At 71.9% G+C, this 53417-nt stretch carries 57 protein-coding genes (1 of these 57 running past the window's edge); 27 read left to right on the top strand and 30 right to left on the bottom strand.

Annotation, left to right across the window (positions count from 1 at the left end; translation table 11 throughout):
- Positions 1–359: 359 nt before the first annotated feature.
- Complete coding sequence (locus F0L46_RS12370; protein ID WP_149817936.1) at positions 360–1085, top strand: hypothetical protein; 726 nt, start codon at positions 360–362, stop codon at positions 1083–1085.
- 5 nt (positions 1086–1090) lie between these two features.
- Here the strand turns inward: F0L46_RS12370 and F0L46_RS12375 are convergent, their stop codons facing one another.
- The gene (locus F0L46_RS12375; protein WP_149817938.1) at positions 1091–2245 is read right to left on the bottom strand and encodes an aminotransferase; all 1155 of its coding nucleotides are present in this window, start codon (positions 2243–2245) and stop codon (positions 1091–1093) included.
- A 267-nt stretch (positions 2246–2512) separates the two neighbouring features.
- On the opposite strand from F0L46_RS12375, the gene F0L46_RS12380 reads away from it, so the two are divergent.
- A complete protein-coding gene (locus F0L46_RS12380) occupies positions 2513–3304 on the top strand; it encodes an endonuclease III domain-containing protein (protein WP_149817940.1) in 792 nt (263 codons plus the stop codon).
- A 6-nt stretch (positions 3305–3310) separates the two neighbouring features.
- Here the strand turns inward: F0L46_RS12380 and F0L46_RS12385 are convergent, their stop codons facing one another.
- Positions 3311–3694, bottom strand: a complete 384-nt coding sequence (locus F0L46_RS12385) for a VOC family protein (protein ID WP_149817942.1) — start codon at positions 3692–3694, stop codon at positions 3311–3313.
- A gap of 11 nt (positions 3695–3705) precedes the next feature.
- Positions 3706–4698, bottom strand: coding sequence for a 2-hydroxyacid dehydrogenase (locus F0L46_RS12390; RefSeq protein ID WP_149817944.1), 993 nt, complete (start codon positions 4696–4698; stop codon positions 3706–3708).
- 150 nt (positions 4699–4848) lie between these two features.
- On the opposite strand from F0L46_RS12390, the gene F0L46_RS12395 reads away from it, so the two are divergent.
- Both F0L46_RS12395 and F0L46_RS26175 read left to right on the top strand, forming a co-directional pair.
- The gene (locus tag F0L46_RS12395; protein ID WP_149817946.1) at positions 4849–5403 is read left to right on the top strand and encodes an SH3 domain-containing protein; all 555 of its coding nucleotides are present in this window, start codon (positions 4849–4851) and stop codon (positions 5401–5403) included.
- A 62-nt stretch (positions 5404–5465) separates the two neighbouring features.
- Positions 5466–5630, top strand: a complete 165-nt coding sequence (locus F0L46_RS26175; RefSeq protein WP_188311945.1) for a hypothetical protein — start codon at positions 5466–5468, stop codon at positions 5628–5630.
- A gap of 53 nt (positions 5631–5683) precedes the next feature.
- Here the strand turns inward: F0L46_RS26175 and irrA are convergent, their stop codons facing one another.
- On the bottom strand, positions 5684–6154 hold the full coding sequence (gene irrA, locus F0L46_RS12400; RefSeq protein WP_149817948.1) for an iron response transcriptional regulator IrrA: 471 nt from the start codon (positions 6152–6154) through the stop codon (positions 5684–5686).
- Positions 6155–6377: 223 nt separating this feature from the next.
- Between irrA and fabA the strand changes: the two genes are divergently transcribed.
- From fabA to F0L46_RS12420, 4 genes are all read left to right on the top strand, one after another.
- Positions 6378–6902 (top strand): 3-hydroxyacyl-[acyl-carrier-protein] dehydratase FabA, encoded by a 525-nt coding sequence (fabA, locus tag F0L46_RS12405; protein WP_149817950.1) that lies wholly within the window; start codon positions 6378–6380, stop codon positions 6900–6902.
- A 58-nt stretch (positions 6903–6960) separates the two neighbouring features.
- A complete protein-coding gene (fabB, locus tag F0L46_RS12410; protein WP_149817952.1) occupies positions 6961–8184 on the top strand; it encodes a beta-ketoacyl-ACP synthase I in 1224 nt (407 codons plus the stop codon).
- A 26-nt stretch (positions 8185–8210) separates the two neighbouring features.
- Positions 8211–9038 (top strand): enoyl-ACP reductase FabI, encoded by an 828-nt coding sequence (gene fabI / locus F0L46_RS12415; RefSeq protein ID WP_149817954.1) that lies wholly within the window; start codon positions 8211–8213, stop codon positions 9036–9038.
- 155 nt (positions 9039–9193) lie between these two features.
- Positions 9194–10663 carry a phospholipase D-like domain-containing protein gene (locus F0L46_RS12420; protein ID WP_149817956.1) on the top strand — a complete coding sequence of 490 codons (1470 nt, stop codon included), beginning with the start codon at positions 9194–9196 and terminating at the stop codon, positions 10661–10663.
- Between the two features lie 49 nt (positions 10664–10712).
- Here the strand turns inward: F0L46_RS12420 and F0L46_RS12425 are convergent, their stop codons facing one another.
- On the bottom strand, positions 10713–11585 hold the full coding sequence (locus F0L46_RS12425) for an NmrA family NAD(P)-binding protein (RefSeq protein ID WP_188311946.1): 873 nt from the start codon (positions 11583–11585) through the stop codon (positions 10713–10715).
- Positions 11586–11678: 93 nt separating this feature from the next.
- Here F0L46_RS12425 and F0L46_RS12430 point away from each other — a divergent pair, with 93 nt between their 5' ends.
- Positions 11679–12605 carry a LysR family transcriptional regulator gene (locus F0L46_RS12430; protein ID WP_188311947.1) on the top strand — a complete coding sequence of 309 codons (927 nt, stop codon included), beginning with the start codon at positions 11679–11681 and terminating at the stop codon, positions 12603–12605.
- Positions 12606–12610: 5 nt separating this feature from the next.
- Here F0L46_RS12430 and F0L46_RS12435 read toward each other — a convergent pair whose 3' ends face one another.
- A complete protein-coding gene (locus F0L46_RS12435) occupies positions 12611–13147 on the bottom strand; it encodes a regulatory protein RecX (RefSeq protein ID WP_149817961.1) in 537 nt (178 codons plus the stop codon).
- Between the two features lie 185 nt (positions 13148–13332).
- On the opposite strand from F0L46_RS12435, the gene F0L46_RS12440 reads away from it, so the two are divergent.
- On the top strand, positions 13333–14703 hold the full coding sequence (locus F0L46_RS12440) for a TAXI family TRAP transporter solute-binding subunit (RefSeq protein ID WP_240539976.1): 1371 nt from the start codon (positions 13333–13335) through the stop codon (positions 14701–14703).
- A 103-nt stretch (positions 14704–14806) separates the two neighbouring features.
- The gene (locus tag F0L46_RS12445) at positions 14807–16321 is read left to right on the top strand and encodes a CYTH and CHAD domain-containing protein (RefSeq protein WP_188311948.1); all 1515 of its coding nucleotides are present in this window, start codon (positions 14807–14809) and stop codon (positions 16319–16321) included.
- A gap of 219 nt (positions 16322–16540) precedes the next feature.
- Here the strand turns inward: F0L46_RS12445 and F0L46_RS12450 are convergent, their stop codons facing one another.
- Positions 16541–16987: a Crp/Fnr family transcriptional regulator gene (locus F0L46_RS12450; protein WP_149818208.1), complete on the bottom strand. Its 447-nt coding sequence runs from the start codon at positions 16985–16987 to the stop codon at positions 16541–16543.
- A 142-nt stretch (positions 16988–17129) separates the two neighbouring features.
- On the opposite strand from F0L46_RS12450, the gene F0L46_RS12455 reads away from it, so the two are divergent.
- A complete protein-coding gene (locus F0L46_RS12455; RefSeq protein WP_149817965.1) occupies positions 17130–17876 on the top strand; it encodes an SDR family NAD(P)-dependent oxidoreductase in 747 nt (248 codons plus the stop codon).
- 533 nt (positions 17877–18409) lie between these two features.
- Here F0L46_RS12455 and truB read toward each other — a convergent pair.
- The 7 genes from truB to rimP form a co-directional block, all read right to left on the bottom strand.
- Positions 18410–19378: a tRNA pseudouridine(55) synthase TruB gene (gene truB, locus F0L46_RS12460; protein ID WP_149817967.1), complete on the bottom strand. Its 969-nt coding sequence runs from the start codon at positions 19376–19378 to the stop codon at positions 18410–18412.
- Positions 19379–19380: 2 nt separating this feature from the next.
- Positions 19381–19812: a hypothetical protein gene (locus tag F0L46_RS12465; RefSeq protein WP_149817969.1), complete on the bottom strand. Its 432-nt coding sequence runs from the start codon at positions 19810–19812 to the stop codon at positions 19381–19383.
- Positions 19799–20218 (bottom strand): 30S ribosome-binding factor RbfA, encoded by a 420-nt coding sequence (rbfA, locus tag F0L46_RS12470; protein ID WP_149817971.1) that lies wholly within the window; start codon positions 20216–20218, stop codon positions 19799–19801. Before rbfA ends, F0L46_RS12465 begins: the two co-directional genes overlap by 14 nt.
- 141 nt (positions 20219–20359) lie before the next feature.
- The gene (gene infB, locus F0L46_RS12475; protein ID WP_438646675.1) at positions 20360–23161 is read right to left on the bottom strand and encodes a translation initiation factor IF-2; all 2802 of its coding nucleotides are present in this window, start codon (positions 23159–23161) and stop codon (positions 20360–20362) included.
- A gap of 35 nt (positions 23162–23196) precedes the next feature.
- On the bottom strand, positions 23197–23865 hold the full coding sequence (locus F0L46_RS12480; protein ID WP_149817975.1) for an RNA-binding protein: 669 nt from the start codon (positions 23863–23865) through the stop codon (positions 23197–23199).
- Between the two features lie 27 nt (positions 23866–23892).
- Positions 23893–25503 (bottom strand): transcription termination factor NusA, encoded by a 1611-nt coding sequence (gene nusA / locus F0L46_RS12485; protein WP_149817977.1) that lies wholly within the window; start codon positions 25501–25503, stop codon positions 23893–23895.
- 5 nt (positions 25504–25508) lie between these two features.
- On the bottom strand, positions 25509–26147 hold the full coding sequence (rimP, locus tag F0L46_RS12490; protein WP_149817979.1) for a ribosome maturation factor RimP: 639 nt from the start codon (positions 26145–26147) through the stop codon (positions 25509–25511).
- 291 nt (positions 26148–26438) lie between these two features.
- Between rimP and F0L46_RS12495 the strand changes: the two genes are divergently transcribed.
- From F0L46_RS12495 to F0L46_RS26180, 3 genes are all read left to right on the top strand, one after another.
- Positions 26439–27542, top strand: coding sequence for a DUF2336 domain-containing protein (locus tag F0L46_RS12495; RefSeq protein ID WP_149817981.1), 1104 nt, complete (start codon positions 26439–26441; stop codon positions 27540–27542).
- 300 nt (positions 27543–27842) lie between these two features.
- Positions 27843–28976: a DUF2336 domain-containing protein gene (locus tag F0L46_RS12500; RefSeq protein WP_149817983.1), complete on the top strand. Its 1134-nt coding sequence runs from the start codon at positions 27843–27845 to the stop codon at positions 28974–28976.
- 132 nt (positions 28977–29108) lie between these two features.
- Positions 29109–29273 (top strand): hypothetical protein, encoded by a 165-nt coding sequence (locus tag F0L46_RS26180; RefSeq protein ID WP_188311949.1) that lies wholly within the window; start codon positions 29109–29111, stop codon positions 29271–29273.
- A 39-nt stretch (positions 29274–29312) separates the two neighbouring features.
- Here F0L46_RS26180 and trmB read toward each other — a convergent pair whose 3' ends face one another.
- The 14 genes from trmB to F0L46_RS12570 form a co-directional block, all read right to left on the bottom strand.
- Positions 29313–29999, bottom strand: coding sequence for a tRNA (guanine(46)-N(7))-methyltransferase TrmB (gene trmB, locus F0L46_RS12505; RefSeq protein ID WP_240539977.1), 687 nt, complete (start codon positions 29997–29999; stop codon positions 29313–29315).
- Positions 30000–30006: 7 nt separating this feature from the next.
- Complete coding sequence (gene metK, locus F0L46_RS12510; protein ID WP_149817987.1) at positions 30007–31176, bottom strand: methionine adenosyltransferase; 1170 nt, start codon at positions 31174–31176, stop codon at positions 30007–30009.
- A 226-nt stretch (positions 31177–31402) separates the two neighbouring features.
- Positions 31403–31813 (bottom strand): helix-turn-helix domain-containing protein, encoded by a 411-nt coding sequence (locus tag F0L46_RS12515; protein ID WP_149817988.1) that lies wholly within the window; start codon positions 31811–31813, stop codon positions 31403–31405.
- A gap of 50 nt (positions 31814–31863) precedes the next feature.
- Positions 31864–33474 carry an apolipoprotein N-acyltransferase gene (gene lnt / locus F0L46_RS12520; protein ID WP_149817989.1) on the bottom strand — a complete coding sequence of 537 codons (1611 nt, stop codon included), beginning with the start codon at positions 33472–33474 and terminating at the stop codon, positions 31864–31866.
- Positions 33471–34658, bottom strand: a complete 1188-nt coding sequence (locus F0L46_RS12525) for a hemolysin family protein (RefSeq protein WP_149817990.1) — start codon at positions 34656–34658, stop codon at positions 33471–33473. The genes lnt and F0L46_RS12525 overlap by 4 nt, the downstream gene beginning before the upstream one ends.
- A gap of 31 nt (positions 34659–34689) precedes the next feature.
- Positions 34690–35166: an rRNA maturation RNase YbeY gene (gene ybeY / locus F0L46_RS12530; protein WP_149817991.1), complete on the bottom strand. Its 477-nt coding sequence runs from the start codon at positions 35164–35166 to the stop codon at positions 34690–34692.
- The gene (locus tag F0L46_RS12535; protein ID WP_149817993.1) at positions 35163–36164 is read right to left on the bottom strand and encodes a PhoH family protein; all 1002 of its coding nucleotides are present in this window, start codon (positions 36162–36164) and stop codon (positions 35163–35165) included. Before F0L46_RS12535 ends, ybeY begins: the two co-directional genes overlap by 4 nt.
- Positions 36165–36244: 80 nt before the next feature.
- The gene (miaB, locus tag F0L46_RS12540; protein WP_149818210.1) at positions 36245–37609 is read right to left on the bottom strand and encodes a tRNA (N6-isopentenyl adenosine(37)-C2)-methylthiotransferase MiaB; all 1365 of its coding nucleotides are present in this window, start codon (positions 37607–37609) and stop codon (positions 36245–36247) included.
- Between the two features lie 96 nt (positions 37610–37705).
- Positions 37706–38527 carry a lyso-ornithine lipid O-acyltransferase gene (gene olsA, locus F0L46_RS12545; protein WP_149817995.1) on the bottom strand — a complete coding sequence of 274 codons (822 nt, stop codon included), beginning with the start codon at positions 38525–38527 and terminating at the stop codon, positions 37706–37708.
- On the bottom strand, positions 38524–38904 hold the full coding sequence (locus tag F0L46_RS12550) for a Fur family transcriptional regulator (RefSeq protein WP_149818212.1): 381 nt from the start codon (positions 38902–38904) through the stop codon (positions 38524–38526). Before F0L46_RS12550 ends, olsA begins: the two co-directional genes overlap by 4 nt.
- A 136-nt stretch (positions 38905–39040) precedes the next feature.
- The gene (locus tag F0L46_RS12555) at positions 39041–39892 is read right to left on the bottom strand and encodes an alpha/beta hydrolase family protein (RefSeq protein ID WP_149817997.1); all 852 of its coding nucleotides are present in this window, start codon (positions 39890–39892) and stop codon (positions 39041–39043) included.
- A gap of 13 nt (positions 39893–39905) precedes the next feature.
- Entirely contained in the window at positions 39906–40385 is a 480-nt protein-coding gene (locus tag F0L46_RS12560; RefSeq protein WP_149817999.1) for a GNAT family N-acetyltransferase, read from the bottom strand.
- Positions 40386–40392: 7 nt separating this feature from the next.
- The gene (locus tag F0L46_RS12565; RefSeq protein WP_149818001.1) at positions 40393–41337 is read right to left on the bottom strand and encodes a tyrosine recombinase; all 945 of its coding nucleotides are present in this window, start codon (positions 41335–41337) and stop codon (positions 40393–40395) included.
- Positions 41334–41483, bottom strand: coding sequence for a histidine kinase (locus F0L46_RS12570; RefSeq protein WP_149818003.1), 150 nt, complete (start codon positions 41481–41483; stop codon positions 41334–41336). The genes F0L46_RS12565 and F0L46_RS12570 overlap by 4 nt, the downstream gene beginning before the upstream one ends.
- 159 nt (positions 41484–41642) lie before the next feature.
- On the opposite strand from F0L46_RS12570, the gene F0L46_RS12575 reads away from it, so the two are divergent.
- The 3 genes from F0L46_RS12575 to F0L46_RS12585 are packed head-to-tail and all read left to right on the top strand — an operon-like array spanning position 41643 to position 44718.
- Positions 41643–42272 carry a shikimate kinase gene (locus F0L46_RS12575; RefSeq protein ID WP_149818005.1) on the top strand — a complete coding sequence of 210 codons (630 nt, stop codon included), beginning with the start codon at positions 41643–41645 and terminating at the stop codon, positions 42270–42272.
- Positions 42269–43417 carry a 3-dehydroquinate synthase gene (aroB, locus tag F0L46_RS12580; RefSeq protein ID WP_149818007.1) on the top strand — a complete coding sequence of 383 codons (1149 nt, stop codon included), beginning with the start codon at positions 42269–42271 and terminating at the stop codon, positions 43415–43417. Before F0L46_RS12575 ends, aroB begins: the two co-directional genes overlap by 4 nt.
- Positions 43414–44718 (top strand): HlyC/CorC family transporter, encoded by a 1305-nt coding sequence (locus F0L46_RS12585; RefSeq protein WP_149818009.1) that lies wholly within the window; start codon positions 43414–43416, stop codon positions 44716–44718. Before aroB ends, F0L46_RS12585 begins: the two co-directional genes overlap by 4 nt.
- Here the strand turns inward: F0L46_RS12585 and F0L46_RS12590 are convergent.
- Positions 44715–45221 carry a YHS domain-containing (seleno)protein gene (locus F0L46_RS12590; protein ID WP_149818011.1) on the bottom strand — a complete coding sequence of 169 codons (507 nt, stop codon included), beginning with the start codon at positions 45219–45221 and terminating at the stop codon, positions 44715–44717. The genes F0L46_RS12585 and F0L46_RS12590 overlap by 4 nt on opposite strands.
- 176 nt (positions 45222–45397) lie before the next feature.
- On the opposite strand from F0L46_RS12590, the gene F0L46_RS12595 reads away from it, so the two are divergent.
- The 6 genes from F0L46_RS12595 (at position 45398) to F0L46_RS12620 (ending at position 49652) form a co-directional block, all read left to right on the top strand.
- Entirely contained in the window at positions 45398–45922 is a 525-nt protein-coding gene (locus tag F0L46_RS12595; protein ID WP_240539982.1) for a DUF1134 domain-containing protein, read from the top strand.
- A 116-nt stretch (positions 45923–46038) separates the two neighbouring features.
- Positions 46039–46329, top strand: coding sequence for a YggT family protein (locus tag F0L46_RS12600; RefSeq protein ID WP_149818014.1), 291 nt, complete (start codon positions 46039–46041; stop codon positions 46327–46329).
- A 3-nt stretch (positions 46330–46332) separates the two neighbouring features.
- Positions 46333–46656, top strand: a complete 324-nt coding sequence (locus tag F0L46_RS12605; RefSeq protein ID WP_149818016.1) for a DUF167 family protein — start codon at positions 46333–46335, stop codon at positions 46654–46656.
- Positions 46653–47537: a bifunctional methylenetetrahydrofolate dehydrogenase/methenyltetrahydrofolate cyclohydrolase FolD gene (gene folD / locus F0L46_RS12610; RefSeq protein ID WP_149818018.1), complete on the top strand. Its 885-nt coding sequence runs from the start codon at positions 46653–46655 to the stop codon at positions 47535–47537. The genes F0L46_RS12605 and folD overlap by 4 nt, the downstream gene beginning before the upstream one ends.
- A 10-nt stretch (positions 47538–47547) precedes the next feature.
- On the top strand, positions 47548–48588 hold the full coding sequence (locus F0L46_RS12615) for a MaoC family dehydratase (RefSeq protein ID WP_149818020.1): 1041 nt from the start codon (positions 47548–47550) through the stop codon (positions 48586–48588).
- Between the two features lie 17 nt (positions 48589–48605).
- Complete coding sequence (locus F0L46_RS12620; protein ID WP_149818021.1) at positions 48606–49652, top strand: DUF2332 domain-containing protein; 1047 nt, start codon at positions 48606–48608, stop codon at positions 49650–49652.
- 237 nt (positions 49653–49889) lie between these two features.
- On the opposite strand, the gene F0L46_RS12625 is transcribed toward F0L46_RS12620, so the two are convergent.
- Entirely contained in the window at positions 49890–50774 is an 885-nt protein-coding gene (locus tag F0L46_RS12625) for a LysR family transcriptional regulator (protein ID WP_149818214.1), read from the bottom strand.
- Positions 50775–51004: 230 nt separating this feature from the next.
- On the opposite strand from F0L46_RS12625, the gene sdhC reads away from it, so the two are divergent.
- The 3 genes in view from sdhC to sdhA are tightly spaced (at most 11 nt apart) and all read left to right on the top strand, a layout consistent with a single transcriptional unit that may run on beyond the window.
- Positions 51005–51400, top strand: coding sequence for a succinate dehydrogenase, cytochrome b556 subunit (gene sdhC / locus F0L46_RS12630; RefSeq protein ID WP_149818023.1), 396 nt, complete (start codon positions 51005–51007; stop codon positions 51398–51400).
- Positions 51401–51411: 11 nt separating this feature from the next.
- Positions 51412–51822: a succinate dehydrogenase, hydrophobic membrane anchor protein gene (gene sdhD, locus F0L46_RS12635; protein ID WP_149818025.1), complete on the top strand. Its 411-nt coding sequence runs from the start codon at positions 51412–51414 to the stop codon at positions 51820–51822.
- Between the two features lie 11 nt (positions 51823–51833).
- A protein-coding gene (sdhA, locus tag F0L46_RS12640; protein WP_149818027.1) for a succinate dehydrogenase flavoprotein subunit crosses the window boundary here: on the top strand, positions 51834–53417 show its 5' portion. It continues 252 nt past the right edge of the window; only the first 1584 of its 1836 coding nucleotides appear in the window; its start codon is at positions 51834–51836; its stop codon lies off the right edge, out of view.

Below are 53417 nucleotides of genomic sequence, written 5' to 3' on the forward strand. Positions count from 1 at the left end.
CCGCCGTATGCCTGATGAGCATCGCTGTCCCATGCATGCTGGGGTTGGGGAGCCCGCGCCCTCGACCCGCCGACCGGACCACGCCGGATGATCATAGGGTCATATCAGGTCTGGAGGAACGTGGCGCCGCCCTCGATCGCAGCGCTTCCCGCGCGATGCCTCTCCCTGTCGGAGGCCGGGCGCACCGGCCACGGCTTGGAGCGCCTGATGAAAGAACCGACACCCAGCCACGGCGGCAAGGAACGATCGATCGTGGCCTGGTCGTGCGGACCCGGAACCTCGTACCGTCGGCCGGAGCGTGATAGAGAAACCCCCATCGACCCCCGTCGCGGCATCCCTCCTCCGGTCTCCACCGCCTCTTGTCCCAACGGCCCCGCCTCACCTATGCCGACCGCCTCGCGCGCGAGAACGCCGAGGCCCTGGAGCGTCTGCTCGCGGCGGCGCCCGATCCGTTCCCGGCGGGGGTGTGGCGGCATGCCCTGGCGCAGCGGCGCCTGCAGGCCCTGCCGTCGCGGGCGGTGGCAGCCTTCTGGCGGGCGCACCCCTTGCGGGCCGACCGGCTGGCGCGGGCGCTGGCCCAGCTCAGCGGCACGCCCGAGGGCTGGGCCTGGCGCATCGACCGCACGCGGGAGGGGTTCCTGCCCCACACCCTGCGCCTGCCGCCCATGCCCTTCCGCGAGCCCGAGCACCTGCCCGGCCCCGGCCGGTGCCAGATCTGCGGCCAGCCGGTGTTTCGCTTAGGCTGGCACCGGGACCTGTGGGGCGACGGCCGGCTGTCGCGCGGCGGCTGGCACGGCGCCTGCGTGGCGGCCTGGAACCTGTGGACGCAGCCGAGCGGGCAGGCCATGGCCCTGAAGCGCCGCCAGCGCCACCGTTGCGCACTCACGGGCAAGCGCCTCGCGCGCGGCGCCGAGATCGACCACCGGGTGCCCCTGTTCCGGGTCTGGCGCGAGGAGCGGGAGCGGCCCTGGCCGGAGCTCCTGCGTTATTGGGGCGCGCCGAACCTCCAGGTGATCAACGAGGCGGCCCACCGGGCGAAATGCGCGGCCGAGGCCGCCGAGCGGGCGCTCCCCCGCGGGCCGTGAGGCCTTCAGGCCGCCCGGCGCACCACGCCCGCGAGGCGCTCCAGGGCGGCGTCGAGGGTGGCGTCACGCTTGGCGAAGCAGAAGCGCACCACGGTTCTCACGCCTTGCGTCGCGTAGAACGCGCTCACGGGGATCGCCGCGACCCCGTGATCCACCACGAGGCGGCGGCAGAAGGCGGCGTCGTCGGTCTCGCCTAAGGGCGCGATGTCGATGTTGAGGAAGTAGGTGCCCTGGCTCGGGATCACGGTGAGGCCCAACGTGGAGAGCCCGTCGGCGAAGCGGTCGCGGGAGCGCTGAAGGTCGGCGCGCAGGGTCTCGAAATAGGCGTCGTCCTTCGCGAGCCCATAGGCCACGGCGGCCTGGAGGTTCGGCGGCGTCGTGAAGGTGAGGAACTGGTGCGCCTTGGCGAGCACCCGCATGAGGGGCGCGCTCGCGCCCACGAAGCCGACCTTCCAGCCCGTGAGGTTGAAGATCTTGCCCGCCGAGCCGATCTTGATCGTGCGCTCGCGCATGCCGGGCAGGGCCATGAGCGGCCGGTGGCGTCTTCGATCGAACACCACGTGCTCCCACACCTCGTCGCACAGCGCCACCGCGTCGTGGCGGATGCAGAACTCGGCGAGAAGCGCCAGCTGATCCTCGCCATAGACCGTGCCCGTGGGGTTGAGGGGATTGTTGAACAGGACGACGCGGGTCCTGTCCGAGAAGGCGCGCGCCAGCGCCTCCTCCGTGAGGCGGAACTCCGGCGGCTGGAGCGTGACGAAGCGCGGCACGCCGCCCGCCCGGCGGACCAGCGGCAGATAGGCGTCGTACATGGGCTCGAACAGCACGACCTCGTCGCCGGGCTCGATCAGCGCCATGAGGGCGCCCGCCAGCGCTTCCGTGGCGCCCGAGGTCACCATCACCTCCGTCTCCGCCTGGAGCTCGAGCCCTTGCCAGTGGCGGTAGTGCGCCGCGATCGCGGTGCGCAGCTCCGGCAGGCCCATCATGGGCGGGTACTGGTTCCAGCCCTCGATCACGGCTTGCGCCGCCCGCTCGCGCACGTCGAGGGGGCCCGGATCGTCGGGGAAGCCCTGGCCGAGATTCACTGCCCCCGTCTCCCGGGCGAGCTGCGACATCACCTCGAACACCGTGGTGGGCAGGTCGGCGAAGATGGGGTTCATCGGGGGGCTCCGGCGTGGCGCGGGGTCGTTAGCACAAGGTCGACGCGAGGGCATCCCCCTCTCCCTTGCGGGGAGGGGTCGGGGGTGGGAGTCGGGACGCGAGAGGTCCCGGTCCAGAACAGGGCTGTACGGACCTGCGTGCGCCCTTCCCGATGAGGAGCTCCGACTGTCCGACCCCCACCCCCGGCCTCTCCCCGCGAGGGGGAGGGGAGGCGCCTGCGGCATCTCGGCTCGGAACCGGCGGGAATCGCCGCGGATTCCCCTGCCATGTCCGACGATGTGGCTCTCCCCCCGGCCGAGAAGGCGCTTCGCCTGCACGAGCGCCTGTGCGCGGCCTATGACTGCCCGATCGGGTACTTCCACGATCTCGATCCCTTGAGCGAGCTCCTGTCCTCGCTTCTCTCGCACCGGACCCGCAACGCGGATTCGGGGCGCGCCTTCAAGGCCCTGCGGGGGCACTACCCCGACTGGACGGCGCTGCGCGATGCGCCGACCGAGGAGGTGGAGGGCCTGATCCGGGGCGTCACCTGGCCCGAGCAGAAGGCGCCCCGGCTCCAGGCCGTGCTGCGCGCGATCACGGAACGGCGCGGCGCCCTGGAGCTCGACTTCCTCGCCGACCTCCCCGTGCCCGAGGCCCGCGCCTGGCTGGAGGAGATCCCGGGCGTCGGGCCCAAGACGAGCGCGGCGGTGCTCGCCTTCAGCCGCCTGCGCCGGCGGGCCCTCCCCGTCGACAGCCACCACCACCGGGTGGCCCTGCGCACGGGGCTCCTGGCGCGGGGTATCGATGTCGGCCCCTCGCACCGTATCCTGGAGGCGCTGCTGCCTGCGGATTGGGACGCGCAGGCCGTCTACGACCACCACGAGATCCTGATGCTGCACGGCCAGCGCTGCTGCTTCGACCGCAACCCCGCCTGCCAGCGCTGCCCCGTGCTCGACCTGTGCCCCACGGGCCAGGGGCTGATCCCCGATCCGGCCGGCGCCTCGGCTCGCGACGCCAAGCGGACGGGCACGCCACGGCGCGGTCCCACGCCCCTCCACGCGGAGCGGGGACGGGGCTGACGGGCCCTAGGCGCGGTGGCAGGCGGCCTCGATCCGGTTGCCGCTCGGGTCGACGAGGAAGGCGGCGTAATAGCTCGGGTGGTAATGGGGCCGAAGCCCCGGCGGGCCGTCGTCCGTGCCCCCCGCCGCGAGCCCTGCCCGCCAGAACGCGTCGACGGAGGCGCGGTCCCGCGCCTTGAAGCACCAGTGCCGGCCGGGCGAGGGGTCGGCGGGCCCGAGGCGGATCGAGAGATAGGACCGCTCCGGGTGGGCGGCGTCGCAGCGCGCCCCGTAGCCGAGCCAGGCCGCGTCGGCGCCGGTCTTCTCGACGCCGAGCGCCGCCATCACGGCGTCGTAGAATCGCTCGGCGGGCGCGAGATCGCCCACGCTGATCGAGACGTGGTCGAGCATCGGCCCGCGCCCTAGAGCATGCTCGGCAGCACCCGGTCGGGCGGGCGGTGGCCGTCCATGAAGGTCTTGATGTTGACGATCACCTTCTCCCCCATGTCGATCCGGCTCTCGTGGGTCGCCGAGCCCATGTGGGGGAGCAGCACCACCTTGCCGGAGCGGGCGAGCTTGATGAGGCGCGGGTTCACGGCGGGCTCGTGCTCGAACACGTCGAGCCCCGCCCCGCCGATGGCGCCCGTCTCGATGAGGCGCGAGAGGGCGGTCTCGTCGATGATCTCGCCGCGCGCCGTGTTCACCACGATGGCGGTGGGCTTGAGGAGCTTCAGGCGCCGCGCCGACAGCAGGTGATAGGTGGCGGGGGTGTGGGGGCAGTTGACCGAGACCACGTCCATGCGGGCGAGCATCTGGTCGAGGCTCTCCCAATAGGTGGCCTCCAGCTCCTCCTCGATCCGCGTCGGCACCCGGCGGCGGTTGTGGTAGTGGATCGACAGGCCGAAGGCCTTGGCGCGGCGCGCCAGCGCCTGGCCGATCCGCCCCATGCCGACGATGCCGAGCCGCTTGCCGGTGATACGGTGGCCCAGCATCCAGTTGGGCGACCAGCCGCCCCACTCGTCCTCGGGAATCACCCGCGCGCCTTCCGCGACCCGGCGCGCCACGGCGAGGATCAGGGCCATGGTCATGTCGGCGGTGTCCTCGGTGAGGACGCCGGGCGTGTTCGTCACGGTGATGCCGCGCGCCAACGCCACGCCGACGTCGATGTTGTCGACGCCGTTGCCGAAATTCGCGATGAGCTTCAGGTTCGGGCCGGCTTGGGCGAGGATCGAGGCGTCGATCTCGTCCGTCACCGTGGGGACGAGCACGTCGGCGGTCTTGACCGCCTCGGCGAGCTCGGCCGCGCCGAGCGGCTTGTCCTCGTGGTTGAGGCGGGTGTCGAACAGTTCCCGCATGCGCGTCTCGACCACGTCGGGCAGGCGCCGGGTGACGACGACGACGGCTTTCTTCCTCATGGCCCAGGGGCTCCGGACGGCGATGATGATCAGGGTTTTACGGACATTTAACCCTGATGCGGCGACAGATGGGACGAGCGGCCGGCTTGCGGCCTCCGCCCCTGCTCTGTAGCAGAGGCGGCCCCAAACACAATCCGACGGGAGACCCCGATGCGCAACGGCTTGCGTCGTCTCAGGTTGGCCGGCTTGACCGCGGCCCTTCTGCTGCTCCCGATCCTTGCGGGGCCGTCTCTCGCGGCGCAGGACCTCGGGCCCGTCTCGAAGCTCCCCGTGCCCCGCTATGTCAGCCTCAAGACCGACCGGGTGAACCTGCGCGAGGGCCCCTCGAAGGACCACCGCACGACCTGGGTGTTCCAGCGCGCGGGGCTGCCCGTGGAGATCGTGGCGGAGTTCGAGACCTGGCGGCGCATCCGCGACGCGGAAGGGACGGAGGGCTGGGTGCTGCACTCGCTGTTGTCCGGCCGGCGCACCGCCCTCGTGATGCCCTGGGCCAAGAACCAGACGCAGCCCATCGCCCTTCTCGCGCGCGCCGACGAGCGCGCCGACACGGTGGCCCGCCTCCAGACCAACGTGATCGTGAACGTGCGCTCGTGCTCGGGCACTTGGTGCCGGGTCGTCGTGGTGCTGCCCGGCACCCGCGACGTGGACGGCTTCATGCGCCAGGACCGGCTGTGGGGGGTCTACCCGAACGAGAAGTTCGATTGAGCAGCGGGCTCCGCGCCTGAACCGGGGTCGCCTCGCGGGCGTTCCCCTAAGCGGAGGTGCCCATGTGCGATCAGGAGAGGAAGCCGGGCGACGAGGTCGCGCCGGGGACGCCGCAATCGGGTGAGACTCTCTGTCCGGCCTGCGGCGGCTCAGGGAGCGTGGAGAGCCGGCTCTGCGAGGCGTGCCGCGGCACAGGCACCGTCACGGCCCTGGTGGGCGACGCCTGAGGCGCCGCGCTAGGCGTTCTGGCCGACGATGCCGGCGGCGCCCCCGCGGGGGCTCAGGCCTGGCGGCGGATGCGCACGATCACGTCGACCCGGGCCACCTCGTAGCCCTCGGGCGCGCCGGGCAGATCCACGACCTTCACGTCCTCGCCGGGCATGTCGATGAGGCGCTCGTCGTCCTCGACGAAGAAGTGGTGGTGCTCGCTGGGGTTCGTGTCGAAATAGGCCTTGGCGCCGTCGACCACGAGCTGGCGCAGGAGGCCGGCTTCCGTGAACTGGTGCAGGGTGTTGTAGACGGTGGCGAGGGACACCGGCACGCGCGCGCGGGTCGCCTCCTCGTAGAGGATCTCCGCCGTGACGTGGCGGTCGCCCTTGCCGAAGAGGAGCCAGCCGAGCGACACGCGCTGGCGCGTCGGGCGCAGGCCCACGCGGCGCAGCTTGTCGCGCAGGTCCGACAGGGGGCAGCCGCGCCGCTGCGGGACGAGGCCGGGCGCGGAACGGGGAAAGGGATCGAACGAGACGGTCATATCCTGGCCGGGGAAAACCCTCGTGCGGGGCTCAAGCCACAGTGATAGGCATTGCGGGGCCCGGGTTCAACCCGGACAAACGCTGAGGCGTGGCCATTTCGCGCGCAGGCCCGCGCCGAGGCGCCTTGCGGCCCGCCGCGCGCCCTTTGATGGCCCGCGCGGCTGTGTTACCAGAGCGCGCTTCGCGCGACGCCCGTAACGTCAAGAGGACCGATCCCCGCCCATGTCCCGGCAGTCGAGTTACACCTACGAGGAGCTTCTGGCCTGCGGGCGCGGCGAGCTCTTCGGCCCCGGCAATGCCCAGCTCCCCCTTCCCCCCATGCTGATGTTCGACCGCATCACCTCCATCGAGGAGGCCGGCGGCGCGAACGGCAAGGGCGGCGTGCGGGCCGAGCTCGACATCCGCCCCGACCTCTGGTTCTTCCCCTGCCACTTCAAGGGCGATCCGGTGATGCCGGGGTGCCTGGGCGTCGACGCGCTCTGGCAGCTCACGGGCTTCTATCTGGGCTGGCTCGGCCTGCCCGGCCGGGGCCGGGCGCTCGGCGTCGGCGAGGTGAAGTTCGCCGACCAGGTGCTGCCCACCCACAAGCGGGTGGTCTACGGCGTCGACTTCAAGCGCGTCTTCAAGTCGAAGCTCGTGCTCGGCATCGCCGACGGCTGGCTCGAGGCCGACGGCCGGCGCATCTACGAGACCAAGGACATGCGGGTGGGGCTGTTCCAGCCCGAGGCGCCGGCGGCGGGCGGCTGATCGCCGGTCGCCCCACAGGACAGACGGCGGCGGCAGCCGCGCATCAGGAGAGAACGCCATGAGACGCGTCGTCGTCACCGGCATGGGCATCGTGTCCTCGATCGGCAACAACACTCAAGAAGTGCTGGCTTCCTTGCGCGAGGCCCGCTCCGGCATCGTGCGGGCGGAGGACTACGAGCGGCTCGGCTTCCGCTGCCAGGTCCACGGCGCCCCGACCCTCAACCCCGAGGAGACGCTGGATCGGCGTGCCATGCGCTTCCATGCGGGCGGCACCGCCTGGAACCACGTCGCCATGGATCAGGCGATCCGCGACGCGGGGCTGGAGGAGGGCGACATCTCCAACGAGCGCACGGGGATCATCATGGGCTCCGGCGGGCCCTCGACCCGGGTCGTGGTGGAATCGGCCGAGATCGCCCGGACCAAGGGCCCGAAGCGCGTCGGCCCCTTCGCGGTGCCCAAGGCCATGTCCTCGACCGCCTCGGCGACGCTCGCCACCTGGTTCAAGATCAAGGGCGTGAACTACTCGATCTCCTCGGCCTGCGCGACGTCGAACCATTGCATCGGCAACGCCTACGAGATGATCCAGTACGGCAAGCAGGACGTGATGTTCGCCGGCGGCTGCGAGGAGCTCGACTGGACACTCTCCGTCCTCTTCGACGCCATGGGCGCCATGTCCTCGAAATACAACGACCGCCCGGCCACCGCGTCCCGCGCCTATGACGTGAACCGCGACGGCTTCGTCATCGCGGGGGGCGCGGGCGTGCTGGTGCTGGAGGAATACGAGAGGGCCAAGGCGCGCGGCGCCCGGATCCTCGCCGAGATCGCCGGCTACGGCGCCACCTCCGACGGCCACGACATGGTCGCGCCGTCGGGCGAGGGCGCGGTGCGCTGCATGCGCATGGCGCTCCAGGGCGTCGGCCCGAAGGTCGACTACATCAACCCGCACGCCACCTCGACGCCGGTGGGCGACGAGAAGGAGATCGAGGCGATCCGCGAGGTGTTCGGCGCCGGCGACAAGTGCCCGCCGATCTCGGCCACGAAGTCGCTTACGGGCCACTCGCTCGGCGCCACGGGCGTCCAGGAGGCGATCTACTCGCTTCTCATGATGAACAACGGCTTCATCTGCGAGAGCGCCAACATCGAGGAGCTCGACCCGATGTTCGCCGATATGCCGATCGTGAGGAAGCGCGTCGACGACGCACGGCTCGGCTGCGTGCTCTCGAATTCCTTCGGCTTCGGCGGCACCAACGCCACCATCGTCATGAAGCACGTCGACGCCTGACGTCGCGACAACATAAGGGGGCTCCCGTGGCCGGACTGATGCAGGGGAAGCGCGGGCTCATCATGGGCGTCGCGAACGATCACTCCATCGCCTGGGGCATCGCCCGGGTGCTGGCCGAGCACGGGGCCGAGCTCGCCTTCACCTATCAGGGCGAGGCGCTCGGCAAGCGCGTCGCGCCGCTGGCGAAGTCGGTGGGATCGGAGCTCGTCGTCCCCTGCGACGTGGAGGACGTCGCCTCCGTAGACGCCGCCTTTGCGCGCCTGGACGAAGCCTGGGACGGGCTCGACTTCGTGGTCCACGCTATCGGCTTCTCCGACAAGTCGCAGCTCAAGGGCCGCTATGTCGACGTCACCACCCGGGACAACTTCACCCGCACCATGGTGATCTCCGCCTTCTCCTTCACGGAGGTAGCCCAGCGCGCGGCCAAGCGCATGAAGGCGGGGGGCTCGCTCCTGACGCTCACCTATGGCGGCTCGACCCGGGTCATGCCGAACTACAACGTCATGGGCGTGGCGAAGGCCGCGCTGGAGGCGAGCATGCGCTACCTCGCCAACGATCTCGGCCCCGAGGGCATCCGCGTCAACGCCATCTCGGCGGGGCCCGTACGTACGCTCGCCGGCGCCGGCATCGCGGACGCCCGCCTCATGTTCAGCCACCAGAAGGTGAACGCCCCCTTGCGGCGCACGGTGAGCATCGAGGAGATCGGCGGCTCGGCGCTCTACCTCCTGTCGAACCTGTCGGGGGGCGTCACGGGCGAGATCCACTACGTGGATTCGGGCTACAACATCATCTCCATGCCCCGCCCGGACCTGCTGAAGGCGCAGGACGCGGCCGGCGTGACGGGCGAGGACTGAGCGGCGGGCCGCTCCCGATCGATCCCACGGCGGGGTGCCTGGCTCCGAGGCCCGCCGGGGCTGCAGGTCTGCGCTGCGCATCCCCGATCGAACATCCTGCCCCGCTGGCGCGTTGACCTTTCGTTCCGGCCCCTCCGGCCGGGTGAAAGGCGCCCGTGCTCGATACCGTCACCCTGTCCCGTGCCGTCACCCGCATCGCCGGTCGCGATCCGCGGGACGGGAACGGCGTGCGGCTCCTGCGGGACGCGGCCGAGAACTATCCGGCGTGGCTCGAGGCGATCCGGGGCGCGCGCCATTACGTCCATTTCGAGAACTTCATCGTCGCCGACGACCGCGCCGGCCGGCTCTTCGCCGACGCCCTCATGGAACGGGCGCGCGCCGGGGTGCCGGTGCGGGTGCTCTACGACTGGCTCGGCTGCACCGGCCGCTCGGGCGCAGGCTTCTGGACCGAGCTCATCGAGGCGGGGGTGGATGTCCGCGTCTTCAACCCGTTGCGCCTCTCCGCCCCGCTCTGGATCCGGCGCGACCACCGCAAGGTCATCGTGGTCGACGGCACCACGGCCTTCGTCTCAGGATTATGCGTCTCCACCGACTGGACGGGCTCGGAGGACGGCGCGACCGCGCCCTGGCGCGACACGGGCGTCGCGATCCAGGGCCCCGCGGCGGCGGACGTGGACGCGGCCTTCGCCGAGACCTGGGCGCTGTGCGGCGAGCCTCTGCCCGCCGACGAGCGCCCCGACGCCGACTTCGTGGATCCCGTCGGCAGCGTGCCCGTGCGCGTGGTGGCCGGGCGGCCGGGGGAGCTTGGCACCTACCGCCTCGATCTCCTCATGGCGGCCTCGGCCCGCAAGCGCCTGTGGCTCACCGACGCCTACATGATGCCGACCCCCGCCTATGTCCGGGCCCTGTCGGAGGCCGCCCGCGACGGGGTCGACGTGCGGCTCCTGGTGCCGGGGTCGAGCGACGTGCCCTTCCTGCAGCCCTTCGTGCGCATGGGCTACCGTCCGCTCATCGACGCGGGCGTGCGGGTCTTCGAGTGGAACGGCTCCATGCTCCACGCCAAGACCGCCGTCATCGACGGCCGCTGGTCGCGGGTGGGCTCGACCAACCTCAACATGACGAGCTGGTTCACCAACTGGGAGATCGACGTCGCCGTCGAGGACGCCGGCTTCGCGGCCGGGATGGAGGCGATGTACATGGACGACCTCGCCAACGCCACGGAGGTGGTGGCGACGGGCCGTCCCCGGGAGCGGATTTCCCGCCAGGCCAGGAGCGGGCGCCCCGTCGGGCGCGCGGCGCGCCGCTTCGCCACGGGCGCCATCGGCCTTGGCGCCACGGTGGGAGCCGCGCTCTCGGGCTCGCGCTCGCTCACCGCCATGGAGGCCCGCTCCATCGCCCCCGTGGGGCTGGCGCTGCTGGCCCTCGCGGCGCTCGTGACGATCTTCCCCTTCCTCCTCGTCTCGCCCCTCGTCATCTGGCTCGTCTGGACCGCAGCGGCCCTGATGGGCCGCGCCTGGCGCTCCCGGCTCCCCCGCCGCGCCCACGAGCGCCGCTGGTGGCAGGTCGCCGGGCGCAGGCCTGAGCCGGTGACGGTGGCGCGGGAGAGAGAGCGGGAGAGGGGCTAGGCGGCGTCGCGGGGCCGGTTCCCCGCGACGATCGTCAGGCCCGGAGCGCTCAGGCGGCCTTCGCCCGTACCCAGCCCGCCACCGTCTCGCCTAGCGTCGTCGCCCCGCGGCGGGCCTCGCCCTCGCCCGAGAAGCCGATTTGGCCGCCCGCGATGCCGTCATACATCTCGGCGAGCAGATCGGCGAAGGCGGCGCCGACCCCCGCGTCGCGCAGGATCCCCGTCCAGGCCTCCCGCGGCGGCTCGACTGCCTTCACCGGACGGCCGAGGGCGGCGCTCATGGCCGCCGCCGCGTCCTCCGCCGAATAGTCCTGCGGACCGGACAGCTCGACGATGGCCGGCGCGCCGCCCCCGGTCAGGAGGTCGGCCGCCACGCGCCCGATATCCGCCGTCGCCACCATGGCGCGCTTGCGCTCGGGGGAGCCGAGCATGGTCGGCAGGATCCCCTGCGCGGCCGCAAGATCGAGGACCGCGCGCCAGTTGTCCTGGAAATAGGCGGCGCGCAGGAAGGTGAGCCGCGGCGCGGCCCCCGCCAGAATCTCCTCCGCCCGGTGCAGGCCCCTGATCGGGCCCGTGCCGGCGGGCAGGTGGGCGCCCTCGGACGACAGGAAGACGAGACGCTCCAGCCCGGCCCGCTGCACGGCGGTACGCACGGCCTGCGCGACGGCCACATAGCTCCCGACCGGATCCGGATGCGCGGGCTGGGGCGGGGCCAGGAGGTAGGCGCCCTGCGCGCCGGCCAGCGCCCGCTCCAGGCTCGCCGCGTCCGCGATGTCGCCCGCGACGACCTCGACTCCGCGCGCCGCCCAGGCGGCGGCCCGCGACGGATCGCGGACGAAGGCCCGCACCCGATGCCCCGCCGCGAGCAGCGCGCCCGCCGCTGCCCCGCCCGTCTGACCCGTGATTCCTGCGATGACGAACATGATGATCTCCTTCGAGCGCCCTTGACCGGGCGCCATAGGATGGAGGTAGGCTCGCCAGAACCATGCGGCCAATGCATTGATGGCATTCAAACCATGCGCGAAGTGAACCTACGCGGCCTCGACTTGAACCTCCTGGTCCTGCTCGACCACCTCATCGACCACCGCAACATCACGCGTGCGGCGGCGGCGGCCAACATGAGCCAGCCCGCCATGAGCCGGGCGCTCGGTCGCCTGCGGGGCACGCTCGGCGACCCCATCCTGGCCCGCGGAGCGGACGGGCTGGTGCCGACGCCGCGCGCGCTCCTGCTCCAGCCCGCTCTCAAGCGCGTGCTCGCCGAGATCACGGGCCTCGTCTCGCCGGGGGTCTTCGATCCGGCCACCTGGCAGGGCGAGATCCGGATGGCGGCGACCGACCACCAGACCATCCTGCTGCTGCCCGACCTCGTGGCGCGCCTGTCGCGGGAGGCCCCACGCCTCGACGTCCGGGTCGTACCCTTCCTCGCCGCGATGCTCGACGAGCTGCGCGACGGGCGCATCCATCTCAGCTTCGGCATCGCCGAGCAGGCCCTGCCGGCGGGCTTGCGCTGCGAGCCGCTCTATCGCGACGCCTTCGTGACCCTGCTGCGGCGCGGCCATCCGGCGGCCGAGGACTGGACGCTGGAGCGCTTCGCGGGGCTCGACCATGTTCTCGTGACGGTTCTCGGCGACGGGCGCGGCGTCCTCGACGAGGATCTGGCCCGGCTCGGGTTCCGGCGGCGGGTCGCCCTGCGCCTGCCGCACTTCTACGCCGCCATGGCGGTCGTGGCACGCAGCGACCATGTCGTCACGCTGCCGCGCACCCTCGCCATGCGCTTCGCGCAGGGCGTCGACCTCATCGCCCTGCCACCGCCCTTCGCACGGGCTCCCTTCACCCCGACGCTGATCTGGCCGGAGGCCCTCGACGCCGATCCCGGCATGGCCTGGCTTCGCCGGACGGTGCGGGAGGAGGCCCTGCGCATTCCGGGCGTCATGCCCCTGTGAGGGGGCTAGTCGTCGAGCGTCCCGTCCCCGTCGATCACCCGCCGCGCCACGTCGAAGGAGAACCCGCCCCGGGCGAGGGCGCCGAGGTCCCGGTCGCGGTGCTCGGCGCGGTCCTTCACCCGGAAGGGGCCGATGCGCTTGCGGCGGGCGAGCGCCAGGGCGGCGGTCGCGTCGTCGGTATCGTGGGCATCGAGGGCGGTGTCGATGAGCTCGCGGTCGAGGCCCTTGGCGGCGAGCTTCATGGCGATCCCTCGGGCCGAGCCGCCGCGCCGCCGCAGGGCCGCGACCCGCCCCTCCGCATAGACCTTGTCGTCCACGTAGCCCCCGGACACGGCGCGGCGGATCACCTCGTCGACGAGGGGCATCACCTCCGCCGGATCCTCGTCCCGCTCCCGGCAGCGCCGCTCCACCTTGCGCACGAGCACGCGGCGCAGGTTCTCCGCCGAGGAGGCGTAGCGCTCCAGATAATAGAGCGCCGCCCGCTCGAGATAGGCGAGGGTGACGGGTTTCGGGGGTTTGCGGGCGGGGGCGTCGGGCTTCATCGTATGGGACAGGTGGCCCCTCCCGGGGTGGCGGCGCAAGGGGGCAGGGCAGGAGGGAGGACAGGGCAGGAGGGAGGGCAGGGCAGGAGGGAGGGCAGGGCTCCTGCGGCATCCCGTCGGCGCTGCAACGAACCGCGGCTGCGCCGGTTGAATAGATCAGGTGCAGGGTTGCTGCGGGTGGTGGCGTGATCGAGCGGCTTCTCAGACGGTTGCGGCGCAAGGAGGTGATCTACACCCTGCTCGCGGTCGGGCTCGCGCTGGGCGCGGCCGTGGCGTGGGTCGGATATCGCTACGTGTCGCGTCCCGCGATCATGACCGTGGCGGTTGGCCCCGGGGACGGGGTGGAGGCCAAGGTTCTCAACGCTTTCGCTCAGGCGCTACGCGAGCAGGACAAGGACGTCCGCCTCACCGTCGTCCCCGTGGACGACGTGCGGGCGAGCGCGACGGCGCTCCAGGACAAGCGCGTCGATCTCGCCCTCGTGCGCCCGGACGTGATGCTGCCTGTGAACGGGCTGACCGTCGCGGTCCTGCGCGAGGAGGCCATCATCCTGCTGGCGCCCACCGCGTCGGGCATCGAGGAGGTGCCGAACCTCTCCGGCAAGCGGCTCGGCGTGGTGACCCGCCACGAGGCGGACCTGCCGGCCCTGGAGCTGATGCTGCGCCAATACGATCTTGCCCCGCCCGCCGTGACCCTCGTGCCGCTGGCGCAGAACGGCGTCGAGGAGGCGCTGCGGGCCAAGCGCGTCGATGCCGTGGCGGTGGTGGCGGCCCCCGTGAGCCAGGAGGCGGCGGCCGTGCTGCGGGCCGTCGCGGCGGCCGCGAACCGCAAGGTCACCGTCATCCCCGTCGACGAGGCCGAGGCCATCGCGCTGCGCACCCCGGCGCTCGGCGAGGTCACGATCCCGCCGGGCGGCCTGGGCGGGCGCCCGCGCCAGCCCGAGGAGGAGGTGAAGAGCGTCGGCATCTCCTACCGCCTCATGGCCCGCGCCGACCTCGACCGGGGTCCCGTCTCGAAGGTGGCGCAGCACCTCTTCCAGCTGCGCTCGCGCATCGCCCGCGACGTGCCGGCCGTGAACCTCATGAAGGCCCCCGACACGGACACCGCCACGAGCGCCGCGCTCCCCAACCACCAGGGCGCCATCGACTATTTCAACCGCGAGCAGCTCTCCTTCATGGACCGCTACGGCGATCTCGTCTGGATGGTGCTGTTCTTCGGCGGCAGTCTCACCTCGGGGCTGGCCTGGCTCGCCCGCCTCTTCGTGCGCAAGCGCCGCGAGCTCGTCGACGAGGTGCTGGACCGCCTCATGTGCATCCTTTCCGAGGCGCGGGAGACGAGCGATCCGGCGGCCCTGGAGAACCTCGCCGTCGAGGTGGACCGCCTCGTCACCCACGCGATCCGCTATGCCCGCCACCGCACCACGGGCACCCGCACCACCACGGCCCTCATCCTCGCCATCGACAGCGCCCGCGCAGCCATCGCCGACCGCCGCATCCAGATCGAGGGCGCCGCCCGCCGGGGCGCCGAGCCCCGGGCCCGCCGGGCCGCGATCTCGTGAGCGGGCGTCGCGGGCGCTAGAGCCCCTCCGCCCGGGGACGACGCCCCGCTTCCGTTGCGGTAAGCCCGGGGGTAGAACAGGGGGGACAAGCGGGGCACGAAGCATGGGACGGGACCAGACGCCGCCGGCGCCGCGCGAGGTGGAGCTGAAGCTCGAGACCGACGAGGCGGGCCTCGCGGCGCTTCGGGCCCATCCGGCTTTCGAGGGCGCGGCCGTGAAGGCGCTGCACGCGACCTATTTCGACACGCCCGACCGCGAGCTGCGCAAGGCGGGGATCTCCCTGCGCGTCCGCCGCTCGGGCGACCGGCGCATCCAGACCGTCAAGGCCGGCGGCCGGGCCGGCGCCGGCCTGTTCGACCGGGACGAGTGGGAGCGGGACGTGACGGGCGACCAGCCGGACCTGTCGGGGCTCGACGACGGCCCCGTCGGGGATCTCCTGGCGGATGTTGCGGGGCGCATCGCGCCCGCCTTCACGGTGCACGTCGAGCGCACCACCGCCGAGGTGGCGCGGGGCGAGGCCGCAGCAGAAGTGACCCTCGACGAGGGCGTGGTCGAGGCGGGCGGGCGGGAGGAGCCCGTCGCCGAGGTCGAGATCGAGCTCCGGCACGGCACGGTGGCGGACCTGTTCGCGATCGCCCGGCGCCTGAGCGAGGCGGCGCCCCTGCGGCTCGGGATCCGGACCAAGGCGGATCGGGGCTACGCGCTTCTCGCGGGCAAGCCCCCGAAGGGGGTGAAGAGCCCCGCGCCGCACGTGACGCCCGGCATGAGCGCGGGCGAGGGCTTCCAGGCCATCGCCCGGGGATGCCTCGCCCATCTCCTGCGCAACGAGCCGGCGCTGCGGCTCGCCCGCGACCCCGACGCCGTGCACCAGATGCGGGTCGCCATGCGCCGCCTGCGGGCCGCGATCTCGCTCCACAAGCCGATCCTCGCGGACGAGCGGCGGGATGCCGTGGCGGCGGAGGTGAAATGGGCCGCGAGCGAGCTCGGCGACGCCCGCGATCTCGACGTGTTCATCGCCCGCACCCTCCAGCCCGCCCTCAAGGCCAATCCCGACGAGGAGGATCTCGCGGGCTTCCTGCAGCGCCTGGAGGGCGAGCGCGCGCGGGCCTACGAGCGCGCGCTCGCGGCGTTGCGATCCCCCCGCTTTCGCGCCATGCTCCTCGACCTCGCCGAATGGGTCGAGGCCGGTCCATGGCTCGACGGGGAGGACGAGGCGCGCGACGGGCCCGTGGAGACCTTCGCGGCGGGGCTCCTGGGGCGGCGCGCCAAGCGGCTCGTGAAGCGGGGCGCCCGGCTCGCCGACATGGAGCCCGAGCCGCGCCACGAGCTGCGCATCGCGGTGAAGAAGCTGCGCTACGCCGTGGAGTTCTTCACCCCCGCCTTCGAGGGCCGCAAGGCGGCCCGGCGCGCCAAGGCATATCTGGGCGCCCTGGAGCGTCTCCAGGAGCATCTGGGCGACCTCAACGACCTCGCGGTCGGCCGCGCCCGCCTCGCGGGCGAGCCCCACGCCTCCCGCCTCGACCCGCTGCTCTTCGGCCGCGTCGACGAGAGCCGCATGCTCGCCGAGGCCGTCGACGCCCACGACGACCTCGCCGACGCCCGCCGGTTCTGGACCTGACGGGAGCGGCCGGGACCGGTAAGCGACGGGCCGCGCCTTCCCCCTCCCCCTTGCGGGGAGGGGTTAGGGGTGGGGGTCGCAAAGTCGGAGCTGGCGGGGAGGCGGGGAGCACGCAGGCTGCTACAGGCCCGTTCTTCAACGGGATCTCTCGCGTCCCGCCCCCCACCCCCGACCCTTTCCCGCAAGGGGGAGGGGCGCGCGGCGGCGTTCGTGCCGGCCTCAGCCCTTGGCGTGGGCGGCGAGCTGGGCGTTGGTGCGCTCGAGGCGGGCGGCGAGCTCGCGCATGACGGCAATGGCGAGCTGGGGGAACTGGGCCAGGAGTTCCAGGAACACGCCCCGGTCGATGCGAAGCGCCACGGTGGGACCCGCCGCCACCACGGAGGCCGAGCGGGGGCTGTCGGCGAGGATCCCCATCTCGCCCACGAGCGCGTCGGGACCGAGCTCCGCCACGTCGATCTCCCCCTCGCCGGCGTCGAGCACCACGCGGGCGGCGCCCGACAGGATCACGTAGGCCGCGTCCGCCACGTCCCCCTGCTGGAAGAAGCGCTGGCCGGGGCCGAACTGGACGCGCTCGCTCGTGAAGGCGAGGAGCCGCAGCCGCGAGGGGTCGACCTCCCGGAACATCGGGATCTGCCGCAGGCTCTGGACCTCCGTCTCAAGGGTCATCGGCACGGGCAGTCCCCCCACAAGCTCCCACACGACACCCTTTGTAGGCGCGGCGCGCGCCCCGGGCAATCGCCCCGCCTCTGCCCCCTTTCGCGCCCGCCCGCATGGTTTAGGGTGGGGCCAGCATCAGGGGAGGACGCCAGTGAATCAGATCGACCTCAACGGCCACGTCGCCATCGTGACCGGCGGCGCGCAGGGCATCGGGCGGGCGGTGGTGGAGCGCTTCGTCGCGTCGGGCGCGACGGTGGAGATCTGGGATCTGGACGGGGACCTCGCGGCCCAGGCCGCGGCCGACATCGGCGGCACGGTCCACGCCCGCGCCGTGGACGTGACGAACGCCGAGGAGACGATGGCGGCCGCGAAGGCCGTGGAAACCGCGCACGGGCCGATCGACATCCTCGTGACGAGCGCGGGCGTCGCGGGGCCCAATGCCCGGATGTGGGAATACCCCCTCGACGCCTGGTCGCAGATCATGCGCATCAACGTCGACGGCACGTTCCATTGCTGCCGGGCGGTGGTGCCGAGCATGCTGGCGCAGGGCTACGGGCGCATCGTCACCGTGGCCTCGGTGGCCGGCAAGGAGGGCAACCCCAACGCCTCAGCCTATTCGGCCTCGAAGGCGGCGGTGATCGCGCTCACGAAGTCGCTCGGCAAGGAGCTTGCGGCGCACGACATCGCGGTCAACACCATCACGCCGGCCGCCGCACGCACCCGGATCTTCGACCAGATGAGCCAGGAGCACATCGACTACATGCTCTCCAAGATCCCCCGCGCCCGCTTCGTCGAGCCCCGCGAGATCGCCGCCATGGTGGCCTGGCTCGCCTCGCCGGAGATCACCTTCACGACGGGTGCGGTGTTCGACCTGTCGGGGGGACGGGCGACGTATTGAGGGGCTGGCAGCGCCGGGCGGCGGCCCTCTCCCACATCCCCAAGGAGATCCCTGGAACGCTCCTCGATGCACCTCCGTATGAGGCCCATGGCGTCTCCCCTCTCGCATGGGGAGAGGAATGCACGAAGTGCCAGGGGGTGAGGGGTTGGACGCTGATCCAGAAGGTTCCCAACCCCCTCATGCTGAGGTGCGAGCCAAGGGCGAGCCTCGAAGCACGCACCATGCTTGCCACAGCCGTCCGGAGACCCCTGGAGCGCCCTTCGAGGCCCTGCTGCGCAGGGCACCTCAGAGCCTGACCCGAAAGGGTTCGCACCTGTCCCCCCTCATGCTGAGGCGCGAGCGGAGCGAGCCTCGAAGTACGCACCACCCGCGTGAGCCGGAGGGAGATCCCTGGATCGCCCTTCGGGGCCCGCCTGCGGCGGGCACCTCAGGACGAGGACGGAGGGTAGGCCGTACTCATGAGCCAGCCTCTCAGGACGAGGGTGAGGATGGGAGTAGCCGGGGCTTGCTGAGTGCGAGGGCCGCCCTCCCCCTCACGCCCCGAGGTGGAACACCCGGTGGGGGACCAGCTCGCCGCGCTCGATGAAGCCCACCGCGACGAGGATGCCGCCCAAGGTGGCATAGGCCTGGCCGTCGAGGGGCGCGTCGCGGCCGCGCAGGATGATGGACTGGCCGCGCATCAGGCGCCCGGCGCCGTCGCGGGAGACGGGGATGGCCGGGATCGCGTCGAGGGCGGATTGGACGGGGTGGAGCATGCGGGCGAGCTCGCCCGGCGCCTCGGCCGAGAGATCGCGAAGGGTCTCGACCGACACGGCGTCTGCTTCCGTGAAGGGGCCGACCCGGGTGCGCCGCAGCGTCGCGACGTGGCCGTAGCAGCCCAGCGCCCGGCCGATGTCGCGGGCGATGGCGCGCACATAGGTGCCCTTGCCGCACTCGGCCTCGAACACGGAGCGCCCGTCCTCGTGGGCGACCAGCGCCAGGCGGTCGATCTCGACCTGGCGCGGCTGGAGCTCCACCACCTCGCCGTCGCGGGCAAGGTCGTAGGCGCGCTCGCCCTGGATCTTGATGGCGGAGAAGCGCGGCGGCACCTGCTGGATCGCCCCCGTGAAGCGGGGGAGCAGGGCCTCGATTGCCGCGGGGTCCGGGCGAAGCTCCGACTGCGCCACGACCCGGCCCTCGCCGTCGTCCGTGTCGGTCTCGACGCCCCAGGCCACGGTGAAGCGGTAGGCCTTGCGGCCGTCCATGACGAAGGGCACCGTCTTCGTCGCCTCGCCGAGCGCGAGCGGCAGGATGCCGGACGCCAGCGGGTCGAGGGTGCCGGCATGGCCCGCCTTCTTGGCCGAGAAGGCGCGCTTCACCACCGCGACCGCATGGGTCGAGGTCATGCCGAGCCCCTTGTCCAGGATCACCCAGCCGTTGACCTCGCGCTTGCGGGGGCGCTCGGGGCGGGGGGCTTGGGCAGAGGCCGGACGGGTGTTTGCGTCGTCGTTGAAGTCGGACATCGTCACCCAGCTGTTGTAGCGCGAACGAAGAATGCAGCCGTCTTGGCTACGGACTCAGAGGGCATCGGTCTGTTCTGGTTCGTCTTGCGAAACCCGTTCGCCTTCATCATCTGCGTGACGACGTAGCCGGCCTGGATCGTCGCCTCGTAGGTTTTCGCGTAATCGTCGCCCATCTGTGAGACGAGGAGCGGCTCCACTCCTGCAAGGGCCGGGAGGCCCTGTTCGGTCGCAAGTATGCCGGCCATACGTCCCTCCGGCGAATAGATGATGGCGGTCATCTGCCGACCGATCGGGCTGTCGAGCTTGAGGCCGGTAGGGGCGTCGTACGGGAGGCCGAGAGCCTCGATCTGAGCGACTAAGGCCCGGGCGTTCACCCAAACGCGATGGCGCTCAAGATGGCTCAACGCTCGAAGCTGATCGTCACTCAGCGTCATTGTCGTCCTCGTCGGCCCGGGCCACGTCGCGCTGCACCTTCTCCGAGCGCAGGAGCGCGTCGATGCGGGCCGCCTCGTCGAAGCTCTCGTCGCGGCGGAAGCGCAGGTCGGGGGCGAATTTCAGGTTCACGCGGCGCGCCACCTCGGTGCGCAGCACCTTCTTGTGACGGTCGAGCGCCTCCAGCACGGGGCGCTCGTCCTTGCCGCCGAGCGGCATGACGTAGGCGGTCGCGAGCTTGAGGTCAGGCGACATGCGCACCTCGGGCACCGTCACGACGTGGGTCGCCAGGACGGGGTCGGAGATGTCGCCGCGCTGGAGCACCTCGGCGAGCGCATGGCGCACGAGCTCGGCGACGCGCTGCTGGCGCTGCGAGGGGCCGGAGGGGGTGTCGGTACGTTTGGCCATGGCTGTCCTCCGGGATCGAACCGGATCAACGCGGCTGGGCCCGGCTGGTTGAGCCGGCCCGCGACGGATTTCACGGGTGGGAACGGACGCGCGAGCGGGTCGCGCGTCCGCCAAAAGGGGGCTCGGGTGCGGCGCCGCGCCTTACAGCGTGCGGCGCACCTCCTCGACCCGGTAGCACTCGATGACGTCGCCGGCGCGCATGTCCTGGTAGGTCTCGAAGGCCATGCCGCATTCCTGGCCGGCCACCACCTCGCGCGCGTCGTCCTTGAAGCGCTTGAGCTGCGAGAGCTTGCCCTCGTGGATGACGACGTTGTCGCGGATGAGGCGGACGCTTGCGCCCCGTTCCACCCGGCCGTCGAGGACGCGGCAGCCCGCGACCTTGCCGACCTTCGACACGTTGAACACCTCGAGGATCTGCGCCTCGCCCAGACGCTCCTCGCGCAGGGTCGGCGCGAGCAGGCCCGACATCGCCGCCTTCACGTCATCCACGAGGTCGTAGATGATGTTGTAGTAGCGGATCTCGACGCCTGCCCGCTCGGCGGCCTCGCGGGCCTCCTTGTGGGCGCGGACGTTGAAGCCCACCACCACGGCGCCGGACGCGCCGGCGAGCGTGATGTCGGACTCGGTGATGCCGCCGACGCCCGCGTGCAGGACGCGCGCCGCCACCTCGTCGGTGCCGAGCTTGTCCAGCGCGCCGCTGATCGCCTCGACGGAGCCCTGCACGTCGCCCTTGATGACGAGGTTGAACTCCTTGCGGCCGGCGCTCTCCTTGAGGTCGCGCATCATCTCGGCGAGCGTGCGGCCCGCCGCGGCGCCGCCGCGGGCGGCCTGGCGCTCGCGCTTCACCCGCGACCGGTACTCGGTGATCTCGCGGGCGCGCGCCTCGGACTCGACCACCGCGACGCGGTCGCCGGCCTCCGGCGTGCCGTTGAAGCCCAGCACCTCGACGGGGACCGAGGGACCGGCCTCCTTCACCATGCCGCCCTGGTCGTTGACCAGCGCGCGCACGCGGCCGAACTCGGCGCCCGCCACGACGATGTCGCCGGGGCGCAAGGTGCCGCGCTGGACGAGCACGGTGGCCACGGGGCCGCGGCCGCGATCGAGCTTCGCCTCGATCACGGTGCCTTCCGCCGAGCGTCCGGCGTCCACCCGCAGGTCGAGGATCTCGGCCTGGAGCTGGAGGCCCTCGAGCAGGGTCTCGAGACCCGTGCGCTTGAGCGCCGAGACCTCGAACTCGAGCGTGTCGCCGCCCAGCGACTCCACCACGATCTCGTGCTGGAGCAGCTCGGTGCGCACCCGCTGCGGGTCGGCGTTGGGCTTGTCGATCTTGTTGACCGCGACGATGAGGGGCACCCCCGCCGCCTTGGCGTGAGCGACGGCCTCCGCCGTCTGGGGCATGACGCCGTCGTCGGCCGCCACCACGAGCACCACGATGTCCGTGACCTTCGCGCCGCGGGCGCGCATGGCCGTGAACGCCGCGTGGCCGGGCGTGTCGATGAAGGTGATCTTGCCGCCGAGCGGCGAGGTCACCTGGTAGGCGCCGATATGCTGCGTGATGCCGCCGGCCTCGCCGGAGACCACGTTCGTCTGGCGGATGGCGTCGAGGAGCGAGGTCTTGCCGTGGTCGACGTGGCCCATGATGGTCACGACGGGCGGGCGGGAGACCAGGTTCTCGGCGTCCATGTCGGGCGTGTCGAACAGGCCCTCCTCGACGTCGGACTCCGCCACGCGGCGCACCGTGTGGCCGAGCTCCTCGGCGACGAGCTGCGCCGTGTCGGCGTCGATGACGTCCGTGATCTTGTGCATCTGGCCCTGCTTCATCAGCAGGCGGATGACGTCGACGCCGCGCTCCGACATGCGGTTCGCGAGCTCCTGGATCGTGATCGTCTCGGGGATGATCACGTCACGGGTGATCTTTTCCTTAGCCTCCTGCTGGCCGCGGCCGAGCAGGCGCTGGTTGCGGCGGCGGAAGGCGGCGAGCGAGCGGGTGCGCTCGTCGTCGCCGGCCAGCGCGTTCGTGACCGTGAGGCGGCCGCGGCGCTTGTCGTCGCCCGCGCCCTTGGTGGGCTTCGGCACGGCGGCGGGCTTGATCGGCAGGCCGAGGCGACGCGGCGCGGCGCGCGCCTCGTCGTCGCCGGCTCCGGCCGGACGGGCGGCCGCGGGCCGCGCGCCCGCCGGGGTGGCGGCAGCGGCGGGAGCCGGGGTAGCGCTGGGCTCGGGCTTCGGCGGCGGGGCCGGACGGGCCATGCTGTCGAGGCTCGGCGGGCGCCGGTTGCCCGGCATCACGCCGTCCGAGGCGGCCGGACGCGGCGCCGGGATGGGAGCCGGACGGGACAGGGTCGTGGGCCGCGACGGGGCCGGGGCCGCGGGACGGGGGCTTGCGGGAGCGGCGGCGCGGGGCGCCTGGCCGCGGCTCGCCTCGTCGCCGAGGCGGCGGCGGGCCTCGTCCTCGGCGCGGCGCTTGCGCTCGTCCTCCTGACGGCGGCGCTCGTCCTCCTCGCGCTTGCGCGCCTCGGCGGCGTCGCGCTCGCGGCGCTCGGCCTCGTCGCGCTCGGTGCGGCGGCGGGCTTCGTCCTCCTGGCGGCGGCGCTCGTCCTCCTCGCGCTTGCGGGCGTCGACGAGGGCGGCGGCGCGGGCGTCGCGCTCCTGCTCGGAGAGGGTGCGCAGCACCACGCCCGATCCCGAGCGGGCGGAGGCCGGCTGGCGCGGAGCGGCGCCTTGCGGCGAGGCGGCGCGGGGGGCGGGAGCCGGGGGCGCGGCGGGGGCCGGAGCAGCCGGCTTCGGGGCCGGCGGCGGCGCCGCGACCTCCTTGCCGCCCGGTCCGATGACGCGACGCTTCACCGTCTCGACGACCACGGATTTCGTGCGGCCGTGCGAGAAGCTCTGGCGCACCGTTCCCTGCTCGACCGGGCGCTTGATCGTCAGCGTCTTGTTGGGCGACATATGGAGAGTCTTGTCGCCCGGGGTCTTCTGATCACTCATTCCGCTCTGGTTCCTGCGGGTTCGATGTCGTCGGTCCGGCCGTCTCCCGGGGAGGCGGCCTCGAAGGCGTCGGTGGCACGATAAATGCGCAGCCGCCGCCAGCGCGTGAGAAGTCCTCCGCTCCCAGCGCCCGCGACGAGAGCCGCATGTATCACATGGGAACGGCCTAAAGCCAAATCCAAATCGTCACCGGCGACGTCGTCGATGACAGGTATGCGCCCGGCGCCGTCGCCGAAGCGGCGGCGCAAGGCCGCCTGAAGCTTGCGGCGGCTGTCCTCGGCCGCCTCCGCCGCGTGGACGAGGGCGGCGATCCCGCCCCCGCCGATCTCGGCTTCCACCTTCGCGAAGCCCGTCACCACCGCGCCCGCCTTCTTGGCGAGCGAGAAGCCCTGGCGCAGGTCCCGGTAGAGCGCCACGTCGATCTCCTCGGGGAGCGTCGGCGAGGCCTTCGCCTCCGCCTTGAGCCCCTTCGAGAACGCCCGGCGCCGCACGGCCAGCGCGACCGTCTCGCGGTTGGCCGTCACCCAGACCCCCCGGCCCGGCAGCTTCTCATTCAGGTCCGCCACGACCCGACCCTCGGGGTCGAGCACGAAGCGGATCATCTCGTGCGGCGGCCGCACCGTGCGCGTCACGATGCAGGTCCGCTGCGGCTCGTGGCGCGGCATGGTCCGGACCTCCTCGCGGGCTCCCGATCAGGTCGGGTGAGCCTCCGTCTCGGCCTCGGCCTCGGCCTCGATCTCCTCGGCGGCGGGCTCCGGCGCCTCGATCCAGCCCGCCTTGACGCGGGCCGCCATGATCATGCCCTCGGCGTCGGCGCGCGAGATGCCGAACTCGTCCAGCACGCCCTTGTGCCGCACCGCCTCGGGGCCGCGCCCCTCGGTCCAGCCCGCGAGCTCGTCGGTGTCGCAGCCCGCGAGGTCCTCGACGGTCTTGATGCCGTTCTCCCCGAAGGCGACGAGCATCGGCGTCGTGACGCCGTCGACCTCCTTGACCTCGTCGGCGACGCCGAGCTCCTGGCGCTTGGCCTCGAACTCGGCCTCGATGCGGGCCAGGTGATCCTCGGCGCGCCGCTGGATCTCGGACGCCGTCTCCTCGTCGAAGCCCTCGATCGTCGCGAGCTCGGCGGGGTCGACGAAGGCGAGCTCCTCGACGGAGCGGAAGCCCTCGGAGGCGAGCAGCTGGCCCACCACCTCGTCGACGTCGAGCGCGTTCATGAAGATCTCGGTGCGCTCGTTGAATTCCTTCTGGCGACGCTCCGACTCCTCGGCCTCCGTGAGGATGTCGATGTCCCAGCCCGTGAGCTGGGAGGCGAGCCGCACGTTCTGGCCGCGCCGCCCGATCGCAAGGGATAGTTGGTCATCCGGGACCACGACTTCAATACGCTCCGAGTCCTCGTCGAGCACGACCTTCACGACCTCGGCCGGCTGGAGGGCGTTCACGATGAAGGTGGCGGGGTCGGGGGACCAGGGGATGATGTCGATCTTCTCGCCCTGGAGCTCGCCCACCACGGCCTGGACGCGCGAGCCCCGCATGCCGACGCAGGCGCCCACCGGATCGATGGAGGAATCGCGGGAGATCACGGCGATCTTGGCGCGCGAGCCCGGATCGCGGGCGACCGCCTTCACCTCGACGACGCCGTCGTAGATCTCGGGCACCTCCTGGCCGAAGAGCTTCGCCATGAACTGGGGGTGCGTGCGCGACAGGAAGATCTGCGGGCCGCGGGTCTCCCGGCGCACGTCGAACAGATAGGCCCGGACGCGGTCGCCGGGGCGGAAGGTCTCGCGGGGGATGAGCTCGTCGCGGCGCACGATGCCCTCGCCGCGGCCCAGGTCCACGATCACGTTGCCGTACTCGACCCGCTTGATGAGGCCGTTGACGATGTCGCCGATGCGGTCCTTGTACTCCTGGTACTGGCGGTCGCGCTCGGCGTCGCGCACCTTCTGGACGATCACCTGCTTGGCCGACTGGGCCGCGATGCGGCCGAAATCGAAGGGGGGCAGGGTGTCGGCGATGGAATCGCCCACCTGCGCGGCCGGATTGTGCCGGCGGGCGTCGTTGAGGGAGATCTCGACGGCGGTGTTCTCCACCTTGTCCACCACGAGGAGGTGGCGGGCGAGCCGCAGCTCGCCGGTCTTGGGGTGGATCTCGGCGTGGATGTCGGTCTCGGCCCCGTAGCGGGAGCGCGCCGCCTTGGCGATCGCGTCCTCCATGGCGGCAAGCACGATCTGACGATCGATCACCTTCTCGCGCGCGACCGCATCGGCGATCTGCAAGAGCTCGAGCCTGTTGGCGCTGACAGCCATCGGGTTCACTCCTTGGGGGTCTGACCTGAGACCTTGGGTTTGCGGTTGGGTTTGGGACGCGGCGCCGGAGCGTCGTCGGCGGGCTCGGGCGGGGTTTCGCCCGGCGCGCCGCCGCGGCGCAGCGACTCGCGGATGAGGTCGTCGGTGAGGACCAGCCGGGCCTCGCCGACGTCGCGGATGGGCAGGTGGGCGACGAACTGGGGCACCTCGCCGGCCGCGGGGATCTCCACGAGCGCGTTCGTGCCCTCGGCGCCGCGGATGAGGCCGCGGAACCGCTTGCGGCCCTCCACGGGCACGCTCATCTCGATGCGCACCTCGTGCCCGGCCCAGCGGTCGAAATCGCCGGCGCGCACCAGGGGCCGGTCGATGCCCGGCGAGGAGACCTCGAGATGGTAGGCCCGGTTCACGGGATCGTCGACGTCGAGGGCGGGCGACACGGCGCGGCTCACCGCCTCGCAATCGTCCACGCTCATCGTGCCGTCGGGGCGCTCGCCCATGATCTGGACGGTGCAGCCGTTGGTGCCCGACACCTTCACGCGCACGAGGCGGTAGCCCAGATCCTCGAGCACGGGCTCGACGATCGCCGCGACGCGCGCCGCGACGCCCGTTTCGGTGATCAAACGAGGGTCATGCTCTTCGGCCATGGATTCTCCGGCTGTCCGGTCCCTGAAACAAATAAGGAGCGGACCCGGGGGGGCCCACTCCTGACCAGCGGCGCATGCACCGCAACCAGACGTGATGCGCCTCATATAGCGGAAAACGCGGCGAATTCAAGGTGGACCGAACGGCCGGGCGCTCGCATCCGGGATGGCACGCAGGGCGCAAGCGCGTCGAATTCGCCGGGTTCGCGCACGACGAAGTTTTTCAACCGCCCTAACGCTTCCCTTACATCTACGGTCTAGGTTCAAGGGGCTCAACCGAAGGCCCCGAGGTTCATGGATCCGCTGGCGTCCATCGCAAAAGAGATCGAGGATGCCGTCGGCAGCGGCGACCCCGCGCGCCGGACCGAGGCCCTGCGCCGGATGACGAACCTGTTCGTCGAGCAGGCGCCGCACCTCAAGGCGATGCACGTCACGGTCTTCGACGAGGTGATCCTGCGGCTTGCCCGCGACATCGAGTTCCGCGCCCGCATGGAATTGTCCGACCGTCTCGCGGACGTGCCCAACGCGCCCCCCCGGGTGGTGCGCGATCTGGCCTTCGACGACGACATCGCGGTGGCCGGGCCCGTGCTGGAGCGCTCGCCCCGGCTCGCCGAGGGCGATCTCGTGGAGATCGCGGCCGCCAAGGGCCAGGACCACCTCCTCTCGCTCACCCGCCGGGCGACCCTGCCCGAGGCCGTCACGGACGTGATCGTCGACCGGGGCGACACCCGGGTGGTGCGCTCGGTCGCGGGCAACCAGGGCGCCCGGTTCTCGCCCCGCGGGTTCCAGGAGCTTCTTGAAAAGGCGCGGGCCGACGAGACCCTGCAGGGCATCCTGCGGGCCCGCCGCGACATCCCGCCCCGCCAGCTCGCCCGCCTGGTGGAGATCGCCCGCGAGCAGGTGCGCGAGACGCTGCGTCCGGAGTTCAAGGGCAGCGAATCCGAGCTTCTGGACGAGGCCATCGACGAGGTGTCGGGCGCGGTGGCGCGGGCGGGCGGATCGCCTACCCTCGTGGACGATTTCAGGCCCGCGATCCAGGCCGTGGAGCAGCGCGCCCGCAGGGCGCCGATCAGCGAGGACGACGTGCTGGCCTGGCTCAAGGAGGGCCGGGTGGCCGAAGCGCTCGTGGCGATCGCCCACATCGCCAACATCAACATCGAGATGGTGGCGGGCGCCTATCACTCGCCGCACTACGACCCGATGCTGTTCATCGTGCGGTCCCTGCGCTTCGGCTGGATCACGTTCAAGATGCTGCTCACCTGCAAGGCGGGGCGCGAGCCCTCCGAGGGGGTGCTCAAGAACGCCTTCGACGCCTACCAGCACCTCTCCGTGCAGACCGCCACCCGCGTGGTGCGCTTCACCGCCGTGCGCGGCGGCACCCTCCCGGCGGCCTCCTGAGAGGCTGACTCATAAGGACGGCCCACCTCCCACCTCGTCNNCGCGGGGGCAGGCTCTGAGGCGCCCACGAAGTGGGCCTCGAAGGGCGCTCCAGGGATCGCCGGACGGCTGTGGCAGCGTCCTGCGTGCTTCGAGGCCCTGCTTTCGCAGGGCACCTCAGCATGAGGGGGATAGGAGCATCCCCTTTCGGGCCAGCCTCTGAGGGCACGGCGCCCGAGGACGCAGCCGAGGGCCCGACTCAACGATAGCCGCAACGGTCTGGTCACCTCTGGCCCCTATGCTCCCCTCCAGGAGCATTCCATGAGTGTGGTGTCCCGCTTGATTCACGATCTCGAAGATTCGATCTCCCGCGGCCCGCAGGACAAGCGCGTCGAGAACCTGCGCCGGGTCACGGACCTGTTCCTGCGCGACTCGGAGGCCCTCACGGAGGAGCAGATCGACCTGTTCGACGTGGTGATCGCGCGCCTTGCCGCCGCGATCGAGACCCGCGCCCGCGTCGAGCTCGCCGACCGCCTGGCCGACGTGGGCAACGCCCCGCGCGGCATCATCCGCTCGCTCGCCCACGACGAGATCGCCGTGGCGCGCCCGGTGCTCGCCCGCTCGCCGCGCCTGTCCGACGAGGACCTGGTGTCGGTGGCGATGGCCAAGGGCCGCGACCACATGCTCGCCATCACGGAGCGGCCGGTGCTCACCGAGACCGTCACGGACGTGCTCGTGCGGCGCGGCGACCGGGTGGTCGTCCATGCCATGGCGGGCAATCCCGGCGCGCGCTTCTCGCAAGGGTCCATGGCGACGCTCGTCGACCGCTCGAAGATCGACGACGCGCTCCAGGCGCTGCTCGGCCAGCGGGTCGACGTGCCCGAGGCGCAGCTGAGCCAGCTCGTGGAGATCGCCAAGGAGACGGCCCGCCGCCGTCTGAGCGAGACCATGCCGAGCCAGGACCGCCCCGCCATCGACGTGGCGGTGGCCCGCAGCGCCACCCAGCTCGCCGCCGCCGTGGTGCCGGGCCGGCGCGACTATTCGTCGGCGCTGGGCCTCGTCAGCGGCATGGTGGCGCGAAAGCCCCTCGCCGAGGCCGAGCTCGCCGCCTTCGCGGGGGCGAACCAGTTCGAGGAGACCGTCTGCGCCATCGCCTACATGACGGGGCTCACCGTGCCCGCCATCGAGCGGCTGTTCAAGGAGCCCGACGCCGAGCTCCTCCTCGTGGTGAGCCGCGCCATGGGCTGGGGCTGGCCCACCGTGCGGGCGCTGCTCGCGCTGCGCGGCCCGGAGGCGTCGCAACCCCACCTCCTCAAGCGCGCCCACGACACCTTCGAGGGCCTGAGCGCCGCCACGGCCCAGCGGGTCGTCCAGTTCCTGAAGGTGCGCGAGGCGACCCAGAAGAAGGGCTACGAGACCGCCGCGAGCCGCCAGGTGCGCTCGAACGTGCGGTAGGTGGGTCGACCTCATCCTGGCCGGGACCGTCGCTCGTGAGGGATCGGGGCCTGCAAGATGAGTGACGCGCGTGAGAAGCCGAGGCCTCGACATGGGCCGCTTCCCGACGCGCTGTTTCGGACGGCTCATGGCATGCCGAGCGGTGACAAGGCGGCTTGGATCGCGTTCTGGACCGCTTATGCCCGGGCGCGCGAAGCGGGCCCCGGCGCCGTCGTCCGTCTCCTGCTCGGACGGCTTGCCGTTGCGCTCCTCGTTCTCGGCGCGGCCGTGGGATTCACCTATCTGATTGGCCCCTGAGCGTGGGCCGCCGCTCCAGGCGACGTCGAGCCGTGCCGCCTACACCCGCTCGAAGGTGAGATAGCTCGGGCGGCGGCCCTCGCGCAGGGCCTTGGCCTCGTAGCGGGTGCCGGGCCAGCCCGGATAGGGCAGGCGCCAGTCGTCGGCGCGCGCCGCCGTCCAGCGGAAGGCGGGGTTCGGGAGCACGCGGGCGAGCGTCCAGCCCACATAGTCGTCGATGTCGGAGGCGAAGCGGAAGCGGCCGCCGGGCTTCAGGAGCCGCGCGAACCCCTCGACGGTCGCGGGCGACACGAAGCGGCGCTTGCGCTGCCGGCGCTTGGGCCACGGATCGGCGTAGAGGAGGTAGATCTCGTCGAGGCTCGCGGGCGCGATGCGGGGCAGGAGGGCGGCGGCGTCCTCGTCCCACAGGCGCACGTTGCTCAATCTCTCGCGCTCGACGGCGCCGAGCATCTTGGCCATGCCGTTGATGAAGGGCTCGCAGCCGATATAGCCCCGCCCGGGGTTCTCGCGGGCACGCGCCGCGAGATGCTCGCCGCCGCCGAAGCCGATCTCGAGGGTGAGGCCGCTCACCGGGCCGGGGAACAAGGCCGCCGGGTCGATGGCTCCGTCGGCCGGGAGGCGCAGGCGCGGCAGCAGGGTCGCGACGAGATCCCCCTGGCCCGGCCGCAGGGCCTTGCCCTTCCGGCGCCCGAAGAAGGCGCCGGATTCGTCGGGAGCCCCGCTCACGCGCCGCTCAGCGCAGCGCCGAGCGCAGCGCGTCCACGAGGTCGACGCGCTCCCACGAGAAGCCGCCGTCGGCCTCCGGCGCGCGGCCGAAATGGCCATAGGCCGAGGTGCGCTCGTAGATGGGCTTGTTGAGGCCCAGATGCGTGCGGATGCCCCGGGGCGACAGGTCCATGAGGTCCATGAGGACCGCCTCGAGGCGGGAGGCCTCGACCTGGCCCTCGTGGAGATCGGCATAGATCGAGAGGGGCTTGGCCACGCCGATCGCGTAGGAGAGCTGGAGCGTGCAGCGGCTCGCGAGCCCCGCCGCCACCACGTTCTTGGCGAGATAGCGCGCCGCGTAGGCCGCCGAGCGGTCGACCTTGGTGGGGTCCTTGCCCGAGAAGGCGCCGCCGCCGTGGGGCGCCGCGCCGCCATAGGTGTCGACGATGATCTTGCGGCCGGTGAGCCCCGCGTCGCCGTCCGGACCGCCGATGACGAACTTGCCCGTGGGGTTCACGTGCCAGATCGTCTTGGCGTCGATCCAGCCCTGGGGCAGGGCCCGCAGGACGTAGGGCTCGATGAGGGCGCGCACGTCCGCCGATTCCATGGTCTCGTCGAGGTGCTGGGTCGAGACCACGATCTGGGTCACGCCGACGGGCTTGCCGTTCTCGTAGCGCACCGTGACCTGGCTCTTGGCGTCGGGGCCGAGCTGGCGGGCCTCGCCGGACTTGCGGGCGTCGGTGAGGGTTTTCAGGATCTTGTGGGCGTAGAAGATCGGGGCCGGCATGAGCTCGGAGGTCTCGTTGCAGGCATAGCCGAACATGATGCCCTGGTCGCCCGCACCCTCGTCCTTGTTGCCGTCCGCGTCCACGCCCATGGCGATGTGCGCCGACTGGGCATGGAGATAGACGTCGACCTGGGCGCGCTCCCAGTGGAAGCCCTCCTGCTCGTAGCCAATGTCGCGGATGGCGTTGCGGGCGAGCGCGACGACGCGATCCTTGGTGATCGAGTCGGGGCCGCGCACCTCGCCGGCGATGACGACGCGGTTCGTGGTGGCGAGCGTCTCGCAGGCGACGCGGGCTTCGGGCATCGCGGCGAGATAGGCGTCGACCACCGCATCGGAGATCCGGTCGCAGACCTTGTCCGGATGGCCCTCGGAGACCGACTCGCTCGTGAAGAGATAGTTCTGCCGTGACACGTCGAAGCCTCTCGAATGGGTCGGGCGCCGCCTCGGAGACCGCTTGCCGTCGACCATGACCAGGATGACGGGGCGCCCGCCTCCCCGGCCCGGAGCACCCGGCTCCGGCGGAGGGGCACCCCGCGCCCACCCGCACGTCCCGCCGGGCGCGCGCTTGTGCCACCGCTCCGCCGTCTGGTCAAGGGAACGCGTTTGGTAAAACGAACACGTCCGCCCGCGGGCGGGCCTAGTCGTCCTCCGCCGCGTCGACGAGGGAGACGGCGAGATCGACGAGGCGCCGGCGGACCCGTGCATCCTTGATCCGCACGAAGGCCTTCATGAGCTGGAGGCCTTCGGTGGTGGACATGAAGTCGGCCACGTAGGCCGGGGCCCCGGGCTCCTGGAGGCCGCCGGGGCCGTCCGCCTCCACGGGGGCGCCCTCGTAGAAGAAGGCCACGGGCACGCCGAGCACGTGGGCGAGCTGGTGCAGGCGGCTCGCGCCGATCCTGTTGGTGCCCTTCTCGTATTTCTGCACCTGCTGGAACGTAAGGCCGAGCGCGTCGCCGAGCTTCTCCTGGCTCATGCCGACGAGCACGCGGCGCATGCGCACGCGGCTGCCAACGTGCCGGTCGATCGGATTGGGCTCCTTCTTGATCATCCTCTACCCCCCTGGGGATCCGGCGGTGTGCCGTTCGGGCTCCGTGCGGATCAGGCTCGCCGTCGCTCCCGCCGCAAGACGAGAGCCAGCGCCGCGCAACATAAAGCAAGGGCTGCAAAGAGGCTATCGCCAAATCGCCCGTAAGTTGTGCGAGCGATTGCAATCGGAAGTGGGGCATCGAGAACGCCCTCGACGCCCAAGGGGAGCGAGCGCACGATCCTGCCATAGGGGTCGATCACGGCCGAGATCCCCGTATTGGCGGCGCGCACCAGGGGGAGGCCCTCCTCGACGGCGCGCAGGCGGGCCTGCGCGAAATGCTGGTGCGGGCCCGGCGTCATGCCGAACCAGGCATCGTTCGTCACGTTCACGATGAGCCCCGGGCGCGGCCCGCGGGGCACCACGGCGCCGGGGAAGATCGCCTCGTAGCAGATGGTGGCCGCGGCGGGCGGCAGGCCCGGCAGGTCGAGGAGCCCCGGGCGCTCGCCGGGCTCGAAACCGCCGGGGACGTGCACGAACTGGCGCAGGCCCAATCCCCGCAGGAGCGCGTCGAGGGCGTGCGGAAAATACTCGCCGAATGGCACGAGGTGGGTCTTGTCGTAGGTGGCCACGATCGTGCCGTCGTCGGCGACCGCGTGGATGGCGTTGAAGAAGTGATGGCGGGACTCGCCCGGGCCGGGATCGTCGGCGCGGGCGGCGCCCGTGACGAGCGTCGTGCCGGGGGGCAGGAGACCCGCGATCTGGGCGAGCGCGCGGGCGTCGCGGTGGAGGAGGAAGGGAAAGGCCGATTCGGGCCAGATCAGGTGCGTGACGTCGGCGATGCCGGAGGCGCCAGGCCCCGTGGCCCTGTCGCTCAAGGCGAGGTAGCGCGCCATGATGCTCTCGCGGTTTGCCGGGTTGAACTTGGCGTCCTGCGGGAGGTTGGGCTGCATGATGCGCAGGCGCACGCCCGCCATCGCCGGGGTCTCGGCGGCCGGCAGGCGCTGCACGCCGATGAAGGCGAGGACGCCGAGCGCGAGCCCCGCCGCGAGAGGCGGCGTGAGCCGCGCCCGCGAGCTCTCGCCCGTGCCGAGCGCGGCGGGTGCGGCGCAGATCAGGACCGCGAGCACGGTGAGCCCGTAGAGGCCGATCGCCGCCCCGGCCTGCATGAGCCAGAGGTTCTGGCCGAGCGCCATGCCGAGCGTGTTCCAGGGAAAGCCTGTGAACAGGGTGCCCCGCAGCCATTCGCTCAAGGAGAGCCCGGCGGCGAGCGCGAAGAGGCGCGCGGGGCCGGGCGACCACATCAGCCGGGCCGCCGCGAAGCCCAGCGCCGGGAAGGCGGCGAGCACCGCCGGCAGGCCGAGCACGCCGAAGGGCAGCAGATAGGCGAACTGGTCGGCCTCGACGAGAAAGGCCGATCCGAGCCACCACAGGCCCGCGACGAAGTAGCCGAAGCCCCACGCCCAGCCCACGAGCGCCGCGGACCCTAAGGTGGAGAGGAGGCGCAGCCGCGGGCCCGCCGCCGTGCCGTCGAGGAGCCAGACCGCCACGGTGAGCGACACGGCGAGCGCCGGCAGGATCCCGAACGGGGGCATGGCGAAGGCGCCCACCGCCCCCGCGATGAAGGCGATGAGAGCGCGGGCCCAGCCCCAGGCCAGGATGACGCGGTGGGCCAGTGCCCTCATGCGGCAGGCCGCCCGGCCTCGCCGGAAGCGGGCGGGGCGGCGTCCGGGAGGTCCGAGGCCGGCGGCGCGCTCTCAGGCGGCGGCGTGGCGGCGGGCGCCTGCGCGGCGGGAGATTCGGTGATGAGCGCGCGGGTCTCGGGGAAGGGCGGCGGCGCGGGCTCGGGCGGCGGGGGCTCGGCGCGGGCGGGCGCCGCGTCGGCCCGGGTCGCCTCCTCGTCGCGGGGGGCGACCTCGCGCCGGTGGATGCGCACGCGCTTGAGGCGGCGCGGATCGGCGTCGAGCACCTCGAATTCCAGCCCCTCGGGGCCGCTGATCAGCTCGCCCCGGGTGGGGACGCGCCCCGCGATGGTCACCACGAGGCCGCCCAGCGTATCGACGTCGTCGGCCATCTCGTCGCCCACGAGCGAGACGCCGAGTGCCGCCGAGGCCTCGTCGAGGTCGGCGCGGGCATCGGCCACGAAGGTGTCGCCCTCGCGCACGATCATCTGGGCCGAGGCCTCGTCGTGCTCGTCCTCGATGTCGCCCACCACGGTCTCGACGAGGTCCTCGATCGAGACGAGGCCGTCGGTGCCGCCATATTCGTCGATCACCAGGGCCATGTGGGTGCGGGTGGTCTGCATGCGCGCGAGCAGGTCCATGGCCGGCATGGAGGGCGGCACGAAGATCACGGGCCGCAGGATCTTGGCGGCGGCGAGCGTCATGGTGAGGTCGATGTTGCCCAGGGAGGGCACGGTCACGTCCTTGACCCGCCGGCGCCGCGTGCCGCTCTCGGCGCGGGTCACGAGGTAGTCCATGAAGTCGCGGATGTGGATCATGCCCTTGGGGTCGTCGAGCGTCTCGCCGTAGACCGGCAGGCGCGAATGGCCCGCTGTGCGGAAGATGCGCAGGAGGTCGCCCAGCGTCACGTCGGAGGCCACCGCCAGGATGTCGGCCCGGGGCACCATCACGTCCTGGACGCGTACCCGGTGCAGGCCGAGCACGTTCTTGAGCATCGCCCGCTCGTGGGGCGAAAAGTTCGGGTTCTCGACGGTGCTCGCGAGCACGTCCTCGAGGTCGGTCCGGAACGTGTCCTTGGGCTTGAGGCCGACCAGGGTCAGCAGGCGTTCGTACCAGGCCTCCGGGGGGCCCGCCGGGGGCGCGGCCCCGTTGCCGGAATGGCCCGCGTGACTTCGACCGTCGCTCATCGTGAGGTGCAATCGCTTCCTTGAACGGGAATCAGGCTGCCATGTCGCGATAGGGATTGGCTACCCCCAACCGCGCGAGGGCGTCGATCTCCACCGCCTCCATGGCCCCCGCCGCCTCCGCGGTGTCGTGGTCGTGGCCCAGGAGATGCAGGCAGCCGTGGACGATCAGGTGGAGCGCGTGCTCCCGCAGCGTCTTCTCCTCGGCCTCCGCCTCCCGGGTCACGGTCTCGAGCGCGAGCGCGATGTCCCCCAGGGGCCGGACGCCGGGCACGTCGAGGGCGGGGGCGGGGAAGGAGAGCACGTTGGTGGGCTTGTCCTGGCCCCGCCAGTCGCGGTTGAGGTCGCGCACGGCCGCGTCGTCGGCGAGCATGAGGCTGATCTCGACGGCGTCCTTCGGCGCGAGGGGCGAGGCCGCGAAGGCCGCCTCCACGGCGCTCTGCGCCAAGCCCTCCACGTCGGGGATCGCGTGCCAGCCCTCGTGCTCCACCAGGACGTCGAGCTCGATCACGGCTGGGGTCCCTTGGCGCGGGCCGCCTCGTCGTAGGCGGTCACGATCCGGCGCACGAGGTCGTGGCGCACCACGTCCACGTCGCGGAAGGTGACGCGGCCGATGCCTTCGACACCGTCGAGGATGCGCACGGCCTCGATGAGGCCCGAGCGCTGGCCCGGCGGCAGGTCGATCTGGCTCGGATCGCCGTTGATGATCATGCGCGAGCCCTCGCCCAGACGGGTGAGGAACATCTTCATCTGCATCGAGGTGGTGTTCTGGGCCTCGTCGAGGAGCACCACGGCGCTCGACAGGGTGCGCCCGCGCATGAAGGCGAGCGGCGCCACCTCGATCATGCCGGTCTGGAGCGCGCGCTCCACGTGGCGGCTTTCCATGAAGTCGTAGAGCGCGTCGTAGATCGGGCGGAGATACGGATCGATCTTCTCGCGCATGTCGCCGGGCAGGAAGCCCAGCCGCTCGCCCGCCTCCACGGCGGGACGCGAGAGGATGAGCCGGTCGACCACGCCCTGCTCCAGGAGCGAGACGGCGTAACCCACCGCAAGCCAGGTCTTGCCCGTGCCGGCGGGCCCCTCCGCGAAGACGAGCTCGTGCTGGCGCAGGGCCCGGATATAGGTGTCCTGCGCGGCGTTGCGCGCCTTCACGAGCCCGCGCTTGCGGGTCGCGATGCCCTCGAAACCGGAGCGCGGCGCGGCGGGCGCCGGGGTGTCGGCGGCGGGAAAGAGGGTGCCCTGGAAGGCGGTCTCCTGGATCACCCCGTCGACATCGCCCATGGTGAGCTCGGCGCCCGAGCGCACGCGCTCGTAGAGCCCCTCCAGCACGCGGCGGGTCTGCTCGCAGGCTTCGGGCGTGCCCCGCACCACCACGCGGTTGCCGTTGGCGGTGGCCGTCACGGCGAGGCGACGCTCGATATGGGCGAGGTTCTGGTCGTAATGGCCGAAGATGAGGCTCGCCAGCCGGTTGTCGTCGAAGGTGAGCGTGATCTCGGCGGCCTCGTCCATCCCGGGATGGCCGGGTCTCGGCGATCGTCCTGCGCGCGTCGCCGCGCCGTCGTTTGTCCGCAACGGACTCTCCTCTCGCCTCACGCGGCCGAAGCCTCGGTCCACGTCCCGTCGGCCGCGGGCGCCTCGCCGAACAGGCTGTTGGATCCTGCGGCGCCGATCCGGACGGGGACGATGTCGCCCACGGCCCGGCCGGCACCGTCGATCTGCACCATCTGAAGATAGGGCGTCTTGCCCGCGAGCTGGCCCGGGTGACGCCCCGCCTTCTCCAACAGAACGTCGAGCGTGCGCCCCACGGTTCCATGGTTGAAGGCCTGGCGGTGGGCCTCGAGCCGCTCCTGGAGCCGCGCCAGGCGCTCGGACTTCACCGCTTCGGGCACCTGGTCGGCGCTGTCCGCCGCGGGCGTGCCGGGGCGCGGGCTGTACTTGAAGGAGAAGGCGCCGGCGAAGCGGACGTCCTCGACGAGGCGCATCGTGGCCTCGAAATCCGCGTCGCTCTCGCCGGGAAAGCCCACGATGAAGTCGGAGGTGAGCGCGACGTCGGGCCGCGCCGTCCGCACCCGGTCGATGATGCGGCGGTACTCGTCGGCCGTATGCCTGCGGTTCATCGCCGCGAGGATCCGGTCGGAGCCCGCCTGCACGGGAAGATGGAGGTAGGGCATGAGGGCAGGGAGGTCGCGGTGGGCCGCGATGAGCTCCTCGTCCATGTCGCGCGGGTGGCTCGTGGTGTAGCGAAGGCGCGCGATCCCCGGAACCTCGGCGAGCGCGTGGAGCAGGCGGCCGAGCGACCAGGGGGACCCGTCCGGCCCCTCGCCGTGGAAGGCGTTGACGTTCTGGCCGATGAGGGTGATCTCGCGCACGCCCGCGTCGGCCAAGCGGTGCGCCTCGTCGAGGATGCGGGCGACGGAGCGCGACACCTCGGCGCCCCGGGTATAGGGCACCACGCAGAACGTGCAGAACTTGTCGCAGCCCTCCTGCACCGTGAGGAAGGCCGTGACGCCGCGGCTCTTGATGCGCGCGGGCTCGAGGGCCGGGAGCGCGTCGAACTTGTCGTCGGCGGGGAACTCGGTGTCGAGGGCGCCGCGGCCGGCGCGCAGCAGGGCGGGCAGGTTCTGGTAGCTTTGCGGGCCCACCACCACGTCCACCACGGGCGCGCGGCGGAAGATCTCGCGCCCTTCAGCCTGCGCGACGCAGCCCGCGAGCACCACCTTGGTCTCGCGGCCCTCGAGCGCCCGCTCCTCCTTCATCACGCGGATGCGGCCGAGCTCGGAATAGACCTTCTCGGCGGCCTTCTCGCGGATGTGGCAGGTGTTGAGCACGACGAGGTCGGCGTTCTCGACGCTGCCGGTCTGCCCATAGCCCTCGGCCGCCAGCACGTCCGCCATGCGCTCGGCGTCATAGACGTTCATCTGGCAGCCATAGGATTTGATGAAGACCTTTTTCACGCGGGCGGGCGCTTTCATTGCTGGTTCGGGATCCGCCCATTTAAGCGGTTTGGGTCCCGATGAGAATAGCGTCACCCCGTAAATCGAGGGGCGCCCCTATCTGCGGCCCGCACCGGCGCCGCCTGAAAGCCGGTTCGCGCCGCTCAACGACCGCTTGACGCCCTCCCGCACCGCGGCCTCGGCGAGCGCCGCCGCGCGCTTGCGGTCGAGGGTGTGGTCGAAGAGGATCGGCTCGCCCCAGGTCGCCTCCACGTCGAGGGGGCCGTCGCTTAAGAAAGCCTTCAGGTGGGGCGCGAGCTCCATCGAGCCGTACCAGGCGATGGCCGGGCGCTCGCGGCGGGTGACGGGCAGGCCGTTGCGGCGGGTGAAGGCGACGGAGAGCGGCTGGAGGCGGACGGAGCCCGCGCCGGTCTCGGTGAGCACCGCGCCGGCGGCGCCCACGAGCGACGAGCGGAAGGGCAGGAGCCGGTTGCCGTCGTTCGTGGTGCCCTCGGGGAACAGGACCACGATCTCGCCGCGCGCCAGGCGCCGCGCCACGGTCTCGTTCACCTCCGCCGTATGAGAGCGCCGGGCGCGCTCGATGTAGACGGTGCGCTGGAGGTCCGCGAAGAGCCCGATCACGGGCCAGCCCGCAATCTCCGACTTCGCGACGAAGGCGAGCGGGCGCAGGCTGCCGATGACCACGATGTCGAGCCAGGAGGAATGGTTGGCGAGCACGAGGCTCGGCTCGCCGTCGGGCGGGGTGCCGATGGACGTCACCCGCACGTCGAGGAGCCACAGGGTCAGGCGGTGGAAGATCACGGGGATCCAGGCCGCGATCCGCCAGCCCGCCCGCACGGCGACGAGCTGGACCGGCAGGGCGAGGGCCAGATAGGCGAGGAGCACGAGCCCTGTCAGGCCCAGCCGGACGAGCCTCATGCCTCCTCGCCCGGCTCGTCGAGCGGCACGGCGTAGAGCTCCATGCGATGGTAGACCACGCGAAACCCGAGGCGCCGGGCGATCTCGGTCTGGAGCGCCTCGATCTCCTCGGAGCGGAACTCGATCACGGCGCCCGTGCGCATGTCGATGAGGTGGTCGTGGTGCTCCTGGGGCGCGCGCTCGTAGCGGGCGCGCCCGTCGCGCAGCTCCAGGCGCTCGATGATCCCCTCCGTCTCGAAGAGCTTCACCGTGCGGTAGACGGTGGAGAGCGAGATGCGCTCGTCGACGGCCGCCGCGCGCCGGTGCAGCTCCACCACGTCGGGGTGATCCTGCGCCTCGCCGAGCACGCGGGCGATGACCCGCCGCTGGCCCGTCATGCGCAGGCCCTTGGCCCGGGCTGCCCTCTCGATGGCGTCGCCCGTGCGGCGTCCAGGCTTCTTGCTGTGCTCGGTCACGTCGCGGCCGCCCCGTCTTGGCTTTGCGGGTTATAGTTGCGCTGGGGGCGAACGTCCATCAGCGGCCCGTCCCGCGCCCGACCACCCGCTCCAGGAAGGGATCGATGACGGCGAAGCGGTCCCGGATGGGAATGGAATGGCCGGACTCGAACAGGGCCAGGGTCACGTCGGTGCCGCGCGCCCGCAGGGCCGCCGCCATCGCCTCGGCCTGGGCCACGGGCGCGACCGGGTCGTGGCGCCCGTGAAGGAGGAGGACCGGCATGGCGATGCGGCCTGCCACCCGCAGGGGCGAGCGCGCCGCGAGCGCCTCGGGCGAGCCGCCGGACTCGGCCTGGATCAGGGCCTCGATGCCGGGATTCGGGTGGGGCCTGAGCGCGCCCATGTCGTAGAGCCCGGCGATGAGGATCACGGCGCGCAGCCCGGGTTCCTCGGCGGCCACCATGCCCGACACGATCGCGCCGCGGCTGAGCCCGAGGAGCACGATGCGGCCCGAGTCGACGGACGGGAGCGCGCGCAGGTGGGCCAGGGCGGCCCGGACGGCGGCCTGGGTGACCGGGCCGCAGAAATCGGGCGGTCCCGCGGAGCGGCCGAAGCCCGGCTGGGAGATCGACGCCGCGACATAGCCCCGGCGCCTCGCCCATCCGCTCAAGGGATTCCGGTCGCCCCCCGCCGTCATCTCGGCCCCGCCCGGCGGGTTCGGGCCGCCCTGGAAGCCGTGGACGAACAGGATGGCAGGATGCCGGCCCGCCGCGTCGGGCTGCGCGACGAACAGCTCGATCCGCCGTCCCTCGGCCCCGATGAAGACGGGCTCGATCGCGAGCGCGGGGCCGGCGAGCCCCCACAGGAGGAGCAGGAGGAGGCCGACCGGGGCTAAGGCGCGCCGTCCGGTTCGAGGCCTGTCGCGATTCATGCCGGGAACCCCCTCACGCGTCCGGCCGGGGGGCGCCCGCCCCCAGGGCCTTGCTCATGTGCACCGTCGTGCCGCCCATGAACGGCTCGGTGCGGTCCACCCGGAAGCCCTCGGCCTCGTAGAGGCGCACATTGCTCGCGAAGGCCGCGTTGGTGAGGAGCCGAAGCTCCGGCAGGCCCGCGAGGCGCGCCTCGGCCTCGGCATGGGCGAGGAGACGGCGGCCGAGCCCTCGGCCCTGCCGCTCGGGCGCGACCGCGAGATTGTGGATGTAGAGGTGGTCGGGGTGGGGGGTCGTCTCGATCAGGGCCGCAAGGGCGCCCTCGATCAGGAGGAGGTCGATCCGGTGCTCGCGGACGGCGCGGTCGTAATCGGCGTTCATCGGCGTCGGCTCGCGGCCGATGAGGGGCATCCACCGCCCATAGGCCGCCCGGACGAGGGCGCGGATCGCGGGGGCGTCCGCGGGCCCGGCGCGGCGGATGGCGGCATCGGGCATGGCCGGCCTAGCCCTCGGCCCGGTCGTCGCCCAGGGGGTGCAGGTCGCGCACCATGTCCTTCAGGCGCTCGTCGAGGACGTGCGTGTAGATCTGCGTGGTGGCGATGTCGGCGTGGCCCAGCAGCTCCTGGATCACGCGCAGGTCGGCGCCGTTCTGGAGGAGGTGGCTCGCGAAGGCGTGGCGCAGCACGTGGGGGCTCACCCGGTCGCCTCGCAGGCCCGCCGCGCCCGCCGCCACCTTGAGATCGCGGGCGAAGGCCTGGCGGGTCAGGTGACCTGCCTCGCTGTCGGCGGGGAAGAGCCAGCGCCCGCCGCCCCGGGGCGAGGCCTCGAGGAGGTCGAGATAGGCCTTCGCCGCCGCGCGGGCGCCCTCGGTGAGGGGCACGAGCCGCTCCTTGGCGCCCTTGCCGCGCACCACGAGGAAGCGCTCGCGGCTTCGCGCCGCGCTCGCGGGCAGGGAGACGAGCTCGGAGACGCGCAGGCCCGTGGCGTAGAGGAGCTCCAGGAGGCAGTGCATGCGCGCGGCCCGCAGCCGTTCGAGAGGCGGGAGGTCCGGCCGTTCCGACGCCTCGCGGGCGGCGAGGAGGAGGCGATCGACCTCCTGGATCGTGAGCGTCTTCGGCAGCGGGCGCCGGGCCCGGGGCCCGGCGATCGCCGCGGTGGGATCGGCGGGCGCCTGGCCTTCGGTGTAGAGGAAGCGGTGGAAGCCGCGCAGGGTCGACAGGCGCCGGGCCGCGGAGGCGGCGGCGAGGCCGCGCTCGTCGAGCTCGGCGAGGTAGGCCCGCACCGTCTCGGACTCCACGCCCGCCGGATGGGCGCCCCGCCCGGCCAGGAAGTCGAGATAATCGTCGAGGTCCCGGCGATAGGCCGCCACCGTGTTGGCGGCGGCGGCGCGCTCGGCCACCTGCATGTCGAGGAAGAGGCCGACGAGCCGGGCGGGCGCCGGGCTCATCGCTGCGGCATGAGGCGGGTGGCGGGAACCGTCTCCGTCATCTCGCGGGGCTGCGGGGTCACGAAGGTGGCGAGCGCCAGCATCGCGCCGACCCCGATCCCGCCGAGGACGAGAAGCACCAACAGAAAGCGAAAGAGCGTCGGCACGTGCTGGCTTGTCCGGTCTGATCCCCCGCGGTATCCACCACGCCCGGTCCCGCATGGCAAGCGCCCGGCCGGCGTTTTCCGGTGCGCAGCCCGAGGTGTTGCGCGCCGGACGCGTCCCCGGGCGTTCCCCCGGTCACGGGCCCATGCTAGGGAAGCCCCATGAGCGAGGAGGCCCCCGTGGACAGTGCGGCGCCGGCGGTCGAGGCCGCGAGAGCGCCGGCCACCCTGGAGAAGCGCGTGCGCACGCGGCTGGGCCGCCGTGCCATCGTGCTCGTGGGCCTCATGGGGGCGGGCAAGAGCACCGTCGGGCGCAGGCTCGCCAGCCGCCTCAACCTCCATTTCCGCGACGCCGACCACGAGATCGAGGCGGCGGCCGGCATGTCCATCCCCGACATCTTCGCCATCTACGGCGAGCCCGCCTTCCGGGGCGGGGAGCGCCGGGTCATCGCGCGGCTCCTCGCCGAGGCCCCCATGGTGCTCGCCACGGGCGGCGGCGCCTTCATGGACGCGCAGACCCGGGACGCCATCGCCGAGGGCGGGATCTCGGTGTGGCTGCGGGCCGACATCGCGGTGCTCATGCGCCGGGTGCGCAAGCGCTCCAACCGGCCCCTGCTTCAGGACCCGGACCCCGAGGGCGTCATGCGCCGCCTCATGGCGGTGCGCGAGCCCGTCTACGCCACCGCCGACGTCACGGTCGAATCCCAGGACGGATCGCACGACCGGGTCGTCGACGCGGTCCTGGGCGCCCTCGACGCCTGGCTCGATTCACGCTCCGACGACACGCCATGACCCCTGATCCCGTTCCCGCCGTCCCGACCCGGGTTCCCGTGGCGCTGGAGGGCCGCGCCTACGACATCCTCGTCGGGCGCGGCCTGCTCGCGGGCGCGGGCGAGCGGCTCGCCGCACTCAAGGCCCGCGCCGCCGCCGTGGTCTCCGACGACAACGTGGCCCCGCTCCACGGGGACGCGCTCCTCGCCTCCCTGCGCGGGGCGGGCCTGCGGGCCGATCTCGTCACGGTCCCGCCGGGCGAGGGCTCGAAGTCGTGGGCGAGCCTCGCGCGGGTGTGCGACGCGATCCTCGGCCACCGCATCGAGCGGGGCGACCTCGTGGTGGCGCTCGGCGGGGGCGTGGTGGGGGATCTCGCGGGCTTCGCGGCCGCGATCGTGCGCCGGGGCGTGCGCTTCGTGCAGATCCCCACCTCCCTCCTGGCGCAGGTGGACTCGTCGGTGGGCGGCAAGACGGGGATCAACTCGGCCCACGGCAAGAACCTCGTCGGCGCCTTCCACCAGCCGAGCCTCGTGCTCGCCGACACGGCGCTCCTCGACACGCTCCCCCTCCGCGAGGCGCGGGCGGGCTATGCGGAAGTGGTGAAATACGGGCTCATCGACGACGAGGCCTTCTTCGGCTGGTGCGAGGCCCATTGGGAGCGCGTCCTCGGCGGCGGCCCCGAGCGCGACCAGGCGGTGGCGCAGAGCTGCCGGGCCAAGGCGGCGGTGGTGGTGCGCGACGAGCGCGAGGACGGCGACCGGGCGCTCCTCAATCTCGGCCACACCTTCGCCCACGCGCTGGAGCGGGTGACGGCCTACGATTCCCGCCGCCTGGTCCATGGCGAGGCGGTGGCGATCGGGCTCGCCCTCGCCTTCCGCTTCTCGACCCGCCTCGGCCTGTGCCCCGGGCAGGACGCGCGGCGCGTGGCGGCGCATCTGGCGCGCGCAGGCCTGCCGACCCGCCTCGCCGAGGTGCCCGGCGGGGCCGGCACGCCCGAGGCGCTCCTCGACGCCATGGCGCAGGACAAGAAGGTGAAGGACGGCCAGCTCACCTTCATCCTCGCCCGCGGCATCGGGCGGAGCTTCATCGCCCCGGGCATCGCGGCGGCGGACGTGCGGGCCTTCCTGGCCGAGGCTTTTGCCGAGACGGGCGACGCGGGATCATGATCGAGGAACCGGACATCAACCTCTGGCTCGCGGGCTTCATCGTGATCCTGTGCCTGGCGTTGTCGGCCTTCTTCTCGGCCGGCGAGACCGCCTTCACGGGCGCCTCCAAAGCCCGGATGCTGAGCCTGGAGAACGCGGGCGATCCCCGGGCGCGTATCGTCAACCGGCTCCTGGAGCTGCGCGAGCGCTTCATCGGCGCCATGCTGATCGGCAACAACATCGTCAATATCGGCGTCTCAGCCTTCACCACGAGCGTGCTGGTGGGGATCTTCGGCACCGGCGGCGTGATCTACGCCACGATCGTGATGTCGCTCCTCGTGATCGTCTTCTCCGAGGTGCTGCCCAAGACCCTCGCCATCACCTCGCCCGACCGGGTGTCCCTGCTCTTCGCCCGCCCCGTCTCCGTCGTCGTGGCCGTGCTCGGGCCGCTCGCCTATCTCATCGAGCGCCTCGTGAAGCTCATGCTGCGCCCCTTCGGCGTGCGGCTCGGCGAGAACGACCCGATCCTCTCGGCGTCCGACGAATTGCGGGGCCAGGTCGACCTCATGCACAAGGAGGGCGGCGTCGCGAAGGTGGAGCGCGACATGCTGGGCGGCCTCCTCGACCTGCGCGAGCTCACCGTCGAGGACGTGATGGTCCACCGCACCAAGATGCGCACCATCAACGCCGACCTCAGCCCCGAGGAGATCGTGCGCGAGGTGCTCGCCTCGCCCTATACGCGCCTGCCGCTTTGGCGCGACAAGCACGAGAACATCGTGGGCGTGCTCCACGCCAAGGACCTGCTGCGCGCCCTCGACGCGGTGGGCGGCGATCCCAACAAGCTCAAGGTCGAGGCGATCGCCCTGGAGACCTGGTTCGTCCCCGACACCACCTCGCTCGGCGACCAGCTCAAGGCCTTCCTCACCCGCAAGACCCACTTCGCCCTCGTGGTCGACGAATATGGCGAGGTGCAGGGGCTCGTGACCCTGGAGGACATCCTCGAGGAGATCGTGGGCGACATCCGCGACGAGCACGACGTGGCGGTCCAGGGCGTGCGGCCCCAGGCCGACGGCTCGGTGAACGTGGACGGCTCGGTGCCCATCCGCGACCTCAACCGCGCCATGGATTGGCGCCTGCCCGACGAAGAGGCCACCACCATCGCCGGCCTCGTGATCCATGAGGCGCGGATGATCCCGGACGCCGGCCAGGCCTTCACCTTCCACGGCTTCCGCTTCCAGGTGCTGCGCAAGGCGCGAAACCGCATCACGGCGCTCAAGATCACCCCGCTGACGGCGCAAAAGCCCCGGCGCGCCGGGGATTAGGGCGCGACGAGCTCCCGGCGCAGCTCCCGCCAGCGGGCCTCCGCGGCGGACGCGAGCGCCGGGTCGGCGAGGAAGCGCGCGCGGCCATCGGGGGTGCGAAAGAGGTAGAGGCGGCCCTCGCGCACGACAAACAGCAGGGGATCGGCGTCGGCCAGGATCCCGCGGGCCGCGGCCTCCGCGTCGTGGCCGCCGAGCCGCGGCGCGTAGACCCAAGGGTCGCGCAGGAACGCCGCCCGGTTCGCCTCGCCCGAGAAGCGCCACGCGGCCCCGCCCCACAGGAGGTCGAGGTCGCCCCGCCCCGGGCGCGGCGCGGCGCCGAGAAAGAAGCTCACGGGATCGAACCCGCCGAGCGCCAGCCCCGTCAGCGCGTCCGCCGCCTGCTCGTCGGCGAGGCCCACCGCGGGCGCGGCCCGCAGCGGCCGGGCCTCGAGCGGCGCCAGCGCCAGGCCGAGCGCCACGGCAAGGCCTGTCGCGCGCGTCGTTAACGAGATATTACGGTTCATTGTTTAGTTTGCTGGCATCGGCGCCGGACGGCGCCCCGACGGATCCAGGTTCATAGGCGAGAATGGCTAACGAACCCCTTTCGGGCGGCCGCGAACGGCCCGCCCGTGCCCGAGGAGACCTCATGCGCGCCGCACGCCTCGTCACCGCCCTCGTCCTCGCCCTGCTCGCCGGCCTGATGACCGCGCCCGTCCAGGCCCAGGCCGCGCCCGAGAACCCCAGCACCTTCTCGGCGGGCGAGCTCGTCGACAACGGCCACCGCTTCTTCGGCACGGTGTCGCGCGGCCTCGCGCTCACCGTGCAGGAGGCCGTGAAGCGCTGGGGCCAGCCCAACGGCTACATCCTGGGCCAGGAGGCGTCGGGCGCCTTCGTGGGCGGGCTTCGCTACGGCGAGGGCGTCCTCCATACCCGCAACGCCGGCCAGCGCCGCATCTTCTGGCAGGGCCCCTCCATCGGATTCGACTTCGGCGGCGAGGGCTCGCGGACCATGATGCTGGTCTACAACATGCCCGCCGTGAACGCCCTCTACCAGCGCTTCGGCGGCATCGACGGCTCGGCCTATCTGGTGGGCGGCTTCGGCATGACGGCGGTGATCGCCGACAACATCATCGTGGTGCCGATCCGGTCGGGGGTGGGGGCGCGCCTCGGGGTCAATCTCGGCTACCTGAAGTTCTCCGCGGAGCCCACCTGGAACCCGTTCTGACCGGAGCCGCCACGAACGCGGAGCGTCCTCTGGTCGCCTGAGGCGCGCGCAATCGCCGGGTTGTCCGCGCGCCACCGCGACGCTAAACAGCGCAGGGCCTCACGGGAAACCAATCCATGCGCGCAATCCTCGACGTCGTGATGCTGGTGCTCCAGCTCTACGTCTACGTCCTCATCGCCTCCGCGATCATGAGCTGGCTCGTGGCGTTCAACGTCGTGAACACGCGCAACAACGTGGTGAGCGCGATCTGGGACTTCCTCTACCGGATCACCGAGCCGGTGCTGCGCCCGATCCGCAACGTCCTGCCGAACCTGGGCGGCATCGACGTTTCGCCCATCATCCTGCTCCTGATCATCTTCTTCATCCAGCGCGTCATCCAGCTCTATCTCTACCCGGCCGTGTTCTAGGCCGTGGGCGGGGAGCCCTGGCGCGTGAGCGCGACGGGCCTCGAGGTGCGGGTGCGCCTGACCCCGCGGGGCGGGCGCGACGCGGTCGACGGCGTCGAAACCCTGTCCGACGGCTCGCGCGTCCTGAAGGCCCGGGTGCGGGCCGTGCCCGAGGGTGGCGCCGCCAATGACGCGCTCTGCCGGCTCGTGGCCGCGGCGCTTCGCTGCCCGGGCCGGGCCGTGACCATGAGCGCCGGGCACGCCGCCCGTCTGAAAACCCTGCGCGTCGACGGCGACGGTCCCGCGCTCGCCGCCAGCCTCGCCCGCCTCGCCGGAGATCCCGCATGAGCGACGCCGCCCTCATCGACGGAAAAGCCACCGCCGAGGCCCTGCGGGCGCGCATCGCCGCCGCGGTCGCCACCCTCCCCGAGCCCCCGGGTCTCGCCGTCGTGCTCGTCGGCGAGGATCCGGCGAGCCAGGTCTATGTGCGCAACAAGGCGCGCCAGACCCATGAGGCCGGCATGCGCTCCTTCGAGCATCGGCTGCCCGTCACGACCTCGCAAGGAGAGCTCCTCGACCTCGTGGCCCGGCTCAACGCCGACCCGGCCGTCGACGGGATCCTGGTCCAGCTGCCGCTGCCCTCACGGATCGACGCGAATGCCGTCATCGAGGCGATCGACCCGGCCAAGGACGTGGACGGCTTCCATCCCATGAACACGGGCCGCCTCGCCGCCGGCCTGCCGGGCCTCGTGCCCTGCACGCCGCTGGGTTGCCTCATGCTGGCGCGGTCCGTGCGCCCGGATCTTTCGGGTCTTGAGGCCGTGGTGGTGGGCCGCTCCAACATCGTGGGCAAGCCCATGGCGCAGTTGCTGCTCGCCGAGAGTTGCACCGTCACGATCGCCCATTCCCGCACCCGCGACCTCGCGGAGGTCTGCCGCCGGGCCGACATCCTCGTCGCGGCGGTGGGCCGCCCGCGCATGATCGAGGGCTCCTGGATCAAGCCCGGCGCGGTCGTGATCGATGTCGGCATCAACCGGGTCGCGGCGCCGGATCTCGGCGAGGGCAAGACCCGCCTCGTCGGCGACGTGGATTTCGCGGGCGCCCGGGAGCGCGCGGGCGCCATCACCCCCGTGCCCGGCGGCGTCGGCCCTATGACCATCGCCTGCCTGCTGCGCAACACGCTTCAAGCCGCGTGCCGTCGGCGGGGCTGGGCGGCGCCCGACCTCTGAAGGGGCCAGCATGAAGACCAACCCCGGCCGCTTCTTCGAGGATTTCGCCCTAGGCGAGACCATCCGCCACGCGACGCCCCGCACTGTGACGGCGGCGGATGCGGCGCTCTACACCGCCCTATACGGCTCGCGCTTCGCCGTGCAGTCCTCGGACGCCTTCGCGCAAGACCTCGGCTATCCGCGGAGCCCGCTCGACGATCTCCTCGTCTTCCATGTCGTGTTCGGCAAGACCGTGCCCGACATCTCGCTCAACGCGGTCGCCAATCTAGGCTATGCCGACGGGCGCTTCCTCAAGCCCGTCTATCCGGGCGAGACGCTGAGCGCCGTCTCCGAGGTGATCGGCCTGAAGGAGAGCTCGAACCGCCAGACGGGCGTGGTCTATGTCCGCTCCACGGGCTATGACGCGGGGGGCGAGCCGGTCCTGCGTTATTGCCGCTGGGTGCTGGTGAGGAAGCGCGACCCGGAGGCGCCTGCGCCGGGCGACCACGTTCCCGATCTGCTTAAAATCGTCCCGCCCGCCGATCTCGGCGCCGCCTGCCCCCCGATCGGGGCGTATGATCGCGATCTCGCCGGCAGCCCGCATCTGTGGGGCGACTACGCGGTGGGCGAGCGCATCGACCACGTCGACGGCATGACCGTGGAGGAGGCCGAGCACCAGATCGCCACCCGCCTCTACCAGAACACGGCCAAGGTCCATTTCGACGCGCATGCCGCAGCCTCCACCCGCTTCGGCCGGCGGCTCGTCTATGGCGGCCACGTGATCTCGCTGGCTCACGCCCTGTCCTTCAACGGCCTCGCCAACGCTTTCCACATCGCGGCGATCAATGCCGGCCGCCACGTGGCGCCGCTCTTTGCCGGCGACACGGTCTATGCCTGGAGCGAGGTTCTCGACCGGGCCGAGATCCCCGGCCGCGGGGATGTCGGGGCGCTGCGCCTGCGCACGGTGGCGACGAAGAACCAGCCCGGCGCGGGCTTCCCCGACAGGACGGCGGACGGCTACGATCCCGCGGTCATCCTGGATCTCGATTATTGGGCGCTGATGGTGCGCTAGGGAAGGGGAGACCGCCGATGGAACGGGTTCGCGATGCCTTCCGCCGCCAGGCCGTCGCCTGCCGCACGCTGGGCTCCCCGTTCACGGCGCTCGTCTGCGATCTCCTGGCGGAGCGCCTGGACGAGGGCTCCGCCTTCGGGCGCCGCATCCTGGCCTGGCCCGGCGATCCCGTCGCCGACGCCCTGGCGTTACGCGCCGCCGGCACCCTGCACGCCCTCGCCCGCTCGGGCCGGGACCCCGCTTTGGCCCGGGCCTATCCGCCGGACGCGGGCTCCGCCGACGTGCTCTGGGAGGCGATCCACGGCGCCGTCGCGGCCCATGACGAGGCCCTCGCGGCCGGCCTCGACAGCCCGCCTCAGACCAACGAGGTGAAGCGCTGCGCCGCCCTCCTCGGCGGCTGCCTCGTGGTGGCGGCGCGCACCGGACGACCCCTCGACCTCCTGGAGATCGGCTCCAGCGCTGGCCTCAACCTTGCCCTCGACCGCTACCGGTACGATCTCGGCTCCTCTGCCTGGGGCCACAGTGCCAGCCCCGTGCTGATCCGCAGCGACTGGCGGGGCGACACGCCGCCGCTCGATGCCCCGCTTACGATCGCGAGCCGCTGGGGCTGCGACATCCGCCCCCTCGACCCCGCCTCGCCCACCGACCGGGAGCGGCTCCTCTCCTATATCTGGCCCGACCAGGCGGATCGCCTCGCCACCACGGCGGCGGCGCTGGGGCACGCGGCAGGCGCGGGCTGGCGCGTCGATCGGGCCGACGCCGCCGACTGGATCGAGGCGCGCCTCGCCGAGGAGCCCGTTCCAGGCCGCGCGCGGGTGATCATGCATTCGATCGTCTGGCAGTACCTGCCCGAGGCCGTCCAGAGCCGGATCTCCGCGTCGATCGAGGCCGCCGCCGCCCGGGCGACGCCCGACGCGCCCCTCGCCTGGCTGCGGATGGAGGCGGACGGCGCTGGCGAGGGCGCGGGCCTGCGCCTCACCCTCTGGCCCGACAGCCGGGACGAGCCGCTCGGGCGCGCCGACTTCCACGGCCGATGGGTCGCCTGGGCGGTCGGCCGGTCTTGAGGGCCTGACCCGAAAGGGTTCGCACCTGTCCCCCTCATGCTGAGGCGCGAGCGGAGCGAGCCTCGAAGCACGCAAAACGCCTGCCACGGCGGCCCGGAGAGCTCTGGAGCGGCCTTCGAGGCCCGCCTGCGGCGGGCACCTCAGGACGAGGACGGAGGGTGGGCCGTACTTACGAGCCAGCCTCTCAGGACGAGGGTGGAGGATGGGCGGTACTTATGGGCCAGCCTCTGAGTGCCCTCATCCCGCCCGCAGGTGCTCCACGAGTTGGCGCGCCGTCGGCGCTAGGTCGTCGAGGCTTCGCACGCAGATCGTGAGGTCGCGCAACGTCCAGGGATCCGTGAGGGGCACGATGCGGATCGCCATGGTGCGGGCGGCGCGCTCGGCCGTGGTCTCGGGCACGATCCCGACGCCCACCCCCGCCTCCACCATGCGGCAGACGGCGTCGAAGCTTCGCAGCTGCACCCGCAGGCGTAAAGGCCGCCCTAAGCGCGCGACCTTGTCGGCGAGGAAGCGCTGGAGCGCGCTCGCCCGGTCGAGGCCGACGAAGTCGTGCGAGAGCACCTCGGCGAAATCGATCCGCTCGCGCCCGGCGAGCGGATGCCCCTCGGCGACCACGAGCACGAAGCGGTCGGAGCGGAACGGGAAGGTGACGAGGCGGCCCGTGTCGACGGTGCCCGCCACGATGCCGATGTCGCCCACCCCCTCCGCGATGAGCCCGACGATCTCGTCGGAGAGGCGCTCCTCGAGGTCGATGTTCACCTGCGGGTGGCCGGCGAGGAACGCGCCCAGCGCCTCGGGCAGGAATTCGGTGAGCGCGTTGGTGTTGGACAGGATCCGGATCTGCCCCGCGAGCCCGCCGGCAAAGGAGGCGAGGTCCTCGCGCAGGCGCTCGGCCTGGGCCAGCATCGCGCGGGCATGGGTGAGGAGCGCGCGGCCCGCGGGCGTCGGCGTCACGCCCTGGCGGGAGCGGGCGAGAAGCGGCGCGCCGAGCGCCTGCTCCATGTTGCGGATGCGCGTGCTCGCGGCGGCGAGCGCCAGGTTCGCCCGCTCGGCGCCGTGGGTGATGGAGCCCGCCTCCGCCACGTGGCGGAAGAGGTTGAGATCGACGAGGTCGAAGCGCATGCCGTGCTCATTGGAAGCCATCCAGCCTTCGCGATAGACGAAGGCTGGCTCAACGAGCCACACATTGCGACAGCGCTTTTCCTGCGGCAAGGTTCGTGGCTGGCGAAGTGTGACCTTGTGCGCATCGCCGTTTGGAGCGGTTGCGGCCGTTCTCCGTCTTCGGTACGACCCGGCTTGGACGATCTGGCGCCAGCCCGACGGCGAGCGCCCTTTGAGGAGCGATGTTTCCGATGGCTGTGAAAGCCCCTGCCCCGCGGCCCCTGTCGCCGCATCTGCAGATCTATCGCTGGTCCTGGACCATGGCGATGTCGGTGGCGCACCGCATCACGGGCAGCGCGCTCTACGGCGGCACCGTGCTGCTCACGATCTGGCTCGTGGCGCTCGCCTCGGGGCCGGGCGCCTATGCCTCCGTGGCCTGGTTCTTCGGCTCGCCGATCGGGTACCTCGTCCTGTTCGGCTACACCTGGATCCTCATGCACCACATGCTGGGGGGCGTGCGCCACCTCATCTGGGACTTCGGCTACGGCATGGAGCCCACCGAGCGCATCTGGCTCGCCCGCATGACGCTCATCGGCTCGAGCGCGCTCACCATCCTGATCTGGGCCGCGGCCCTGCTCTTGCGCTGAGGAGACGATCCATGGTCGACAACCGCGCCGATACCCGCGTCTCCATGCGCACCCCGCTCGCCCGGGCCAAGGGCCTAGGGCCCGCCGGCCACGGCGCCGGGGAATGGTGGATCCACCGCATGACCGCGGTCTCCAACGTGCCCCTCGTCATCGCCTTCGTGATCATCGTCGCGGCGGTGGCGGGCCGGCCGTACGCGGACGCCGTGCGCATCGTGTCGCACCCCCTGGTCGCATTGCCGCTCCTCCTCTTCATCGTCTCGATCACGAACCATATGAGGATGGGCGTCCAGATCATCATCGAGGACTACGTGCACCAGAAGGGCGCGAAGATCGTGGCCCTCATGGCGAACACCTTCTTCGCCGTCATCATCGCCGCCGCCTGCATCTTCTCGATCCTGAAGATCGGCTTCACGGCTTTCTGAGGAATACGCTCATGGCCACCACGACGACCACGAACGGAACCGGGCCTGCCGTCAACGGCGCCGCCTACCCGATCACGGACCACACCTTCGACGTGGTGGTGGTGGGCGCCGGCGGCGCGGGGCTGCGCGCCACGGTGGGCTGCTCGCAGGCGGGCCTTCGCACCGCCTGCATCACCAAGGTGTTCCCCACCCGCTCCCACACGGTGGCGGCGCAGGGCGGCATCTCGGCGGCGCTCGGCAACATGGGCCAGGACGACTGGCGCTGGCACATGTACGACACCGTGAAGGGGTCGGACTGGCTCGGCGACCAGGACGCCATCGAGTATCTGTGCCGCAACGCGCCCGCCGCGGTCTACGAGCTGGAGCACTGGGGCGTGCCCTTCTCCCGCACGGTCGAGGGCAAGATCTACCAGCGGCCCTTCGGCGGCATGACCACCGAGTACGGCAAGGGCACGGCCCAGCGCACCTGCGCGGCCGCCGACCGCACGGGCCACGCCATCCTGCACACGCTCTACGGCCAGGCGGTCCGCAACCAGACGAACTTCTTCATCGAGTACTTCGCCATCGACCTCATCATGGACGAGGACGGCCGCTGCCGCGGCGTCGTGGCGCTCAACATGTCGGACGGCTCGATCCACCGCTTCCGCTCGCACATGACGATCCTCGCCACCGGCGGGTACGGCCGCGCCTACTTCTCGGCGACTTCGGCCCATACCTGCACGGGCGACGGCAACGCCATGGTGCTGCGCGCCGGGCTGCCGCTCCAGGACATGGAGTTCGTCCAGTTCCATCCCACGGGCATCTACGGCGCGGGCTGCCTTATCACGGAGGGCGCGCGCGGCGAGGGCGGGTACCTCACCAATTCCGAGGGCGAGCGCTTCATGGAGCGCTACGCGCCCTCCGCCAAGGACCTCGCGTCGCGCGACGTGGTCTCCCGCGCCATGACCATGGAAATCCGGGCCGGCCGGGGCGTGGGCAAGAACAACGACCACATCTACCTGCACCTCGACCACCTCGACCCGAAGATCCTCCACGAGCGCCTGCCGGGCATCTCGGAGAGCGCGAAGATCTTCGCGGGCGTCGAGGTGACGAAGGAGCCGATTCCGGTGCTCCCCACGGTCCACTACAACATGGGCGGCATCCCGACGAACTATCACGGCGAGGTGCTGACCCTGAAGAACGGCAACCCCGATCACGTGGTGCCGGGCCTCATGGCGCTGGGCGAGGCGGCCTGCGTCTCGGTGCACGGCGCCAACCGGCTGGGCTCCAACTCGCTCATCGACCTCGTGGTGTTCGGCCGCGCCGCCGGCCAGCGCTGCGCCGAGGTGGTGACCGCGGGCGAGCGCCACGCCGAGCTGCCGAAGGACTCGGCCGATCTCGCGCTCTCGCGCCTCGACCGCTTCCGCAACGCGGCGGGAAGCACCACCACGGCGCAGCTGCGCCTCGACATGCAGCGCACGATGCAGAACAACTGCGCCGTGTTCCGCACCGGCGAGGTGCTGGAGGAGGGCCGCAAGCTCATCGACGGCGTCTGGCGCGGCACCGCAGACATCCGCACCACCGACCGCTCGCTGATCTGGAACACGGACCTCATC

The sequence above is a fragment of the Salinarimonas soli genome (assembly GCF_008386575.1).
GTDB lineage: Bacteria > Pseudomonadota > Alphaproteobacteria > Rhizobiales > Beijerinckiaceae > Salinarimonas_A > Salinarimonas_A soli.

Excerpts from the sequence above, each read along its gene's own strand:
- F0L46_RS12375 (WP_149817938.1), bottom strand. The coding sequence starts at position 2,245 with ATGAACCCCATCTTCGCCGACCTGCCCACCACGGTGTTCGAGGTGATG.
- F0L46_RS12380 (WP_149817940.1), top strand. The coding sequence starts at position 2,513 with ATGTCCGACGATGTGGCTCTCCCCCCGGCCGAGAAGGCGCTTCGCCTG.
- F0L46_RS12385 (WP_149817942.1), bottom strand. The coding sequence starts at position 3,694 with ATGCTCGACCACGTCTCGATCAGCGTGGGCGATCTCGCGCCCGCCGAG.
- F0L46_RS12390 (WP_149817944.1), bottom strand. The coding sequence starts at position 4,698 with ATGAGGAAGAAAGCCGTCGTCGTCGTCACCCGGCGCCTGCCCGACGTG.
- F0L46_RS12395 (WP_149817946.1), top strand. The coding sequence starts at position 4,849 with ATGCGCAACGGCTTGCGTCGTCTCAGGTTGGCCGGCTTGACCGCGGCC.
- F0L46_RS26175 (WP_188311945.1), top strand. The coding sequence starts at position 5,466 with ATGTGCGATCAGGAGAGGAAGCCGGGCGACGAGGTCGCGCCGGGGACG.
- irrA (WP_149817948.1), bottom strand. The coding sequence starts at position 6,154 with ATGACCGTCTCGTTCGATCCCTTTCCCCGTTCCGCGCCCGGCCTCGTC.
- fabA (WP_149817950.1), top strand. The coding sequence starts at position 6,378 with ATGTCCCGGCAGTCGAGTTACACCTACGAGGAGCTTCTGGCCTGCGGG.
- fabB (WP_149817952.1), top strand. The coding sequence starts at position 6,961 with ATGAGACGCGTCGTCGTCACCGGCATGGGCATCGTGTCCTCGATCGGC.
- F0L46_RS12425 (WP_188311946.1), bottom strand. The coding sequence starts at position 11,585 with ATGTTCGTCATCGCAGGAATCACGGGTCAGACGGGCGGGGCAGCGGCG.
- F0L46_RS12430 (WP_188311947.1), top strand. The coding sequence starts at position 11,679 with ATGCGCGAAGTGAACCTACGCGGCCTCGACTTGAACCTCCTGGTCCTG.
- F0L46_RS12435 (WP_149817961.1), bottom strand. The coding sequence starts at position 13,147 with ATGAAGCCCGACGCCCCCGCCCGCAAACCCCCGAAACCCGTCACCCTC.
- F0L46_RS12445 (WP_188311948.1), top strand. The coding sequence starts at position 14,807 with ATGGGACGGGACCAGACGCCGCCGGCGCCGCGCGAGGTGGAGCTGAAG.
- F0L46_RS12450 (WP_149818208.1), bottom strand. The coding sequence starts at position 16,987 with ATGACCCTTGAGACGGAGGTCCAGAGCCTGCGGCAGATCCCGATGTTC.
- truB (WP_149817967.1), bottom strand. The coding sequence starts at position 19,378 with ATGTCCGACTTCAACGACGACGCAAACACCCGTCCGGCCTCTGCCCAA.
- F0L46_RS12465 (WP_149817969.1), bottom strand. The coding sequence starts at position 19,812 with ATGACGCTGAGTGACGATCAGCTTCGAGCGTTGAGCCATCTTGAGCGC.
- rbfA (WP_149817971.1), bottom strand. The coding sequence starts at position 20,218 with ATGGCCAAACGTACCGACACCCCCTCCGGCCCCTCGCAGCGCCAGCAG.
- infB (WP_438646675.1), bottom strand. The coding sequence starts at position 23,161 with ATGTCGCCCAACAAGACGCTGACGATCAAGCGCCCGGTCGAGCAGGGA.
- F0L46_RS12480 (WP_149817975.1), bottom strand. The coding sequence starts at position 23,865 with ATGCCGCGCCACGAGCCGCAGCGGACCTGCATCGTGACGCGCACGGTG.
- nusA (WP_149817977.1), bottom strand. The coding sequence starts at position 25,503 with ATGGCTGTCAGCGCCAACAGGCTCGAGCTCTTGCAGATCGCCGATGCG.
- rimP (WP_149817979.1), bottom strand. The coding sequence starts at position 26,147 with ATGGCCGAAGAGCATGACCCTCGTTTGATCACCGAAACGGGCGTCGCG.
- F0L46_RS12495 (WP_149817981.1), top strand. The coding sequence starts at position 26,439 with ATGGATCCGCTGGCGTCCATCGCAAAAGAGATCGAGGATGCCGTCGGC.
- F0L46_RS12500 (WP_149817983.1), top strand. The coding sequence starts at position 27,843 with ATGAGTGTGGTGTCCCGCTTGATTCACGATCTCGAAGATTCGATCTCC.
- F0L46_RS26180 (WP_188311949.1), top strand. The coding sequence starts at position 29,109 with ATGCCGAGCGGTGACAAGGCGGCTTGGATCGCGTTCTGGACCGCTTAT.
- F0L46_RS12515 (WP_149817988.1), bottom strand. The coding sequence starts at position 31,813 with ATGATCAAGAAGGAGCCCAATCCGATCGACCGGCACGTTGGCAGCCGC.
- lnt (WP_149817989.1), bottom strand. The coding sequence starts at position 33,474 with ATGAGGGCACTGGCCCACCGCGTCATCCTGGCCTGGGGCTGGGCCCGC.
- F0L46_RS12525 (WP_149817990.1), bottom strand. The coding sequence starts at position 34,658 with ATGAGCGACGGTCGAAGTCACGCGGGCCATTCCGGCAACGGGGCCGCG.
- F0L46_RS12535 (WP_149817993.1), bottom strand. The coding sequence starts at position 36,164 with ATGGACGAGGCCGCCGAGATCACGCTCACCTTCGACGACAACCGGCTG.
- olsA (WP_149817995.1), bottom strand. The coding sequence starts at position 38,527 with ATGAGGCTCGTCCGGCTGGGCCTGACAGGGCTCGTGCTCCTCGCCTAT.
- F0L46_RS12550 (WP_149818212.1), bottom strand. The coding sequence starts at position 38,904 with ATGACGGGCCAGCGGCGGGTCATCGCCCGCGTGCTCGGCGAGGCGCAG.
- F0L46_RS12555 (WP_149817997.1), bottom strand. The coding sequence starts at position 39,892 with ATGAATCGCGACAGGCCTCGAACCGGACGGCGCGCCTTAGCCCCGGTC.
- F0L46_RS12560 (WP_149817999.1), bottom strand. The coding sequence starts at position 40,385 with ATGCCCGATGCCGCCATCCGCCGCGCCGGGCCCGCGGACGCCCCCGCG.
- F0L46_RS12565 (WP_149818001.1), bottom strand. The coding sequence starts at position 41,337 with ATGAGCCCGGCGCCCGCCCGGCTCGTCGGCCTCTTCCTCGACATGCAG.
- F0L46_RS12575 (WP_149818005.1), top strand. The coding sequence starts at position 41,643 with ATGAGCGAGGAGGCCCCCGTGGACAGTGCGGCGCCGGCGGTCGAGGCC.
- aroB (WP_149818007.1), top strand. The coding sequence starts at position 42,269 with ATGACCCCTGATCCCGTTCCCGCCGTCCCGACCCGGGTTCCCGTGGCG.
- F0L46_RS12585 (WP_149818009.1), top strand. The coding sequence starts at position 43,414 with ATGATCGAGGAACCGGACATCAACCTCTGGCTCGCGGGCTTCATCGTG.
- F0L46_RS12590 (WP_149818011.1), bottom strand. The coding sequence starts at position 45,221 with ATGAACCGTAATATCTCGTTAACGACGCGCGCGACAGGCCTTGCCGTG.
- F0L46_RS12595 (WP_240539982.1), top strand. The coding sequence starts at position 45,398 with ATGACCGCGCCCGTCCAGGCCCAGGCCGCGCCCGAGAACCCCAGCACC.
- F0L46_RS12600 (WP_149818014.1), top strand. The coding sequence starts at position 46,039 with ATGCGCGCAATCCTCGACGTCGTGATGCTGGTGCTCCAGCTCTACGTC.
- folD (WP_149818018.1), top strand. The coding sequence starts at position 46,653 with ATGAGCGACGCCGCCCTCATCGACGGAAAAGCCACCGCCGAGGCCCTG.
- F0L46_RS12615 (WP_149818020.1), top strand. The coding sequence starts at position 47,548 with ATGAAGACCAACCCCGGCCGCTTCTTCGAGGATTTCGCCCTAGGCGAG.
- F0L46_RS12620 (WP_149818021.1), top strand. The coding sequence starts at position 48,606 with ATGGAACGGGTTCGCGATGCCTTCCGCCGCCAGGCCGTCGCCTGCCGC.
- F0L46_RS12625 (WP_149818214.1), bottom strand. The coding sequence starts at position 50,774 with ATGCGCTTCGACCTCGTCGATCTCAACCTCTTCCGCCACGTGGCGGAG.
- sdhC (WP_149818023.1), top strand. The coding sequence starts at position 51,005 with ATGGCTGTGAAAGCCCCTGCCCCGCGGCCCCTGTCGCCGCATCTGCAG.
- sdhD (WP_149818025.1), top strand. The coding sequence starts at position 51,412 with ATGGTCGACAACCGCGCCGATACCCGCGTCTCCATGCGCACCCCGCTC.